The organism is Flavobacterium fluvii (genome assembly GCF_900129545.1).
In the GTDB taxonomy this organism is placed as follows: domain Bacteria; phylum Bacteroidota; class Bacteroidia; order Flavobacteriales; family Flavobacteriaceae; genus Flavobacterium; species Flavobacterium fluvii.
Genome location: NZ_FQWB01000003.1, coordinates 230,687 through 288,357 on the forward strand (window position 1 = coordinate 230,687; position 57,671 = coordinate 288,357).

Here is a 57,671-nt window from a genome sequence, read left to right on the forward strand (position 1 = left end):
AGGGGACAATGATGAACCATCTAATTATCTTGTTAATAATATGAAGAAAAATGGGTGATTCTAATATTGCAATGTTAACTACGGTCATCAATAAAGAACTGTATCAAAAAAGTTCCCAATTATTTCCGAAAAACATTCAAAAATATGTTATTGACGGAACTAATGGCATGCACGGTCTTGACAGTATTTTTTACATGATGCAAAAACTGAAAGGCAAAAGCATAGAATGGTTAATAATGGCAGATGAAGACGTTTTGTTTGAGGATCCCAACATGGTTTTTGATATAATACAAAAAATGAAATCTGAAAATTTTACTGCTTGTGGTATTCGTGATGGAGGGCTTATTTCGCATCGCGTGTATAATCCTTATTTAATGAACACTTTTTTTTCAATAATTAATTTTAAGGAGATCGAAGCTATTTGGAATACAATTGAAGTCACAAAGAATCAATTTATCGCAAAGAACGAGTTTGACGATGATTTGTCACATTTAAAGGGTAATTATGATGTGTCAAGTATCTATGAACCCTATTATTGTTTCTACCTTTGGTTAAGAAGAAATAAAAAACAATTTCTTTTTTTGGATTCTAACCAACCTTTTCAAGAAGACCCAATAACAAATGTGGTTTATTTTGAAGAGAAAGTACTGTTGTATCACACTTGGTATGCCCGCTCTTATGGTGTCAATAAAAAGCATACTAACAGAATCAACAAAATATTAAAAATATTAAAATTTGAAAACAAAATTGTTCCAACCCCCATAGTTTTTAAACATAAAACTTTTTTCATAATCCAAAAGGTTAGAAAGATAAATAAAAGGATAATGATGAGAATTCAGATTGTAAAAAAAATGATTGTAAAAGAATGATTGTAAAAGAATGATTGTAAAAAAAATGAAAAAACTGGGAATAGTTATAACAGATGGAGTGGGTTTTCGCAATTTTATCATGAGTGATTTCATTGCCGAAGCTATACAACAGTTTGATTCAATAACCCTATATTCGGGTTTGCCGATATATGCTTATAATACTATTTCGCAACCCAACATAACTATCAAGGAATTGGACGTTTATGTAGAATCCAAACCGGTTTGGTTTTTCAGGAAATGGAAAGAAGTGGCCCATTTGCAAAAGCACCAGTCTTTTTATGGGATGAAAGATAATTTGGAAACAGGCTATCCCAAAAACAATTCAGCTCGGGCATTATTGGTCAAGTTGATTTATTGTTGCACTCGTTTTATCCATTCGGATGCCAGTATTTTATTAGCCGAAAAGTGGCAGTTTTTGTTCTTTTCCAAAAATAAAATTACTCAATCGTATTTGCAACTTCTCAAGGAAGACAAACCTTCACATTTGTTTTTTACCCATCAAAGACCGCCGTTTTTGGCTCCGTTTTTATATGCGGCCCAGCAATTGAAAATACCGACCAGTACTTTTATTTTTAGTTGGGACAATCTAGCCTCAAAAGGAAGAATGTTAGGAACTTTTGATTATTTCCTGGTTTGGAGTCATTTGATGCAATCGGAATTATTGTATTTTTATCCAACGGTTTCAACCGAAAAGGTAAAAGTGGTGGGGACTCCTCAATTTGAGCCTTATGTGATGGCAAAATACAAAACTACCGCCGATGAATTTTATGCCAAATTCAGTTTGGATGCTAATTTGAAAACCATTTGCTACAGCTGTGCCGATGTTTCCATTGGATCCAACGACCCAATAGTAATTCGAGCTATTGCCAATGCCATTAGAAACAATAGTATTCAAGCCAAGGTGCAATTGGTAGTCAGGACTTCTCCTGCCGAAGACCATTCCAGATTCAAGACCATTCGAGAGGAATTTACAGAAATAAAATGGAATGTTCCCAAATGGGTTTTGACCAGAGAAAATCACGCAGAAACTTGGTCGCAACGCGTGCCGTCCGAAGAGGACATAAAAGACTTGCGTTCCTTGTTGGAATACGTAGATTTGAACATTAATATGTGCTCGACGATGAGTTTGGATTTTATGTTGTTTGACAAGCCCGTTATCAATACCGTTTTTGGCAATCCCGAAAATGGAATGTACAACGACCAACGTTTTCTGAATTTCGATCATTTCAAAAAAGTGGTCGATAGTAAATCGGTGACTATTGCCAAAAATGAAACCGAATTGATCAACCAAATCAATGACGCTTTGAATAACCCAAAGGAAAGAACTGCAGAAAGAAAAGCGATGATTGATTTGCAAGTAAGTGAATCACTGGAGGGAACCAGCAAACGAATTGCCACCACTTTATCCCATTGGAATGACTAAAAATAAAAAAATAGCCGTTGTTTGCAATTATGCACTGAATCCCAATCGCATTGGCGGAATGGATCGGTTTTATGTGGGGTATGATAAAAAAGCAAAAGAATTGGGTTATGAGGTTGAATGGTATTTTTTGGATTATGAACCCTTTTATTTCTATTCGAGATTGACCATTTTTAGTGCCAATAACCAAAATGTGGAATCTTTTTTCTTGAAAAAAGTAAATCAAGAAAACCTACGATACGATATTTTGGTTACTCATTTTTTGGCTTTGTGTACCTCTTTTTTCAAAAAAGCAAAAGGGGAGGGCATTCAACAAACGATAGTGGTGGATCACAATCCAAGACCTCTGGAAGGTTTTCCACTTTCCAAGATTTTAAAAAATAAAGCAAAAGGAATTTTGTATTCCCGCTATATAGACCAGTTCATCGGAGTTTCCGAATATACTCGAAAGCACATTCTCAAAGATTATGGTTTCTTTCTAGACAAGAAAACAACTGTTGTTTATAATGGAATCGATACTTCGGTCTTTGTGAAACGAATCCGAGAAAACAAGAATAAATTTATACTCACCTCCCATTTGCGAGAATCTAAAGGAATTCAAGATTTATTGAAGGCCTTGTCTCTTTTGGAGAGCAATATTACAAATCAAATGCAGATTGATGTTTTTGGGGAAGGACCTTATGAAGGGGAATTGAGAAGATTGACCAATAAGTTTAATCTCGCTGGCATTGTTAATTATGAAGGAAGTTCTTCAAACTTAAATAAACTTTATTCGGAATATGCATTTTTAATTCAGCCTTCACATGGTGAAACATTTTGCTATTCTATTATTGAAAGTTTAGTATGCAAGGTTCCAGTTGTTACCACATTGGAGGCTGGAAATGTGCTTTCCGTGATTGAGGAAAATACAAATGGGTTTCTTTTTAATGCCGGTAATTATCAACAGTTGGCAACAATTCTAAAGAATATTGTTTTAGGGGATTTGAAAATAGACAAAGACTTTAGTTTACAAATAGAAAAGGATTTCAATTTGGAAAAAATGGTCAACGAACACATACAGTTATTATGCAAATAGCTTTCCTGACTCCCGAATACCCACATCACAAAACAGGAAATTCCGGTGGGATTGGAACGAGCATAAAGAACTTGGCTAGAGGGCTCTTGGCAGAAGGCTGTTCGGTTCGGGTGTTGGTCTATGGTCAAAAAGAAGAGGATGTTTTTAATGATTATGGGATTATTGTTCAACAAATTCAAAACGTAAAATTCAAAGGGTTGTCCTGGTGGCTGACCCGAAAAAAGCTGGAGCGCATCATCAATCAATTGTACGCCAATACAGCAATCGACTTGCTGGAAGCACCGGATTGGACGGGTATCACTTCCTTTATCCAACCCGAAAAGTGCCCAATTGTCATAAGACTTAACGGATGCGACACTTATTTCTGTCATTTGGACAACCGTCCCGTGAAATGGATGAATAAATTTCACGAAAAAAGAGCACTTCAAAAGGCAGATGGTTTATTGTCCGTTAGTCAATTCACTGCTGATTTGACGAATGAAGTTTTTGGATTGAAAAGAAAATTTACCATAATACCCAATTCTATTGATGTTGATTTGTTCAATAGTAATGACAACAGCAATGACAATAATACTATATTGTATTTCGGTAGTTTGATTCGGAAAAAAGGTTTGCTGGAATTGCCTTTTATTTTCAATGAAGTGATTCGAAATAATCCCGAGGTTCAACTCGTTTTGGTGGGTAAAGATGTGCCTGATATTGTTTCGGGAAATTCATCGACTTGGGCAATGATGCAAGAACTATTTATGGACGGAGCTTTGCAAAAGGTCAGTTATTTGGGAAGTGTTCCTTATCAGGAAATAAAAAAGCAAATAGAGTTGGCGACGGTTTGTGTTTTTCCTTCTTTCGCCGAGGCTTTACCCGTTTCTTGGATTGAAGCTATGGCGATGCAAAAAGCGGTTGTAGCTTCCAATATTGGTTGGGCAAAGGAGATTATTGAGGATGGAAAAGAAGGTTATTTGGTTAACCCAAAAGAACACAAGGAATATGCCATGCAAATCAATACTCTTTTAAATAATCCTGATTTAATGTTTGCATTTGGAAAAGCCGCACGAGAAAAAGTAGTTGATAAGTTTGACATAAGAGTGGTTAGCCGGGAGAGTATGGCTTTTTACGATTCAATTATAAAAGAATAAGATGATTTTGGAATTAAAAGAATATACCACAACATCAGGAGAAATTATTGTCTATAATGGCACTCCTGATTTTGATAAATTAGATGAATTGTCAAAAGGCCCAGGGGATATTTGGCACAGTTCTTTTGATCAAGGATATAAAAATGCTTTTCCGGAATTAGTGTATCAAACCGCAGTGTTTTTTTGGTATTTGAATGATTTTGACAATTTGAATGAATGCGTAAGTTGGAGAATTAATCCCAATGCCTTTGCCGTTCGAAAATCACTATGGGAAATGACCAATGGTTTTGATACAGATTTTGAAAACCCCCAAATGCAAGCTTTGGATTTTGGATTTCGATTGAATCGTTTTATAGGAGGAGTCACTTTATATGTAAAAGGGTTGTTTCCTGCAGCTGCTGTCGAAAAAGTAATTATTTCCAAAAGAGACCGCCATCTTTTTTTTAGAAAAAATTACAAACCCAGCCATGCCGTTTTTATGATTTATCGAATGGGGTTTTGGAAAATTTCAGAATGGAAAGCGTTTTATTGTGCCTTGAACAAATATAAAAAACGAACGGATAACTATAGAATTCCTCCCCGTAAACTAAACCAAATAGAAGGTAATCCCTCTGTAAGTTATATTATTCCCACTATGTTTCGCCAAGACTATGCGCTGCAGTTATTAGAAGATTTGGCCGTCCAAAATTATAAGCCTAGTCAAGTAGTAGTGGTCGATGCCACGCCCAAAGACGAAAGAAATGAATCTTTGTATAAAGTCAAAGAATATCCATTCGAATTGATTATTAAATGGCAAGAAACCAAAGGAAGTTGCAGGGCGAGAAATGAAGCAATTGCATTTTGTGATGGTGATTACATAGTTTTTGGAGATGATGATATTAGAATTACTCCTGATTTTATAGAAAACCACGTCCGGTTCTTGCAAACCTATAAGACTGGTGCGTGTAACGGATTGGATATTAGAGCGAGTCATCCTGCTCAAGACTTAAATGATTTGAATGATAAATTGGCAAGATTGGGTGATAAAAGATTTCTTGTGGGAAATGCGCAAATGTTTAGCAATGCTAATTCTTGTGTAAAAAAAATACATGTAGAGGAGTTGGTTGGGAATGATGTCAATTTTGATGGAGGCTATGGAGAAGATGCTGATTTTGGGATGTCTTTGACGAAAATCGGCGTTGCCGTTTTGAGTAACCCTTTTTCAACAAATTTGCACTTAAAACCACCAAGCGGAGGCTATCGTTTTTGGGGAAACCAGGCCAAAATTATGGGCAAGAAAAGAAAAATACAGCCTTGGGAGCTTGATACTCCTGTAAAATGGGTTAAACCCGTTCCAAGCCCAACCATTGTGTATGGTATTATGAAACAATTCACGCCTCAGCAACTAGTGGAATATAAATACAAGTATTTTAGTTTATATCTGTTTGAAGGTGCAAAACTTTCTTTTTTATATCGGCTATTGAGACTTCCATACAAGAATCTTCAATTTAAAAAATCGATTTTTTATGCTCGAAAACTAATGAATTTAGGAACAAGACACCAATAATAGATGAAATTTTCCCTCATTATCTGTACGTATATGCGTCCCAAGCCCTTGCTCCAATTGTTGCAATCAGTTCAGGAGCAAACCCTGTATCCCGATGAAATCCTGATTGTTGACGGCTCAATGAATCAAGAAACGGAAATTGCCCTAAAGGATAATCCATTCCCCAACCTGCATTATTTTGCTGTTCCACCAGAACATCGAGGTTTGACCAAACAGAGGAATTATGGTGTTGAAAGAATCGATAATATGGTAAATGTGGTTTGTTTTTTGGATGACGACACCATTTTGGAAAAGGATTATTTCGAGCAATTACTGAAAACCTATGAAATTTATCCAGAAGCTTTAGGAGTAGGGGGATATATCGGGAATGAATCCCAATGTGAATTTGTTGGAGAGGATTACCAACCCAGTATAGACGAATTTTTCTTTGATGGATGGAAGCGTAAAGATGGCAGCCGATTCGTTCTTAGAAAGAAATTGGGCTTGGACAGCGATTGTCCACCTGGGTTTTCTCCTAAATTTTCACACGGGAGAAGCGTTGGTTTTTTGCCTCCATCGGGAAAAATTTATGAAGTGGAGCAATTGATGGGAGGGGTTTCCTCTTTTAGAAAAGAAGTTTTTGATATCTTGAAATTTTCTACTTATTTTGAGGGTTATGGCTTGTATGAAGATGCTGATTTCACGCTGAGGGTGGCGAAAACAGGTAAGTTATACGTAAACACTGGGGCAAAACTATACCACTATCATGCTGTCATGGGACGCCCCAACCAATACCAATACGGTAAAATGGTGGTGCGAAACGGCTGGTATGTTTGGAGAGTCAAGAATCCAACGCCGTCGATAAACGCCAAAATAAAATGGCATTCCATCACTATATTATTGGCTTTGATCCGTTTTTCGAATACATTTACCACTACCAAAAGAAAACAAGCTTTTACCGAAGCCTTGGGGAGAACCGTGGGTTGGTGGAGTTTGTGGGTGAATAAACCCAAGATAAAGAATTGAATACCCTATGAAGAGAATAATTGATTTTGTCACCAAAAACCCTGTTTTAATAACCGCTTTAGTGTGCGTGGTATTTTATTTTTTGCCCTTCAAACCCAAGCCTTTTGGGGATGGAGAATACCACGAAGGCACTCTTCAGTTAATTCAATATATTGCTGACGGCTTTCGGGGAACTGTTCGTATTGACAAAGGACTGTTTACTTTGTTTTATTATTTGATTCCCTATTCTTTGGCCTATGTTTTTCATGATGACGGCCTATTTTATCTTTTTGGAATTGTTTTTAATTGCATGGCCACTTGTTGGGCAGTCTATTATTTGTTCGCTTCTTTTGATTTAATGAACTTCTCCGATACATCCAAATTTTGGTCTATCGTTGTTTTGATCCTGTTTCCCATTCATGTTTACTACGCTATGGGAATTTTGGCCGAAAGTGCCGCTTTTTTTGGGGTTTCTCTCTTTGTTTATGTCTGGTTAAAAATTACTGCAAATACCAATTCGGTAAAATATTATTTGTTGCTGTCCTTTTCTTTGGTAATCGTGTCGGGAACCAGACCCAATTTATTGCCTTTTCTGGTGTTGTTTTCCTTGTATTTTTTAACGATACAATCGGAATGGAAAAATAAAATTATTTTTATTTCGTCTCTTGCTTTTATGATGGTAACATTGGCTTTGGTCGAAAAAAAAATCAACAACACGGATGGAGCTTTCAAAAAAGACATTTTTAGAAAACATTTACTTTGGTCACGATACGAATTGCGGGATGACCCATTTAATTGGTTGCCACAACATGGTCAAGATGGATTTGAGTCTTCCGATTATCTCAATAATTTAAAAAAAAGGAATGAACTGGACTCCATTTGCGAGGAAAAACATTTGGACAAAACGAGCTATTACATTCATTGGGTAATGAATGATATTGTTCATCATCCAGTACTTACATTAAGACAATACAGTTTGAAATTTTTTCAATCCCAGACTTTTGTCATTTCACCGTTGATGAAATCCAACAAGAGCAATTTAGTGAAATGGGGTATCCACATCTACATCAATAGTATTAATTATATCCTGGTTTTCTTTTCGATGGCCACGATAGTGATTTTGTGGAGACAAAAGAAATACCAAATAGTAATCCCTCTTCTTTTGCTCTGGTCTTGGTCTTTGTTGTATGTCTTTGTCTTTCATTCCGAGCAGCGGTATATGTTTCCTATGCGTCCCGTTATGTTGTTTTTATTCGCCTATTTCGTGAATTATTATTTTAATGGGAATTCAACCAATAAAGAAGTTGTGAATTAAGGTTTTTGTAATTTCCAAAATAACAAACCATTTAGATTTGCTTTGACAGTAAACTTAAATGACCTTATATGGTTTAAAAGATATTAGATATTGTTTGAAAAAACAAAACCCCGCCAATCCAGCGAGGTTTCTCAGTCATTTTAAGACATTCAATCTGTTACCTTTCTAAATCTAAAATCTTTACTCTATATTCTTAAATCTACAATCTGCAATCTAAACCACCTCCACCACGTTCAAGACATTAAACATCCCGTTGCGCAAAGAATACTGCACCCCATTGACGTCTTGGAAAAACTCGATTAACAGCAAATGAAATCGTGTCCCTGTCCCCGTGGGAATTGCTTCTGGAGTCAATACTAGGGTCGAAATGCTGTTGTCCAACAACAAAATACTGGGAGGACTATAGCGACTGTCATAATCACCCGTTTCAAAATCCAGATCCACGTAGGCCGAACAGAAACTGACGTGGGTGGCACCTGCTGGAACACTCAAATGCTCTTGTGGGTTAAAATCGGGAATGCTGAGGATTCCAGTGCTCAAATCCACCGAATAGAATGCATGCAATACAGAGGACAAGGGGGCGTGTAAATTAAAATCAAACCCTTTCAACAGCAGCTTGCCTTCTGGATTGTCCATTCCCAAACGAACCAGTCGCTCGCCACGGGCAGAACTGCCATCATGGTTTTTGATGCTGTTCATCAACTGCAACATCCGGCTCGAGAGTTTGGAGTCTTTTGCCCGATGCAACAGAGGACCAATCGATTGCCGAAGTGCCTTGCCCGATTTTGCGTTCAAGGAAAACTCGCTGAGGTTTTCCCGGGTGCGTACAAAGGCCGGGTCGTTCATGATCCTGCTTTTGCTGACGCCACTTTTGGTTTTGACCAAATAACCGTCTGGACTCTTGTAAAAGGTTAATCCGTCAAACGTTCCTTTAAACTTGATAATGCCTGTTAACTTTCCCATAATTTAGGTTTTTAAATGAATAATACATCAAAGCTAAGCCGTTGGATTCCTTGTTGCAAGAACTGGGTACTGGATCAACGGTTATGGGAGCATTTGGCGTTTCAGTCCATATAATAGGGAATGTCACGCAATTTGTCGATTAAAAGGGGTGAATAAATATAAAGCTAAAAACAAAAATAAATACTGTTTTGATCGTTTTCCTCACTTCCTGCCAAAACCTTGAACAGGAAACCAATTAATGGATGACTTACAGTCTCTCATATACCTTCCCGCAATCTTCCTGCAACCTTTCCGCAACCTTCCCAATAAAAATTCGCCACTTGTATCCAAAGCAACTCATAACTTATTAACAATTAGATCACTTTGTATTACCTTATTTTGTGCTTTTTTGATAGGTGTGTTTTTTTATTTTTATCAAAAAGGATGCTTTTTGATTTTTTTTGATGCTGGGGTTTGAATCCTTCTTTTTTAGGCTGTTAAAAACTTTTCAACGATGCTGTGGTTTAGATAACTAATTTTATAATTCATTCAAAAAATGAGGTTATAAATGAAAAATATGGACAGGATCGTAATATATACCAGTGACATTATGCTGCTTACCGACAAAAGTGAGAGTTATGCCCGTAAAGAAATACAAATCCTCAAGAAAGCCTTGAACAAGGAAAAACATCAAAAAGTTACCATAAAGGAATATTGCCGGTATTATGACTTTTGTATTGAAGATGTTTTGGATGTTTTGTCTAAAAGAAACTTGTAAAAGAAATGGGAAGAATGCTATATTCAATGAAGGAAATTATACCGTTTTACTTTTGAATTTACTGAAATAAAAAAGTACCGTCTCTTCGAGTGATTTTGAATAGTTATGCGACAAGCTTTACTATTCAAAATTGTATCGAGAAGCCTACAATATAAGAGTTCTCGATACATTTCATTAAAAAAGTTATCGTTTAATGAAAGAATGGATTATACCTTTGTTTTTTGCTGTTTTAAGTGTAAAACAAAATCCCGCCAATTAGCTAGGCACTTTTAATTTTATTATTACAACCTGCCCACTGCAATCTGAAAACTGTCAACTATTCTTCTTCGCCTTGATCATCATTTCCAATTGATCCCAAAGTTCCTCTGGAATGGCTTCCAGGATATTGAATTCTCCGGCACCTTTGAGCCATTCGCCACCGTCAATGACAATGACCTCCCCATTGATGTAGGCTGAAAAATCGGAGACCAGATAGGCAGCCAGATTGGCCAATTCCTGATGGTTTCCCACACGTTTCAATGGTACTTTTTTGGACATGTCAAACTTCTCGGCCAAGTCGCCGGGCAACAATCTGTCCCAAGCTCCTTTGGTAGGAAATGGTCCTGGAGCTATTGCATTGGTGCGAATTCCATATTTTGCCCATTCAACGGCTAAACTTCTTGTCATTGCCAAGACACCCGCTTTGGCAGCTGCACTCGGTACTACATAAGCTGAACCAGTGAAAGCATAAGTGGTCACGATATTCAATATCGTTGATGCCGTTTGTTTGGTGTCTATCCAATGTTTTCCGAAAGCGAGCGTGCAGTTTTTGGAGCCTTTTAGCACGATGTCAATCACGGTGTCAAAAGCGTTGGCCGACAATCTTTCGGTGGGGGAGATGAAATTTCCCGCGGCATTGTTGAGCAAGACGTCCACTTTTCCGAAGGCTTTTAAAACCTCCTGTAACATTGCTTCGACTTGGTCGTAATGGCGCACATCACATTGCACTGCCAAACAGATTCCTCCCGTTTCGGTTTCCAGTTCCTTGGCCGTGTTTTGCAATTTATCCAAATCACGGGAGCTGATGGCTACATTGGCACCGAGTTCCATGAAATAGCGGGTCATGGCTTTGCCCAATCCGCTTCCGCCGCCGGTTACCACAATTACTTTGCCTTTTAAGGCATCATCACGAAGCATTTTTGCCGAGAAATCCATAGTCTTAATTTTATCTAGGTAAATATAAGGAAAAATAGTTGGTAGGCGTGCATAGTAAAGAGGAGGTATGGCTGAATTTTTTGTGATTTCGACCAAAGGGAGACCCGGGCGACAGCGAACAGGCGAAGCAAATAACATAAGTTGCTAACTTCAATTGCTCAAATAAGTTGCTCATTGTAATTGCTCTCGTTATGTGATTTCTCCTTCGTAGAAATGACAAAGTGGATATGAATTGATAAAGCTTACTCAAAATGATGATCAAGGAATTCTAATTTTGGATTAAAATCACGAATTAATGCCAGTTTTTTATCTCTTCTCCATTTTTTCAACTCTTTTTCTCTTGCAATGGCTTCTTGAACCCAAGTGAACTTTTCGTAAAAGACTAAGAATTCTATATTGTATTTAGAAGCAAATGTTTTGGTATTTGTTTCGATATTATTTTTATGTTGCTGTAATCGTATTTTTAAATTATTGGTTATGCCAATATAAAACGTAGAACGATATTTATTCGTGATAATATAAACGTAATAGGAATGAAAACCTAATTGTGGATTTAGCATAATTTACTATTTTTTTGTCATTTCGACCAGAGGGAGAAATCACATAAGTTGCTCACAATTGTTACTCTCGTTATGTGATTTGCTTCGCCTGTTCGCTGTCGCTCGGGTCTCCTTCGTCGAAATGACATAATTGCCCAAAATGACAAAGTGAAAACGAAATGACAATTTTTAAATAGCGCATAATCTTTTTGCCGCTTCTTCCAATGTAGTATTGTCTTTTGCAAAACAAAATCGAACGAGTTTCAGATCCTTTGCATCGGCATAAAAAATAGAGATGGGGATAGCTGCCACTCCATGTTCGGTGATCAATCGCTTGCAAAAATCGACATCATTTTCACTGGAAATGGCAGCATAGGAAGCCACCTGAAAATAGGTTCCTTCACAGGGCATCAATTCAAAGCGGCTGTTTTGGAGCAATTTCCTGAAATAATCCCTTTTTTCTTGATAGAAAGTTCCCAGTTCCTCCACCGAAACCAAGTCCAAATATTCGCTAATGGCAACTTGGGAAATGCTGTTGACGCTGAAAACCAAGAACTGGTGCACTTTTTTGATTTCCACCATTAAATGTTCTGGAGCAACGAGATAGCCCACTTTCCAACCCGTGATGTGGAATGATTTTCCAAAAGAGGAAACTACCATACTGCGATTGAAGAGTTTTGGACGGGAATGAACCGATATATGTTTCGGCCCAAAAGTGATATATTCATAGACTTCATCCGACAACAGAACTACTTCGGGATATTTTTCCAATAGATTTTCTAAAGCCAAAAAATCTGATTCAGTCCAAGTTTTTCCTGTTGGATTGTGTGGATTATTGATGATCATCATTTTTGTTTTGGAAGAAAAGGCTTTTTCTATGCGCTCCCAATTGGGCGTATAGTCGTCATTCAAATCGACTCGAACGGTTTTTGCATTGCACAACAAAACGGGTGCTTCATAACAGTCGTAGCTTGGATCGAGCATAACTACTTCGTTATTTGAGTTTACCAAAGCCTGGATGGCTGTAAAAATGGCTTGTGTGGCGCCGGCAGTTACCAACAGTTCCGTTTCGGGCTGAATGTTTCTTTGGTATCCTTTTTCTACAAGCTTTTTGATTTTCAACAATAAAGGAGGATAGCCCGACATCGGGAGGTATTGATGTATGTCTTCTTTTGAAATTCTGGACAAAATGTCGGTTAGTCTTTCGTCAACAGGAAAATTGGGAAAACCCTGTGACAGGTTGATGGCATTGTGTTCGACTGCCATTTTGGACATCAGAGTAAAAATACTGGTGCCAATATTGGGAAGTTTGGACATATTTAGGATCTTAAAGGTACGTTTCTGGTTTTGGCATACAAAATAAAAGCACCTCGATTGAAGTGCTTTTATTTTGTATGTGTCTTTTTTTATTTTACTGTTGGATCAGCTGGTTCAGAGTTGCCCATATCCCTAATGCATTTGTATTTACCGTCTATTTTTTTAAATAAACTAAAGTAGTTTCCGCTTCGTAATTTTGCGCCTGTGGAATCTACAAATTTGTAAGCTCCAATTTCCACTACATGATTCCCGTTTTCAGAAACATAAACTTCTTTGGTTTCAAAGGAAATTTTGTCTCCTTTTGTAAAATTGGCCAGTTCTTCTTTTATGGATTGATGAATGGCGTCTTTACCAACCAAAGGTAATTTTCCGTTGAAAAAACTCGTGGCATCATCTGCATAATAGGTCAAGGCGTCAATGTTTCCTGAATTGTAAACTGCCGCAAAGGCATCTTCCACGGCTTGAATTTCAGTCTTGATTTGTTCGTTGTCAATGGCTGGAGTGGCTGCGGTTGGTTCTTCTTTCTTTTGATTGCAGGCTATGGATAGGGTCAAGATAAACAACAGCAATCCTCCTATTAAAAACTTGTTTTTCATAATTATGTTTAGTTTAAGTTTATGATGGTTTATACATTAAAGGTTTATAAGGAATAAATTTAATAAAAAATATTGAATATTGGGTGTTTAATGCTGTTTTTTGAATTTTTAAACTGTCAAGCTTGCTATTATCCTTCCATCAATACTTCCAAGATACTTATCGCCGCTTCACTGATTTTCGTTCCAGGTCCAAAAATGGCCACTGCTCCTGCATCAAACAAAAACTGGTAATCTTGGGCAGGAATCACGCCACCCACAATAACCATGATGTCTTCGCGTCCGTATTTCTTGAGTTCTTCAATGACTTGCGGAACAAGGGTTTTGTGGCCCGCCGCAAGCGAGGAAATGCCAAGAATATGCACGTCATTTTCCACGGCTTGTTTGGCAGCTTCGGCAGGTGTTTGAAAAAGAGGTCCTATATCCACGTCAAAACCCAAATCGGCATAAGCGGTGGCTACCACTTTGGAACCGCGATCGTGTCCGTCTTGTCCCATTTTGGCAATCATTATTCTAGGACGACGCCCTTCTTTTTTGGCGAATTCGTCGGCTAGTTGTTTGGCTTTCTCGAAGCTTTCGTCGTCTTTAATTTCTTTGCTATACACGCCACTAAAGGATTTAATTTGTGCTTTATATCTTCCGAATACGGTTTCCAGCGCAGTGCTGATTTCGCCTAGAGTCGCTCTATATCGTGCGGCTTCAATGGCTAATTCCAGTAGATTGCCTTCTCCGGTTTGGGCACAAAGGGTTAGTTTTTCGAGTGAGAGTTGTACTTTTTTGGTATTTCTATTAGACTTGATTAGTTCTAATTTTTTGATCTGTTCTTGGCGTACCATTTGATTGTCGACATCGAGTATTTGCAAGGGGTCTTCTTTTTCCAATCGGTATTTGTTGACGCCGACGATAATGTCTTGGCTGCTGTCAATTCGGGCTTGTTTTCTGGCCGCAGCTTCTTCTATGCGCAGTTTCGGGATTCCGGATTCGATGGCTTTGGTCATTCCGCCCAGTTCTTCCACTTCTTCGATAAGTTTCCAAGCGTTTTGGGCAATTTCATTGGTCAAACTTTCCACGTAAAAACTGCCTGCCCAGGGATCGACCGTTTTGGTGATTTTGGTTTCTTCCTGCAAATAGATTTGGGTGTTTCTGGCAATCCTGGCCGAAAAATCGGTGGGCAAAGCAATGGCTTCATCGAGGGCGTTGGTGTGTAAGGATTGGGTACCCCCAAAAGCCGCTGCCGCCGCTTCAATACAAGTTCGCGTCACGTTGTTGAAAGGATCTTGCAAGGTCAAACTCCAACCCGAAGTTTGGCAATGAGTTCGCAATGCCAAGGATTTATCGTCTTTCGGATGGAATTGTTTCATCAGTTTTGCCCAAATAAGTCGCCCAGCCCTCATTTTGGCAATTTCCATGAAATGGTTCATTCCGATGGCCCAGAAAAAAGAGAGACGAGGGGCAAAGTCGTCGATTTTCATTCCTGTTGCCAATCCAGTTCGGATGTATTCCAAACCATCGGCCAAGGTGTAGGCCAATTCGATATCGGCGGTGGCTCCAGCTTCCTGCATATGATATCCCGAAATGGAAATGGAGTTGAATTTCGGCATTTTCTTGCTGGCAAATTCAAAAATATCGGCAATGATTTTCATCGATTGTGCGGGTGGATAGATGTAGGTGTTTCGCACCATGAACTCTTTCAGGATGTCGTTTTGGATGGTACCAGAAAGTTGTTCGGGTTTCACGTCCTGTTCTTCGGCGGCTACAATATAGAACGCCATAATGGGTAAAACGGCACCGTTCATCGTCATCGAAACCGACATTTCTCCTAGCGGAATCTGGTCAAACAGCATTTTCATATCTTCGACAGAATCGATGGCAACCCCCGCTTTACCTACATCGCCCGCTACACGTTCGTGGTCTGAATCGTAACCGCGATGTGTGGGTAGGTCGAAGGCTATCGAAAGTCCTTTTTGTCCTGCCTCAAGATTTCTTCTGTAAAAAGCATTGCTTTCTTCGGCAGTGGAAAATCCTGCATATTGCCGAATCGTCCAGGGATGTCGAACGTACATGGTGGTATGTGGTCCTCGCAAATTGGGTGCAAATCCAGCACCAAAATCAAGATGCTCGAGATTTTCAATGTCTTGTTCGGAGTAGTTTTTTTTTAATGAAATTCCCTCGGCGGTGAGGAAGTGTTTTTCTTCCAGCTCCACGCTTCCGGCTTCCGACTTTTCTAATTTTATATGTTGGAGGTTTTTACGCATTATTTTTCAATAATTTTAAATTTCCAATTTCGGTTTGAATTGTTGGCATTGAGCCCTTCAAGGAGTCCAGCACTGATGGTCACGCCCGAGCCAATGGTGAATATCAAAAAAGCAGAGTCGCTCCCTCCGGAAGCTGCAATTAAGGATGCTCCAACAATTGCAAGCCCGGTAATCAAGACCACGGTTTTGACTGTGGCCAGCGTTCTGGGTTGCTTTTTTATGCTTTGTAAACTATCTATTTTCACGGATTGATTGTTGACGGTAAAGCTTAGGCTATCTGAAAATTTTAGGTTTCCAATCAACTTTTTCCCATCCAATGTTCTGATTTTGACACGTTGGTTTTCTGCAAAATATTTTACTTTTCCAGTTTTGACGTTGGTAATTTCAATTGCTTTTTGTTGTGAAAATGAAGTGAATGAAGCCAAAAACACCAATAAATAGATTATATTTTTCATTATGTAAGCGTTTGATTAATTTTCTTCCTTGAGTCTTTCCTGTTCCAGTTTTTCGGATAATCGTTTTTCGATTATGGGGGTGATCAAGGTTTTTCTCGGTTTTATTTTTACGAATGGAAATAGTTCCAACTCCTCCTTCATTCGGTCTTTTTTGTTGGGATATTTATTGGTTCCAAGCAATATTTCTTTTCCGGAATCGAATAATTCTTGTTCTTTGTCGGCACTTTCCTGGATTTTTCTTTTGATGATGCCGTCGTTGAGTTGTTTGAGGAAACCGCCATTGGCTTCAATATCTTTAAATAAAGTCAATGCTTTTTCGGACAATTGGTTGGTTATGGTTTCGATGTAATAACTTCCGTCGGCGGGATTGTTGACTTTGTCAAAATTGCTTTCGTGTTTGAGGATGAGTAGTTGGTTTCGAGCCATTCGGTCGCCAAATTCATTGTCTTTGTGATACAAAGCATCGTAAGGAAGATTGGCAATGGCATCTGCTCCACCCAAAATGGCACTCATGCATTCGGTAGTGGTGCGCAACATGTTGACATTGTAATCGTAAATCGTTTTGTTGCGTTTTGAGGGCGAAACCAGCAAATGACAATCGAGATTGTGGTTGTATTCTTTGGCAATTAAATTAAAAAGCAATCGCAGGGCACGCAGTTTGGCAATTTCGAAAAAATAATTAGTGCCCACCGAAATTTCGAAAACGATGGTTTGGTTTATGGTAGTGATTCGGTTGAAATATTCGTTGGCGTGAGCCAAACTATAAGCGATTTGCTGTACCATGTTGGCACCGGAATTTTGGTATAAACCGCCATTAATGCTGATCAGGGAAACGTTTGTCGTGGCTGTCGAAAATAAATTTAGCGTCTCGAAATTGTTTTTTTCCTTGGTTGTAAACCAGTTTCCGTCTTTGGCCAATTGACCAATTGGATCGAGGTTGCAAAAGATTTTTGCGTTGGTTTTTTTTGCAAATGTGTCTATTTTTTTTACGAAATCAATGGACAAAAAAGTCAAGTTGAAGTATATTGTCACTTTCTTCAACGGAAGGTTTTCGAGTAGTTTTGCGACATCGGCAGTTTCGTCCTTGATGGTAAAACGAATGCTTTCGGCACCACGATTGATCGTGTCCTGAGCTCGAAGATTTGACTTTTTCAGGTCGTGGACAAAGATGTTTTGACAAATACGGAATTCGCTTGCCTTGGTTTGCACTGCTGCAACTCCCTTGAATTCGTCCCCGTGATAAAAGGGTTTTACCTGGATGTCTTCGGGAGAATTCCAGATTAATGTTTGGTTATAATCGGCACCATCAAGTTCGAACTGGATTTTTTGTTTCCATTGTTTGGAAGAAACGGAATCGAAATCGTCGAATAGATTTTTCATTTGCTGGGTTCAGTTTTAATTTTTGCCACAAAGGCGCAAAGGCGCGAATTTTAAATAAAAGCAACTTTTTGAATTAATTTAACCAAATTTGAATAACTTTTTCCTTCGTGACTTCGTGGCATCGAAGTCTATTTTTTGACGTCTTTTTCGATGGTGTCTCCTTCAAATTCTATGATGTAGATGTCTTCGCTGTCTTTTTTCATATAGTATTTTTCTCGGGCGTATTTTTCTATTTGTTGGGGATTCTTGAGTTTTTTGATGTTCTCCTGGTCTTTCCTGATTTCTTCTTGATAGTATTTTTTGTTGTCTTCGAGTTCATCGATTTGGTTGTCCAGCATGCGATGGTCGAAATAGGAGTAGTTGTCCAGAAATACCATCCAGGTGGTGAAAAATAACAAAACCCAAACGTATTTGTTGCTTAAAAATTTGAACCAAGGTTTGTCTTTGTGCGAGTTAGTCATTTGTAATACTTTGTTTTTAGCCCCGATTACTTCACTTTGCATCTACTTTCATCGGAGTTCAGTGAACTTCGTTTGCAGTGAAAATCCTTTTCTTTTTTTTCTTTAAAAAAAGAAAAGATTACTTCACAATGTTTTCATTTTAAACGGAGTTCAGTGAACTTTGTTTGCAACGGATAGCGGGAAATAGCTCCTGATTGCCACGTTCCTCGCAATGACAGAGCTGAAATTATTTTAATGTGCAATAAAATTACAAAAAAATTATAGAATTCGTTGGTTTATTACGGCGCGAACTACGTCGATGGCCACGGTGTTGTATTTGTCGTTGGGAATGATGATGTCGGCAAAGGCTTTCGTGGATTCGATAAATTGCTGGTGCATGGGTTTCAGTGTGGTTTGGTAGCGGTTCAAGACTTCTTCCATGTCACGGCCTCGTTCGGCAATATCGCGTTTTAATCGTCTGATTAATCGTTCGTCCGAATCGGCGTGAACGAATATCTTGATGTCGAACAAGTCGCGAAGTTCGGGATTTGAAAGAATCAAAATTCCTTCTACAATCATCACTTTTCGTGGATGTGTCACGATGGTGTCGTCGGTCCTGTTGTGTGTGGCAAAGGAATATACGGGTTGGTGAATGGTGTTTCCGGCTTTGAGTTCCTTGAGGTGTGCGACCAATAAATCGAAATCAATGGCTCGGGGATGGTCAAAGTTGGTTTTTGCCCGTTCCTCATAACTTTCGTTCGTGGATTCTTTGTAATAGGAATCCTGCGCAATAATTCCCACTTCGGTATGGGGCAATTCATTCATTATCTGATGGACCACGGTTGTTTTTCCCGATCCTGTTCCGCCTGCAATCCCAATAATCAGCATAAAATAGTCGTGTTACGTTTTTATCGGAACAAAAATAGGGATTTATTGATTGGGATGGATGTATTATTCCATAATCTGAAGTAAGTTTTGATTTGGACAACGGTTAATGAGAGTTCATTTATTTTTACTATTTTAGCTAAAAATTATCAAAAAATGCTATCACAAAAAACGAAATATGCTCTTAAAGCACTGCTCTATTTGGCAGAACAAGAGGAAGGACATATCGCAAAAACCATCGATATTTCTGCAGGAGCCAATATTCCCAAAAAATTTTTGGAACAAATCTTGTTGGATTTGAAAAGAGCTCATTTTGTGGGTAGCAAACTAGGTAAATTTGGAGGTTATTACCTTTTGAAATCCAAATATGTCATCACTTTGGCCGATATTCATCGATTGTTTGATGGGGCCATTGCTTTATTGCCTTGTGCTTCCCTACATTTTTATGAACCTTGTTCGGATTGTAAAACGGAATCGGAATGCCTATTAAGACACGGATTATTGGCAGTAAGAGACGAAACTTTGAAATCGATGCAAGAAATCACCATTGCCTCATTGATTGAAAAAAAAGAAAAGTAACTTATATCAATAACAGCTTCTGTTTTGTTTGATTAAAGCACTGTCTGTATTTACTATGCAAAAAAACTATGTTGATTCTATGCACTGACATTATTATGCAATTTATAATTGTTTAAAATGGGGTTCAATATATTGGATAATTGATTGAATTCTATCAAAAAAGCATCGTGTCCGTGAATGGATTGTATTTGATTATAAAATACATTTTCTTTTACATTTATGAGTTCACGATAGGTTTTGCGGGTTTCGTCAGCAATAAACAAACAATCTCTATCGATGGTTACCAAATGGATATTCGATTGAATTTCGCTGACAATAGACAAGAAATCTTTTCTGTTGCGGGTAATGTCATTGGTTTTGAGCAAATGATTCATCAGTTTGTAGGCGGCCAGGCGATAGCGGCTTTTCAATTTATAACCATGGTCAAACAGCCAATATTCGATTTGTAAAGCCGACAAAGCATCCAATTTATCCCTTTGAAATCTTTGATTGAAATATTCCGGTGTACGGTATAGCAAGGTGGCGTGCAATCTGGCATCGACAATGGGGTCGTCAGAATTTTTCAGGATTTGGTCTTGAATCAAAACATTTCCAATAACCCAATCCGTGGCTTTCCAATCTGAGGCAATGGGAATGAGATTGTCGATTTTGTCGGGTTGCAAAACGGCCATTTCCCAAGCGATGGCACCGCCTAAACTGACACCAATAACGGCGTGGATATTTTCGACTTTCAAGAAAAACAAACCTTCCCAAAAAATCCTCGCAATATCTCGAACGGTGTAATCACGGTAACTGTCTATGAGATTTGATTCGTCATTGTCATACCCGTTTCCAGGAATGTTAAATGCAATTATCGTAAAATAATTGGTGTCTATGGATTTGTCTTCTCCAGTTATGGCATCCCACCAGCCATCTTTACCTGCAATATTGGAATTCCCGGTCAAAGCGTGATTGACCACAATTACAGGAGAACTACCCAGAGGTTGACCAAAAATTTGATAGGACAATCCAATATAGGGTTTGTGTTTTCCCAGTTCCAAGTCAAAATTAAAAATGTCTATTTTTTCTATATTTTTCATGATGTTACTCTTTAATGGTTAAAACAGTTTTTTGAAAAAGCAGTCTTTGGAAATACCAAAAACCAAAGACCCGCTTTTCAAAAAAAACTAACTAACAAACTAAATTTTTATATTTTTTGCAGCTCCTTGATGGTTTTGAAAGCTTCCTTCAAATCCGCTTTCAGGTCATCGATGTCCTCCAAGCCAACTGAAATTCGGATCAAGTCTTTGAAAACGCCGGTTTCAATTTGCTCCTCATCGGTCAGTTGCTGATGGGTAGTGCTCGCTGGATGGATAATAAGTGATTTGGTATCGCCGATATTGGCCAAAAGAGAAAATAATTTCGTTTCATCGGCCACTTTTTTGGCTGCTTCAAATCCGCCTTTTAATCCAAAGGTGATTAAGCCGCTTTGGCCTTTCGGCAAATATTTTTGAACCAGAACATAATATTTGCTGGTTTTCAGACCGGGATAATGAACCCAAGCCACTTCCTCCTGGAATTCCAGCCATTTTGCCAATTCCAATGCATTTTGGCTATGTCTGGTAATTCGAAGGGGCAAAGTCTCCAATCCTTGAATGATTTGAAAGGCGTTGAAAGGACTCAAAGCCGCTCCATAATCACGCAACCCTTCGATTCTCACTTTGGCAATAAAAGCCGCATTTCCTAATGCTTCGTGATAAACCAATCCGTGATAACCTGCTGAGGGTTCCGTAAATTCAGGGAATTTTCCATTGGCCCAATCAAATTTTCCGGCATCAATGATAGCGCCTCCAAGCGAAGTTCCATTTCCAGCAATGTATTTGGTCAGGGAGTGAATCACGATGTCGGCTCCATGTTCAATTGGATTCAACAAATAAGGAGAAGCTACCGTATTGTCAACTATAAAAGGCACTTTGTAGGCTTTGGCTTCCGCTGAAATGGCTTTTAAATCCAAAACGTCCAATTTGGGATTTCCCAAGGATTCCACAAAAAAGATTCGGGTGTTTTCTTGTGCAGCTTTTGTAAAGTTGGCCGGATCCGATGGATCTACAAACGTGGTGGTGATGCCCAATCGTGGCAAGGTTACTTTCAATAAATTGTAGGTACCACCATAAAGGCTGTTTGAAGCGACAATATGGTCGCCGGATTTTAGCAAAACCAACAATGTTGTGGAGATGGCGGCAGTTCCCGAAGCGGTTACCACGGCGCCAATTCCACCTTCCAAAGCGGCCAATCGCTGCTCCAAAATGTCGTTGGTAGGATTGTTTAATCGCGTGTATATGAATCCGGCTTCGGCCAATCCAAATAAATTGGCTGCATGTTCGGAATTGTTGAATACATAAGAACTGGTTTGATAAATAGGCACAGCTCTAGTTCCTGCGTTTTTGGTTACATCGTGGCCTGCGTGCAAGGCGTTGGTTTCAAATTTTGGAGTACTCATAATCGTAATTTTTTAAGTTATTTTTTTAAATAATAAAGTGCTTAACTAATTTTTTTGAAATATTTTACAGATACAAAAAAAGCCTCTGCGTTTTGCGGAGGCTTTTTTTGTTCTTACAAAATAAGAATTATATAAATACCTCTGCGGATTATTCCGGCATCATTTTACAACATCTTTTCGCAATCATTTTCATTTGTTTCATTCTTTTGTTGTGGCAAATTTGCAAACTATTTTTTAATTGACAAAGAAAAAGTCTATTTATTTTATAAATTCTATGGATTTAGTAGATATTTTAATTTTTTTCTTGAGGAATAAAAAGATTTTATTAGGATTTTAATTATGGTTTTGAGATATGTTTATATTTTAAATACTTGTATATCAATTATTTGTAAATTAAATTAACATTTTTTTTCAAAAAAATTAATTTAAAATTTGGTGATTAGTATTTTTAATTTACCTTTGTTCTATCAAATTAGTAGAATTAAAAAACGTCAAATACTGAAAAATTGAAGACTATCAAATACACCTCATTTTTGAAAATGCAAGAATCATTTATATTAGACAATCCTTGTCTGATGTGTTGTTGCAGTTAAAAAAGACTTCAATTCACATTCTTACAAATAGTAATAAGACGCATCCTGAATTTTCGGGATTGAAATCTTGTACAGGCCAATTCAAATAATACTTATCCAAAAACAAATAATACTAATCCAAAATAAATAAAAAATGAAAAATCAAATGTGTTGTAAATAAAAAAAGCCATTTCTGCGGCAACAGAAATGGCAGGCTTAAAAAAATGTATCGTTGAACGGAAAATGAAAATTGATTTGCATCAGTTTTCAAGCTCCTTATTTATTAAACCAAAACAAAGTAATGAAAAAAATATTAAATAATCTTTTATGGCTTGGCATTTTTCTGGTTTCAGTCGGGATAAATGCACAGAAAACGCAGCCTCTTATTCAGTCTAAACTAGATGGAACAGTAATAGACCAAATTACAAATGAACCGATAATAGGGGCTTCCATAAATATTAAAGGAACAACACATAGCGTGACATCAGATTTAGACGGGAAATTTTATTTTCAAACTGGACAAAAATTCCCATATACGTTGATTATAAGTTATATTGGGTACAAAAAGAAAGAAATAATAGTTGATGGAAGTCCTGTTCTTGTTAAATTATCAGCAGATGTACAAGAGTTGACTGACGTTCTTATTGTGGGTTATGGTACTCAAAGTCGTAAATCTGTAGTTGGTTCTATATCTAAAATAAAAGCTGAAGATGTAAAGCAGATTCCTGTAGCGAGTTTTGATGCACAATTGCAAGGTAGAGCTCCAGGATTGCAAGTAAATACTTTTTCAGGAACACCAGGCGAGTCAGTAAAAGTGCAAGTGCGAGGTACGGCTTCTATTAATGCCAGTAATGATCCATTGTATGTTATAGATGGAATGATGGTAAATAATAATTCCTTGGCAACAATTGATTTAGGAAGTAAAAAAACATCTCCTTTGGCAGATATTAATCCTGCCGATATTGAAAGTATTGAGGTGTTGAAGGATGCAAGTGCAATAGCCATTTATGGTTCCAGGGGTGCAAACGGGATTATTTTAGTTACCACTAAAAGAGGTTCTTATAAAGCGGAAAAACCTAAATATAGTTTTCAAATTGCCGGAGGACTTCAGTATGCAGATACCAAAAAATTATGGGATTTAACAACAGGTCCGGAGCATGCAACATTAGTTAATGAACAATGGATTAATTCGGGTATTGATAGACCCAGTTTAAATCAGACTTATGCCAATAGACCTTTTCGACCAGTAAATGAGGTTGTAAATGGTGTTGCGGGAAGAGGAAATCCTGAAGATCAGCAGACTTATGATCGTATGGAAAGGGTCTTTAGAACTGCCGAACTTAAAAATTATAATTTTGATGTTCAGGGTGGAAGTGATAAGATACGCTATAATATTGGTGTAGGATATACCGATCAGGAAGGTATTTTGAAGCCATCAAGTTTTGAGCGTGCCAGCGGAAAATTGAACTTGGACATAAAATTAAGTGATTATGTGACATTTAGTTCAAGCAATGGAGTTTATCGTTCTTTCAGGCAACAAGTTAGAGGAGGCGCTGGTCAGCAAGCGGGGCATTTATTGGCAGCCTTGCATCATCCAACTTATTTGCCTTTGACAAATGCAGATGGAACTCCCGCAAGAGGTTCAATTTATGAAAACATTGATAATTTGATTAATACGAATATCACGAATATATCTACAAAAAGTATTAGATACATTGGAAATCATTTTCTTGAGTTTGCCATATTGCCAAATTTGAAGTTTAAGACGTCGCTAGGGGTAGATTATAATATTTACGATGAGAGTGAATTTTTTAATGATCAAACCATAATTGGAGGGTCTCCAAATCCTCCAGGATATAAAAAAGAAGTGAATACCGATTATTCTGTATTTCAAAATGAGAATATTTTATCCTATACACAAGTAATAAATCCTAAAAATACTATTACAGCACTTTTAGGGGGTAGTTTTCAAGGAACCAACGTAGATGTACTTTCTGCAACTGGTCAAGGTTTTCCCAATAATTCATTTCAACAAATATCAGCAGCCTCTGTTCGAACTTCAGAACAGTTAAAATCAAAATCAACTATCGCTTCTTTCTTTGCCAGAGTAAATTATAGTTATGATGACAAGTATTTTTTGGAGGGAGTTATAAGAGCTGACGGGTCATCAAAATTTGGAACCAATAATCGTTGGGGATATTTTCCGGCAATTGGTGCTTCATGGAGAATCAAACAAGAATCATTTTTGCAAAACGTAAAGTCAATAACAGAATTGAAATTGAGATTGAGTGCTGGTTCAGCTGGGAATCAAAATGGAGTTAATGATTATGCTTCTCAAGGATTATGGTTAGGAACGGCTTCATATCCGGATAATCTCACTAGTGGGCCAAAACCTGGAACAGCTCCTTTTCAGTTGGAAAATCCAGATTTAAGATGGGAAAAAACAACTACTTATAATGCAGGAATTGATCTAGGTTTATTTGATAATCGAGTATTTATAAATTTAGATGCTTATTATAAATATACTACTGATGCCTTGCTTTATGTTCCTATACCATCTTCTACGGGTTATGGCAGCTCCTTGGCAAATGCAGGAGAAGTAAGTAATAAAGGAATTGAATTCAATCTTACTACAACAAATATTAAAAATAAAGACTTTGAGTGGACAACTAATTTTAATATTTCTAGCAATATCAATCGTGCAGAAAAATTAATCAGCCCTATCACATTTGAAGCCAGAGAATATAGAAGAACCGAGGTGGGTGAACCTTTGGGTAGTTTTTGGTTATACAAACAGTTGTATGTAGACCCACAAACTGGTGATGCTGTTTTTGACGATGTTGATAAAGACGGTAAACTAACTCAAGCAGATCGTCAATTGTTAGGGAACACGGCTCCAGACTATTTTGGAGGTTTTAGCAATAATTTTACCTATAAAGGTTTTGATTTGAACTTTCTTTTCACTTATCAATATGGTAATGATTTGTTTAATTTCAATAAATACATATTAGAAGGAGGAGGAACAAGAGATGCTTCTAGATCCATTCTTGCAAGTCAGTTGGACAGATGGCAAAAGCCTGGAGATATAACCAATACTCCACGAGTAACTAGTGTTGGAAACAACTATAACATTGAGCAAAATAGCCGATACCTGGAGGATGCTTCTTTTGTAAGATTAAAATCGTTTGTATTAGGCTATACATTGCCATCCGATGTTACTCGTAAAATAAATTTAAGCAAAGTAAGGGTGTTTGCTTTAGGAACAAACCTATTGCTTCTAACAAAATATTCTGGTGCTGATCCTGAATCTTCAGGTAGCGCTAGCCAGAATTTGGATGGTTTAGATACAGCCACTCCTCCTCAGCCTATAACCATTCAATTAGGTGTTAATGTTTCATTCTAAAACAAGAATAATTATGAAAAAAATATTCAAATATTCAATACTTATATTAAGTATTTCAATACTGTCTTGCGAAAGCTATCTAGATGTAGAGTCGTTTGACAAAGTTTCTGACGATAATGTGATATTCGATAAAGCTTCATCAGAAACAGCCGTACGAGGTGCCTATCGATCATTGGCAAGTCTTAACTACAGCAGTGGATTTCAAAACACCATTTTGCAATCAGGTGGGGATGTGAGATCGCTAAACAATGCACAAACTGATTTAAATATCATCAATTATGATTTGAGATCAGATATTGGATTTTTGTCAACCTATTGGGCGAATTTTTATAATACGATCAATCGTGCCAATCATGTTATACAAAAGGTTCCTTCAGTAAACGATTTAAAATTGACAACAGAACTTCGCAATCAGCTTTTGGGAGAAGCTTATTTTATAAGAGCTTTTTCTTATTTTGATTTGGCAAGGGTATATGGAGGTGTGCAACTTTTTTTAACGCCTACTACTATAGCTGCGGATAAATTAGGAGTACCGAGAAGTTCACAAGCTGAAGTTTATGCGCAGGTTATAGCCGATTTAAACTTGGCAGAAAGCCTGTTGCCTTCAACAGTAGTAAGAAATAGAGCTACAAAATTCACGGCTTATGCTCTAAAAGCCAGGGTTCATTTATATCAAAATAAATTTGCAGAAGCAGAGATTGATGTAAACAATGTATTGGCCAATTCGGGTTACAAATTAATTAAACCATTCAATCTTGCAGCAGGAACTACAGAATCTGTTTTGGAGTTTTCCTATAGTGTAAATGATATTAATTCGGGTTACTCACTGTGGAATACCAGTAATAGGTCTCTGGAGCCAAAAGCAGTTTTACATAATTTGTTAAACGATCCTACCGTAGGAGGAGGGAGAAAAATTCTTTCAGTTAAAAATGCTGCAGGACAGTTTATAGGAGGAATTTATCCAACCAATATCTCAACTGCTTATGCAATCAGAACGGCGGAACTTTATCTAATTAGAGCCGAAGCAAGGGCAAGAAAGACAAGTCCAGATTTAACTGGCGCATTAAGTGATTTGAATATAGTAAGAGAACGTTCAGGATTAGTTAACAGCACGGCAGTGACTAAAGAAGAAATTCTTCTTGCTATTGAAAATGAACGTCGAGTTGAATTTGCTTTAGAACCTGATAGATGGTTTGATTTGGTTAGAACAGGAAGGGCTAAAACAGTATTAAATATTACTAATCCAGACAAATATATCTTTCCTATTCCTGCAGGTGAAAGATTGGCAGATCCATCTTTATCACAAAATCCAAGTTATTAATAATCCCAAAGTCTTTTTAAGTTTTCTATTTTGACTTAAAAAGACTTTGTTAATTCTATTAAAACCTATTATCATGAGTAAAATAATAACTAATCCGGAAACCAATTCATTTAAGAAGATCCGGTATTTTATAAGCAAACGTTTGAATAGCATTGCTAGTCCTGGGCAGATTCATCAGGAATGGAAAGAATGGGAGAAAAATCTTTTTCGTTTCTTTTTTATATTCTTGATTCTACTTAGTGTACCATTGGACTGGAATTTTTTTGGAGATCTATTTTCAATAAATTGGATTGATTTTCATTTTCATGATTTATTTAGATTAACCAAATACCAGATTCAGTTTATTCCACAAGACAAATTACCACTTTATGGTATTGGGAGTTTTGCCAATTGGGGAATAGCTATTCTTATCTCGGCAATTGGAGCAGTGATTTGGGCAAAACTGGACACTACCCGAAAACAATACGTTGTTTTGTATTATTGGCTTCGCGTTGTTGTTCGTTATAGACTAGCCGTAATTCTTGTTACTTATGGTTTTATAAAGGTTTTTCCTTTGCAAATGCCATATCCATCTTTAAGTAATCTGCTCACCAATTATGGCGATTTTTTTTCTTGGAAAATTTATTTCCAAACGGTAGGTATTGCACCTAAATACGAAACGTTTTTAGGTTTCGTAGAAATCTTGGCAGCTTTTCTTCTTTTTAATAGAAAAACGGCAACCATTGGTGTAGGATTGATTTTTGGATTTATTGGTAATGTGGCAGTTGTTAACGGATTGTATGATGTTGGCGAATTGGTAAACAGCAGCTTCATAGTATTGTTGGCAACCTTTTTATTTGCATATGACATACCAAGATTATATAATTTGTTAATTCAAGAAGTGCCAACATATGCCAATAAACTGGTGCCAAATTTTTCAGATGATTTTCTAAGGAAAACGCGATTAGTATTGAAATCTGCTTTTCTGGTTTTTGTATTGCTTTTTGGTTTCAAATCCTATCAAAATTATGCAAATGACCCTTATAAAGTTCCTCAAACACCAGGTTTGGAAAAGGCGTATGGCTATTATAACGTGAAAGATTTTATCCTGGATAATGATACAATACCCTATTCTAAAACCGATGCTAACAGATGGCAAGACGTGGTATTTGAAAAATGGTCCACGATATCAATTAAAATAAACCGACCTGTCAAAGTAGATTTCTCTAGCGGAGAATCGGCATCAGGAAAAGACATCGACAGGAATTATGAATTAGTTGGACTCTCTGGGCGCCATTATTTTTATTATGAAATAGACACAGTCAAACATACTTTAGCTCTACAAAATAAAAATAAAAACCACCGTTCAGAAAAGTTGTTGCTTACCTATGCAAGACCCAGCGATTCTACCATAGTTCTTTCGGGCACAAATGAAAATAAGCAATCAATACGCGTTGTTTTGAATAAAATCAATAAAAAATACATGATGTTCGAAGGGCGTCGAAAAGAGGTGAAGTTATAATAACAGATCATTTTAATAATATAAATTTTAATAGTATGTCAACAGATATAAATTCGGAAGTCTTAGATGTTCCACAGGATATAAGGCCAATAGATGTCGATAAAGTAGAAACATCAAAAAAATCGCGGAAGTGGAAACCTTATGAAAAAGTAGCGTTTAGAATAGGTTTTATATATATGCTTATTTTGTGTATACCAACATATCCAAAGTTTTATACGCATTTATTCAAATTAGAGTTTTTTAAAATAACCTATCATGATTTTCAGTCAATTGTAGCTTTTTGGCCTCCGCAATTTGTTTTGATAGAATCGGAGGAAGGTGTTTTTGGACTTCTCAATTACATCAATTTGATATTGGCATTATTGGTTGCAATTGTTGGAGCATCAATATGGACTTTACTGGACAAGAAAAGGATAGAGTACAACAAACTTTATTATTATATTCTGGTATTGGCTCGTTATCGTTTGGCTTATGGCATGATTGGCTGGGGTTTAAAAAAATTATTTCCAATGCAAATGGTATTTCCAACAGTAGGAATGTTGAATACTCCATTTATTGATATGGCAGAGAAAAAACTGTATTGGTCGCATGTGGGAATTTCTTTTGAATATACCGTGTTTTTAGGCTTTGCCGAGATTTTTCCAGGATTATTGCTTTTAAATAGAAAAACGGCTGGATTAGGAGCTGCTTTGGCGGCAGTGGTTACATTTAATATATGTATTGCCAATCATGCATATGATGCAGGAGTAGGTGTGCCGGCAGCTTATTTTTCGATTATTGGAGTTTTTATTGCTTGGTATGATTGGCGTAATATATGGAAATTGCTTGTGGGAGAAAAAGATGTATTACAACCTTTTAGATACCATCCAGTACTTACGGAGAGATGGCAAAAAAACCTGACTACAGGTTTAAAATGGACATTTAATTTTCTATTTGTACCTGTAGCAGCTGGATTATGGGCTTATGGATTTTTTTATGGCAATAATTACAATATACCAAGCACACCTGGGTTGGCTGGAACTAAGGGTTATTATAACGTCACCGAATATCGATTGAATAACAAAATCATTCCATATACACCTCAAGATTCTTTGAGATGGCAAGATGCCACATTCGAAAGCTGGTCATCACTTAGTTATAAAACAAATAGAGGAGCCATTGCTGATAGAATGATTGGGTATTCTCCGCTTCGTGTGAAGAATGATAAAAAGAATTCTAAACTCAATCAGGTAAATACACAAAATTCGGATGAACTAAGCAAAGAAAAAAAGGATAGGGATTTGGGTGTCACTCGCTGGGAAGTGGGAGGTATGGCTGGAGAAAGAAGATATTTTTATTATAAAGCAGATACGATAAAACACGTTCTTTATTTGCAGAATAAAAATAAATACCACGAGGATGAAACCCAGGTACTGCATTACAGCAGACCAACAGCAGACCGAATCATTCTTAAGGGAATTAATGAGTTCAAGGATTCCATTTATGTAGTATTGGACAGGTCAAACAAAAAATATCCTTTAGTAGAAGGAAGACAAAGCAATATAAAAGCATTTTAGCAACACAAAGAAATGAGCAAAAAAGATTTTGATGCCATAGTGGTGGGATCTGGTCCCAATGGGTTGTCGGCAGCCATAACTATGCAGAAAGCAGGTCTTTCGGTATTGATTGTGGAAGCCAAACCAACTATTGGCGGTGGTATGCGCACAGCCGAATTGACCTTGCCTGGTTTTAAGCATGACATCTGTTCGGCGATTCATCCCATGGCAATGGGTTCGCCTTTTTTTGCAAATTTGCCATTGCACGAACACGGATTGGAATTTGTTCATGCGCCATTGCCCGCAGCTCATCCTTTTGATAATGGGAAAGCCGCTATTTTATCCCGGTCGATTGAGGAAACTGCTTTGTCTTTAGGGAAAGATGGAAAAGCCTATTTGGATCTTGTCCAGCCTTTGGTGGAATCCTGGCCCAAGATTGTAGATGATACTTTGGGACCTTTGGGTATTCCGAAGCATCCTTTGCTACTGGCCCAGTTTGGTTTAAAAGCGATGCAGCCAGCGAGTTGGATTGCAAAAAGTTTTGAAACAGAAAAAGCAAAAGGATTGTGGGCAGGAATGACGGCTCATTCGATACAGCCTTTGACGAATTATTCTTCGGCGGCAATCGGGATGGTGTTGTCGGCAGTTGGGCATTTGCATGGTTGGCCAATTCCAAAAGGAGGTTCGCAATCTATTGCCGATGCGTTGGCTTCTTATTTTATTTCCCTTGGCGGAAAAATCGAAACTAATTTTTTGGTAAAATCATTGGATCAGTTACCTTCTTCGGATGCCGTTTTGTTTGATGTCACGCCAAAACAATTGTTGCAAATAGCCGGGGAGAAATTTTCTCCATTGTACAAATGGCAATTGGGACGGTATCGTTATGGAATGGGGGTTTTTAAAATTGATTGGGCGTTGGATGGTGCAATACCTTTTACAGCTTCGGAATGCAATAAAGCGGCAACGGTTCATTTGGGAAACACCTTCAATGAGATAGCCGCTGGAGAACAATTGGCATCATCAGGCGGACATCCCGAAAAACCTTTTGTGTTGCTGGCCCAGCAAAGTCTATTTGATTCGACAAGAGCACCAAAAGGCAAACACACCGCTTGGGCTTATTGTCACGTGCCAAACGGTTCCACAGTCGATATGACTGCTGCCATTGAAAATCAGGTGGAACGTTTTGCACCCGGATTCAAAGACCAGATTTTGGCAAAAAATGTCATGAATTCATCTCAAATAGAAGCCTATAATCCGAATTATATTGGAGGTGATATCAACGGCGGCATCATTGATATCGGACAGTTGTTTACTCGTCCGGCCTTGCGTCTTTCTCCTTATCGCACTTCTGCAAAAGGAATTTACATCTGTTCCTCTTCTACACCTCCAGGAGGCGGAGTTCATGGAATGTGTGGCTATCACGCGGCCAAAACAGCTTTGGAAGATGTTTTTAACATTGAAATATAAGATAATATGAAATCGCCATTAAAAAGAAGTTTGCGTAAGCAAACACCAATGAGAAAAAGGCGATACCATATGTGACCGCTGAAAAATAAAATTTACACATATGAAACAGAAAATAATCATAGCTGGTGGAACTGGTTTTTTAGGAAGTTCACTTCGTAATAAATATAGTAACGAAGATACTGAAATAGTAATTTTAAGCAGGAAACCATATTCTCATAAGGAGGGAAATATTTCTTATGTTCATTGGGATGCAAAAACATTGGGCAATTGGACATCTTGTTTGGAAGGAAGTACCGTCATTATCAACCTGGTTGGAAAATCGGTTAATTGCAGGTATACAGAAGAAAACAAAAAGGAACTTATTGCTTCAAGAGTCGATGCCACGGCTATCATTGGTAAAGCAATAAGTATAAGTGAAAACCCTCCCAAAGTATGGATTAACGCAGGTTCTGCTGCTATTTTTGGAGATGCTGGTTTAGTGGTTAAAAATGAAAATTCGACACCGGGAATTGGTTTCTCTCCCCAGATTTGCAAGGAATGGGAAAAGGCATTTTATAAAACAGAAACGCCAAAAACCAGAAAAGTTTTTTTGAGAATAGGATTGGTTTTGCAAAGAGGCGGAGGTATTTTGAAACCTTTTCTGAATTTAGCTCGATTTGGTTTAGGTGGAAAAATAGGATCAGGCAAGCAATACATGTCATGGATACACGAAGAGGATTTTGCGAATATTATAGATTGGGTTATCCAAGAGAAAAGTATTGAGGGGATTCTACATTGCGCCAGTCCTTATCCAGTTACCAATAAAGAATTTATGAAATCCATGCGTTCAGCAGTTTCAATACCATTTGGCTTGCCTAATCCAGAATTTTTAATCAGGTTAGGAGCTGTTTTTATTGGAACTGAACCCGAATTGGTTTTATCGGGCAGGAGGGTTGTATCCAGAATATTGGAAGAAAATAATTTTAAATTTAAGTATCCTCATTTAGCTGATGCCGTTCGACAATTGGCTAAAAATAAAGAATAAATACTCGGTCAAAAATTAGCATCTAATTTAATACTAAAAAAAAATGGATCAAATAAACATCAATTCAGTACCCACCATACCAATGGGAATTCCAAAAAAGCTTGCTGAAATTTCTTGGTTTAGTGATGTTGTTGCCAGCGATAAAAAATCTTTTGATAACAAGAATATTGGATATGATAAAGATTTGAAAAACAGTTAAAGAATTTCCAACCTTGATTTCATGTCAGAAAGGAAAAATAGCTTTCAAAAATAGGGTTCGGAGAATTTCAAAAAAGAGGTGGATTTAGCTTTAGTTCAAAAACAAGACTAAAGTTTCCAGAGATATAAATTTTTTTGCCTGAAGGGGATTTCATATTGTGGTGATATGGAGTCCCTTTTTTAGTTTATTTTTGTTTTCAAACGGCAAAGTTTGCATAATTTCGAAAAAAATGATGCTATTTAAATTGTTGTTTTTTAGTTTTTTAGGGGTTGTCAATGGTTTGAATACTATTTTGAAATTAAAAAAATAGAACCCAAAATTGGGTAGTTCGTATTTTTAACATACATTTGTTCTACTAATTCGATAGAGTTAATTAATTTAAAAAATAGATAACATAAAAAAAGTAGATTAATAAAATGTCACAAAAAACAAAACAATTTAGCATACACGAAGACTGGACGGTAGTAGTCTTAGGATTTTTAATCATTGGGATTTCCCTTTTTCTGTATCTTCCTTCGGTACCGGTATTCAAATGGTCCAATGGGACAGATTTATTAGGCGATGTGTTCGCTTATGAAAACTTGCAAATCCTGCTAATTCAATTTATATATTTTATTTCCATAGGGACTATTGGTGTTTTTCTGGTGGGGAAATCGGTCAAAAACTTTTTGTTGGGATTTCCCGTAGTTTATTTATTAACTGTTGTTGCCCTGATTCTTGCAGGAAACACGTTTGTAAAAGGACTTAACCTGGAGGCCGTAATTTTCAGTTTGGCCATAGGGTTGTCCATTGGTAATTTTTTCAAGCTTCCAGAATGGTTTCGCACCGCACTTTCCACCGAGATTTTTGTAAAAATCGGATTGGTGTTGTTGGGAACCAGCGTCATCTTTTCAGACATATTGAAAGCGGGTTCTTTGGGACTGATTCAGGCTTTGGTGGTGGTTTTGTCGGTTTGGTATTTTGCTTTTTGGTTGTGTGGTAAATTAAAAGTCGATGACGAACTGAAGATGATGATTTCCAGCGCGGTTTCCATATGCGGAGTTTCGGCTGCGATTGCCACCTCGGGCGCCATCAAGGGAGATTCCAAAAAACTGTCGTATGTCATTTCGATGGTATTGGTAACTGCCATTCCAATGATGATTTTTATGCCGATAATTGCCAAGTATTTCAACTTTCCGGAAGAAGTTACCGGAGCCTGGCTGGGCGGAAGTATCGATACTTCGGGAGCTGTGGTCGCTTCGGGTTCATTGGTGGGAGAAACTGCCTTGAAGATTAGCACGATCGTGAAATTCTCACAAAACGTGTTGTTGGGAATAGCCGCTTTTGCCATATCTGTTTATTGGACATACACCCATAATAAATCTTCGGAAGTTGTCGCATCCAAACCAACTTTGGGAGTGATTTGGGAGCGTTTTCCCAAGTTTGTCATTGGTTTTATTGTGGCTTCATTGGTTTTTTCTTTCCTGATTGCTCCCGAAGTCAGGGATGGCGTGAAAGACAGTTTGAAGAATCTGCAAGGACTTTGGTTTGCCTTGGCTTTTACCAGTATCGGCTTGGAAACCAACTTTAAGGATTTGTTCTCGAACAACAGCAAAAAACCCTTGTATGCCTTCTTGATAGCACAGACGTTCAATGTTGTAATTACCCTAATCATCGCCTTTTTACTGTTTGGAAAATGATGAAATAATTTAAAAACATGCAGTTATGAATCCATTTTATAAAGAAATAGCGAGACAGCATCAAAATTTTTTGGTGCTTCCAAAGAAAAAAACAATCCATCAATTTATAGACGAATTGTTCTCCGTTTTGTTTTCCAACACATCCAAATCATTGGCTGATTTGAATATCATCGAAAATAAATTCGTTGAATTGGAAATACAGTTCAATGAACTGGTATTGGATTTTGAACCTCAAAACGACAAGAGTTTGGAACAAACCAAAACGTTTTTTTCGGCCTTGCCCAATTTGCACAGAAAAGCATTGAACGATGCCAAGACAATTTTTGCGAAAGACCCGGCCGCAAAATCGCTGGAAGAGGTTTTGTATTCCTATCCCGGATTTTTTGCCATAGCGATTTATCGGTTTTCAAATCAAATTTGGAGACAGGATTTGAAATTGCTGGCACGAACCATTTCGGAATATGCGCACAGTAAAACCAGTATCGAAATTCATCCCGGCGCACAAATTGGGGACGATTTTGCCATTGACCACGGAACAGGAATCGTGATTGGCGAAACCGCCATTATTGGAGACAATGTCCAAATCTATCAAGGAGTCACCCTCGGTGCCTTGAGCGTGAAAAAAGAAGAAGCTTTCATAAAAAGGCATCCAACGATTGAAAACAACGTCATCATTTATGCCAATAGTACCATTCTAGGCGGACAAACAACGGTGGGAAGGGATTCCATCATTGGAGGAAACGTTTGGTTGACTTATACCATTCCATCGAATTCGGTGGTGTATCATAAAAACGAAATCAAGATAAAGGACAACAATCCTTTTCCGGAACCCATTTTTTATTCCATTTAATTTTACTGCCAAGAAATCAGACAATAGTGCCACGAAGTCACAAAGGCGCAAAGGTTTTAGAGCAACACCAAACAATAACAATTATGCTTCGTGACTTAGCGCCTTCGTGGCAAAACAACTAAATAAATATCACAATGAAATTCGAAAACATTTTAGAGACAATAGGGAACACCCCGCACGTAAAGCTTAACAAACTTTTTCCAAACCATAAAGTTTGGATTAAACTGGAAAAAACAAATCCAGGAGCCAGCATCAAAGACCGAATTGCTTTGGCAATGATTGAAGCCGCCGAGAAAAAAGGACTTTTGAACCCCGATTCGGTTATCATAGAACCTACTTCCGGGAACACGGGAATTGGACTATCATTGGTTGCGGCGGTAAAAGGATACAAGGTTATTTTGGTAATGCCGGAATCAATGAGTATCGAAAGAAGGAAAATAATGAATGCCTACGGCGCCGAATTTGTCTTGACACCAAGAGAAAAAGGAACGGCCGGTGCGGTGGAAAAAGCAAAAGAATTGGCCGAGTCCATTCCCAATTCTTTTTTGCCCTTGCAATTTGAGAATCCCGCCAATGTGGATGTTCACGAAAGAACGACTGCTCTGGAAATTTTAAAAGATTTTCCTGAAGGGATAGATTACCTCATTACGGGAGTGGGAACCGGAGGACACATCACGGGTGTTTCCAAAATTTTGAAACAACACTTTCCTAATCTTAAAACCTATGCCGTAGAACCTGCATTGTCCCCAGTTTTAAGCGGTGGTTTGCCTTCGCCTCATCCTATCCAGGGCATTGGAGCCGGATTTGTGCCGGGTGTTTTTAACAGAGAATTTATTGACGAAATCATTACTGTCGAAAAAGACGATGCTTTTACTTTTTCCAAAAGATTGACCCGAGAAGAGGGAATTTTTTCGGGGATTTCAACTGGAGCGGCTTTGTCGGCGGTTTCCAAAAAAATAGACGGAATACCCAAAGACGCAGTAATACTGACTTTTAACTACGATACGGGAGAAAGATACCTTTCTGTAGAAGAGTTGTTTGATCCAATTTCCTAGTGTTTTTCGCAAAGCAGTTTCTTTTTTCGTTAAATCTATGTTCTAATTAAATTTTTCTTTATATTTATCGTGTTTCGTTGAATTTAAACTGCTTAACACTATGGATTTTGTAGAATTAATGTAAAAAAGATAATAAAAACAAAATTTAATTACCAATCATATATTAATAATAAAAACTAAAAAAATGGCAGAAGTAAAAAAACAGCAGACTGCGTTAGGAGACGTAGCAGCAAGACAATTAGCAATCGCAACGCGTTCGGTGCCGACAATGGCAACTACTCCAAGATGGCTTACCCACCTTTTGCATTGGGTTCCGGTAGAATCGGGAGTGTATCGTTTGAATAAAGTAAAAGATGCCAATCATATCGAAGTAGATTGTTCGGCCAGAGATGAGAGAATTTTGCCTAATACATTCGTGGACTATATCGAGAATCCAAGAGAATACAATTTGGCAGCAGTTCAGACTATTGTTGATGTACACACCCGTGTTTCGGATTTGTACAGCAAACCATACAACCAAATTTCGGAACAATTGCGTTTGGCTATCGAAACAATCAAAGAGCGTCAGGAAAGCGAATTAATCAACAACAAAGAATACGGTTTGTTGAATAGTGTGGCACCTTCCCAAATCATAAAAACAAGAACAGGAGCTCCAACTCCGGATGATTTAGACGAATTGTTGACAAAAGTTTGGAAAGAACCGGGATTTTTCTTGTTGCATCCATTGGCAATCGCCGCCTTTGGTCGTGAGTGTACGCGTCGTGGCGTGCCACCTCCAACCACTTCTTTGTTTGGTTCACAATTCCTGACTTGGAGAGGAATTCCACTTATCCCTTCTGATAAATTGCCTATCAAAAACGGAAAATCTAAAATCATTTTATTGCGTACTGGAGAAAGCCGTCAAGGTGTAATTGGTCTTATCCAACCGGGCTTGCAAGGAGAACAATCTCCTGGATTATCTGTACGTTTTATGGGAATAAACGAAAAAGCAATTGCTTCCTATTTGGTATCTTTATATTGCTCATTGGCAGTTACCGTTGATGATGCCATTGCGGTATTGGAAGATGTAGAAATAGGTAAGTATCATGAGTACAAATATTAATCCAACAGGTACAGGATTACCTGATATCAATGACTTGGAAAAGTTAGCCAATGAGCTGTTCAGTGCTTTGCCCAATGAGTTTCCAAAGGAAATTTCGTTGAGTCCAAATGCCAGTGAACATCCCCGCGCTACCAAAATTGCCGAAACGCTGCTGGCTGCCGGTAATTTGGGTGGAGTAGAAGCTGCGTTTCCAGTTAGCCATCACGATACTTTGGTGGGACAATCCGGTTTTGCACCATTGGCAACTCCGGCAGTTTCAGCGAGTCCGATAGGTTCTGTACAAACACCGCCTTCGTTTGGTGGTTTTGGCGGATCGCCTTCGGTAGCGCAGTATGGAAAGTCACCTGCTTTTGGAGGATATACCAATGCTTTCTCCGATCCCACTATCGAAAACATTTCGCAATTAGGTGATTTGAATGTGGATGTCAATCAAGGATTTGCGTCTGCTCCTGTTTCGGGAAGTGGAGCTGATCCCTACGCTGTGAATAACGGGAATAATATCAATGCCGAGAATCCTCAAACGGGTTTCAGTGATCCCAATCTGAAAAATAGTGGCGGTAATTCGTCTTCATCGTCGAATTTGAATCAAAATTATTTGCCATTCGAATTGGAACATTCTTCTTTTGAAGCGGAATTGAAAACGGCTTTGGAGGCACTAAATTCCAGTTTTGGAATTCCTTCTTTGGCTACTACTCCGGGAATTATAGATACACCGGGTTCTTATTATTTTTTGAATGAAAATCCTTTTGGTTTTGATTCCAAAAAAGCGGATGTTTCTCCTGTAAGCCATCACGAATTGGAAGGATTTGGCGGAACGAATTTCAATCCTCATATCATCAAGAAAGATTTTCCAATTTTGAAAGAAACGGTAAATGGCAAACCTTTAATCTGGTTTGACAATGCTGCGACAACCCAAAAACCGCAATCAGTAATTGATCGGGTGAGTTATTTCTACACGCACGAAAATTCCAACATTCACCGTGCCGCACACGAACTGGCAGCGAGAGCTTCCGATGCGTATGAATCCGCCCGTGAAAAAGTGAAAGTATTCCTGAATGCCAAATCCGTAAACGAAATTGTTTTTGTTCGTGGCGCAACCGAAGGAATCAATTTGGTGGCTCAAAGTTGGGGTGACCAAAACTTGGTTGCCGGCGACGAAATTGTGGTGAGTAACTTGGAACATCACGCCAATATTGTGCCTTGGAAACGTCTGGCTGACAAGAAAGGCTTGAAACTGAGAGTAATTCCTGTTGATGACGACGGACAAATTCTGTTGGACGAATATGCCAAGTTGCTGAATTCAAAAACAAAATTAGTGGCGTTCACGCAAGTTTCGAATGCATTGGGAACGGTAACTCCGGCCAAGCAAATGGTAGAAATGGCGCATGCTGTTGGTGCCAAAGTGCTTTTGGATGGTGCGCAATCTGTTTCGCACATGAAAGTGGATGTTCAGTATCTGAATGCGGACTGGCTGGTTTTCTCTGGTCATAAATTATTTGGACCAACGGGAATCGGGGCTGTATACGGCAAGGAAGATTTGCTGAACGAAACCCAGCCGTATCAATCCGGTGGAAACATGATTCAGGACGTGACTTTTGAGGAGATTAAATACCACAAAGCACCGAATCGTTTTGAAGCGGGAACTGGAAACATTGCCGATGCCATTGGTTTGGGTGCAGCGATTGATTATGTTTCGAAAATAGGAATAGAAGTGATCGGGCAATACGAGCATTATTTATTGGAATATGCGACCAATTTGCTGAAACAAATTCCGGGTGTTCGATTGATAGGAACTGCTGCCCATAAAGCGAGCGTGCTTTCTTTTAACCTGCAGGGTTTTACCAATGATGAGGTAGGACAAGCATTGAATAAAGAAGGGGTTGCCGTGAGAACCGGACATCATTGTGCACAGCCTATTTTGAGAAGAATGGGTGTGGAAACCTGTGTGAGGCCATCTTTGGCCTTTTACAACACCACCCAAGACGTGGATATTTTTATAGAAACCCTCTGGAAGTTGAAATCCGGAAAAAAATAAATTGCAGAAGCCCAAGGAAATAGACTGAACCCAAAAGTTTAGACAAATTTATAATTAATTTTGATAATGATGAGCTCGATATTGTATCGGGCTCATTTTGTTAAATGATGTGTTTTTGAAAAAAATATTGATAATTAATTCAATTTATACTCCTTTATGGGTATTGTATTGGGGATTATTGTTAATTTGCGGTAATGCTAAAAGTAATGATGAAGCTGAAAAAATGATAAAAAACTATAACTAAACAAAAGATTAATACCATGAAAAAAATACTGACTATTTGCTTTTTAATGGCAACACTATTTACAATAAATGCACAAAATGTGGAGCCATTTTGGGACAATAAAAAATTGGGCTTCAAGGAAAAGGACGGAAAAGTAATCATCAAACCCAAATTTGATGATGTAAAAAACTTTTCTAAAAATCATTACAGTGTAAAACTAAATGATAAATGGGGTTTTGTGAACAAGGCTGGAAAAGAAATCACCCCACTGAAATATGATGACGTATATATTTTTACTGATGGATTTGCAAGTGTTATGTTGAATGACAAATACGGCTTTATCGATCAAGACGGGAAAGAAATCACCCCAATAAAATATGATGACGAAGGCAACTTTTCGGGAGGGTTTGCTTTTGTCAAGCTGAACGGAAAATATGGTTTTATTGATACGGTCGGGAAAGAAATCACCGCGCTAAAATATGATGACGTAGGCAAATTTATTGATGGGTTTGCGTTTGTCAAGCAGAACGGTAAATATGGTTTTATTAATACGGTCGGTAAAGAAATTACACCACTAAAATATGATGGCATAGGCAACTTTAAAAACGGGCTTGCATATGTCGCGCAGAACGACAAACATGGTTATGTAGACACGTCGGGAAAGGAAATTATTGCATTGAAATATGATAAAATAGGTGTAATTTCCAATGGGTATGCTTTCGTGAAGCTGAATAACAAGTTTGGCTTTGTCAATACTTCCGGTAAAGAAATCACCCCACAAAAATACGATGCAGTAGAAGGTTTTTCGGAAGGGTTTGCATCTGTCAAGCTGAACGACAAATATAGTTTTGTAGACCGGTTCGGGAAAGAAATTACTCCTTTAAAATATGATGGCGTAACCTACTTTTTAGGAGGACACGCAGGTGTCAAGCTGAATGGTAAATGGGGGTTTATAGACCAGTCTGGAGAAGAGGTCATTCCATTTAAATATGGTGCAGTAGGCTTGTTTGACCAAGGACTTGTGGTAGTTGAGATGAATGGCAAAAGTGGGTGTATTGACAAGACCGGCAAGGAAATTATCCCATTGAAATATGATTCATTGGGTAAATTTGTGGAAGGGCTTTCAGGAGCTTCACTGGATGGTAAATATGGTTTTATTGACAGGACCGGAAAAGAAATCATTCCATTGAAATATGACAGCGTCAACAGCTTTTCAGATGGGCTTGCTTATGTAAAAAAAGATGGTAAATGGGGTTTTGTGAACCTGTCCGGAAAACTGGTCATCCCATTGAAATATGATGACGCTGATTTCTTTAAGGATGGAACTGCAAAAGTTAGGCTCGACGGCAGATTTTTTTACATAGATAAAAATGGTAAAGAGGTGAAATAACACTCCAACCCCGACCGCTCGGATATACAGTAAATGTCTCGTAGACAGATAGCGCAGTTTTGCACACGAGCGATAGCGAACTGACGAAGTAAACCGTGCCCACTAACGAAATCAAGCAATAAAATTTCAAGAGGCTACAGCAATAAAAAGTTGTAGCTTTTTTGTGTTTATCAAACCCTAGTCTCCGCATTATGCTTCACCGGAAAGTTCACGGAATTGGCAATAAAACACAATTTATTGGCTTCTGCATGCAATTCATTGGCTTTGGTTAAAAGCGATTCGTCAGTGATGGTTACGATTGGGTTTAATGTTGCTTCAATAAACTGTCCGGAGCCATCCTTGTTTACCGTCATAATTCCGGTGGCATTGTCAATATAATCGGTAACAATAATCCCGGCTTTGACACAAACGTGCAAATAAGACATCATGTGACAGGCAGAAAGCGAAGCCAGCAATAAATCTTCGGGATTGTGAACGGTCTTGTCTCCGTGGAAACTGGGATCGGCAGAACCCAATAAAGTAGTTTTGCCTTCAATCAATATTTCGTGGTTTCGGTCATAAGCGCGGTAACCTGAAGTTCCGGTTCCTTTATTTCCTGTCCACTTCAGCGTCAGTTTGTAGTTGTGATTGGGATGCATGGGGTTTTGAATTTAATCATTGGGAAGCGAATCATTTTTAGCAGATTTGTCCTCAATGTATATTTCTTGAAAATGAAAATTTTTGATTTAGTTTGATGGATTGTTCTTTATGTCCTTGACCAAACTACTGGTAAAATAAGCAACGACCATTCCGCCCAAACCGATGCAAAGCCACATGAACCAAGATTGTTGCCAGAAGGATTTGTTTTTGGTATTTGTTGTTTGGGAAACAACCTGTTTTATGTCATGAATTTTGGCTTCCGGCAAGTTGTCGTCCATTTTATTTTTGAAATTTTCCAAATCATATTCTGGAGCCGACAGGTTTGGATTTCCGGTTTGGATGGTGTATTTTTCATTGGCTTTCAAATCGGCGATTACGGCAACTTGATTTTGGAAAAATTGGATTTTGCCCAAAGTCAAAGGAGGATTGTTCCGGTTTTCTATTTCGATGAAGAATTCTTTTTCGAAAAGTTGCGGAATGGCAAAAGTATTTTTCGAATCGGAATTTAATTCAAAACTTGAAATGGTTTCCTGATACGTTTTGACTTTATGTTTTTTTCGAGCTGCTTTGTTGATGTAAATCCGGGCGTTGCGTTGGAACAAATTGGGATTTGGGATATGGAAACTGATTTGGTTCACAATTTGCGGATTGTGGAAAGCAACGTGGATTCGGGTCGTTTTTGGAGACGAAAATTGCGCAATTTGAATGTTCTTTGGCAAGATTTCTTCAACATTGGGATTGCTGGTTTTGTTGGTAAAAAAACCAATTTTCAAGACATTTATGGGTAATGTTTTCTGGTCTTTAAAATCTATTTTTAGATAACGATAGGAAGTAAGCGGCAAGGCTATTATTTTGAAAACATGGGTGTTTTCACTGCTTTTCAATTCATTCAACCGAGAATCGTTGACCAGTCCAAACCATTCTTTTTGGTCGTCGCTGCCGCTGATGCTGTAGGATTTCGTCACGTCGGAATTGGTTATGGACAGCACGATTTCGTCAAGGGAAGCTTTTGGATTTTCAAAAATGAGGGTTGTTTTATTCTTTGGAATCCGGATTTTCGAAAGTATTTTGCATTCCGAAAAACTGCTGGAAGTTACTTTGTTATTTCCCTGAAAGATATAATAAGGCACTTCAATTCCTCTGGAATCCAATATCCTGAAATCGCCCAATTCTTCTTTGGAGAAGGAACGAATTTCGGCTGGCAAGGTGATTTTATGCAAGCCGCTTTCGGTTACGGTTTCGATTTTCGCCGTCGTTCTGTGTTGTGCCAATAGGCTGTTTGCAGCCAATAGCACGAATAGGAATTTATTCAGTTTCATTGGTTTCCATGGTTTTGTTGTCGTCTTGAACCAAGATTTTTATTTTTTGATACACAAATGAAATAATCAGGATTAGAACTCCCAACAAGATAAAAGCTATGATTTTTCCGGTTTCGGAAGCATTGCTGATGTCGAACAAAAATAATTTCAGGATGGTAATTCCCAATAATGACAAGGCTATTATTCGCAGGGATTTGATGCGTTTTCGGATTCCGATAATCAGGAAAACAAAAGCGAGGATTCCCCAGAGAATTGGAAAGCCCGTTTTTATGATTTGGGTTCTGGTGTTTTTAATTAAATCATAAGCAATTGCTTTTTTGAAATTCGGCAATTCGTTCGGTGCTTTGTATAAATCACTAACATGAATATCAGGTGTCGTAATTGGCGCATTAGACAAGATCAATCCATGCAGCATCAATTCGGTGCTGGCCAAATAAATGATAAAAAAGGCCGCTATCCAAATTACTATTTTCTTCTGGAATAGTTCAAAAACCGGATTTTCTTTGTTGATTTGGTATAATCGATAGCCAAAGAACAGGGTTATGAAAAGCGAAATGTAATGCAAATAGAAAGCGATTCTTTGATGGAATCCTGTAGCGATATATTGCTCGTGCTCGTAAAAAGCATAATTCGAGAAACAAAACGCAAAGAGAACTATATTGACAACGGCTATTATGGAAGCCAGTTGGCAACGTATCTTGTTTTTGTTTTTACACAATCCGTAAAAGAGCAAAGCACTGAATAGCAAATGATATAAAGCAGGGAATGCAGTGGCAGAATTGATTTCGTCCACATGCGTATTGGCCTGGAAACCCACTTCGAACAAGCCGACAAAATAACCGATGATTATTCCAATAACGCCCAGCGAATTCCTGTACCCTTTTGGATTAAAAATGAATCCGAATTGCTGCTGTTCTTCCGCTTCGTCTTTCAATAAATAGTAAACGGCAAATAAAGACATCACGGCAAAAATACCCGTCAGACATATTTTGTTGAACACAATGGATAAAGTAGCCGCGGAGAGGTAAATTTGGCTCCAATCCATCAGTAAACTTCCAATCATCAATAGATGGACGATAATCGAGGCAAATCGATAATAAGCCAGTTTTGATTTTTGGCCCAGCCACATCAGCATCACTGCTTCAGCCGCCCAAAATAAAGTAATGAAATTCCCTTCGAATTGTATAGGAATGGCGAGCGTGATGAAGGTTAGCGTCAAACCGATCAATAGGTAAACGGCAGTTTTGTCCAGACCAAATTTTTTGTACAAGAACCAGGCGTAACCAAAATTTAAAAGTCCCAAAGCAGCCGTGAACAGTCCTTTGAATTCTGGATGCCACGATTCTAAAACCAGCATTCCGGCACCATAAAAAAGGAAGGTGTTGCTGGCTAATATGCCTAATTCTATTGGAGAGAAAATCCCTTTGGTTCTTATATTATTGATGATGTTGATGAGAATGAAAACAAAGTAAAAAGCAAATCCAAAGAGCAATGCACCAAGATGATGCGGCCTTGTTTCATTATGGTCTTTAAACAGCCAAGCTCCATACAAAACCACGGTAAAAAGATAGGACAATATATTGATGATACCCCATTTTTTATGATAGGCCAATGCCAGAATCCCGATGTTCAAAATGAGGATGTAGGTAAACAATACCACATAATTTCCTTGTCCCGTGCTGAGCATGAACGGAACGGCAAATCCGCCAATCAAGGACAATACCGCCAATTCTTTTCGGTTGTAGGAAAGTGAAATCAGGCTGCTAAATACGGTAATGAGCACCATAATGATAAAGGCGGTCGTTTGTCCGAACAAATGATAACTATGGAAAGCAATGCCGATCGTGAAGTAGAAAACGGCAATGGCTCCGGCCACAAAAACGGAGCTGAATGCAGCATATTTTTGGCGTAATTTATGTGCAATTCCCATAATCAATGCACCGGAGAGCATACCGATTCCAACGCGTGCCGGTTCGTTGATCCAATCTTTGTCTATGGCAAATTTCACGAAATAACTAATGCCCAAAACCAGGATTAAAATTCCAATTTTGTTGATGAGGTTTTCACCAATAAATTTTTCCAAATCGGGATTGTTTTCCCTGAAATTTTCCCAAAAAGTCTTGCTTGGCTCTTCACGGACGTAAACTTTTGGTTCAGGTTTCGGGGCTGAAACATTGTCCATTGAAAAGACAATTTTTTCTTCCGTCTTTTCTTTTTCGGCTGGAACAAAAACCAATGGTTTTGCTTTTTCAATGATTACCGGTGGCGCCAATTCTTCAGGAACAATTTTTGGTTTTACCGCTTCTGGAACGACTATTGGTTTTTCAGGAAGTTTTTCGGTTCCTTTTAACAATTCTATTTTTTTATTCAGTTCTCCGAATTTCTCGTCGATTATATCTTCAATTCGGTCAAATTTTGAGTCAATATTGTTTTTGATGTAGATTAAAAAAACAAAAAGTAATACCAACAAGAAAACTTCCATAGCTAAGGTTTTTTGAAAATTAGGTTTTGTAAATGTAATAATAATTAGAAATAAATGGTACTATTTTTCTGATTGCAAATTGAATCTTTGCTGAAGTGTAAACATCCCGGGAATATCCTGTTTATTGGTAATTTTCAACGGCAGTTACTCTTTATATTTCTTTGGTGTTTGCGGCTGTAGTTTTAATATTCAGTGATTTTATCCATCACAAAAACTCTCGAATTTTCACCATCTTTGAGTTTGTATTGAATTTGGCGCGTTTTGCCTGTTGGATTACTATTGGTGTCTTGAGGATTGTAAGTCGGAAAACGTTGGCGCAAATAACCTTCCACGATGGCAAATTCGTCGTGTCCCATATAGCCTTTGTTGGCTTTCGGATTGTCCCACACATTTGGCATATTGATTTCGCTCATAGATTTGCCGTTGTTCACGGAATAGCCAATGACTGTTCCATAACTGCCGCTGCCGTCCGATCTGACATAAACCAGGACTTCTGGAAAGCCATCCTTGTTGAGATCTCCAATTTCGGCATTGGCAATGGTTCCCTCGATTTGTTTGACGATTTTAGAATTGTCAATGGAAAGCCCCGAAGGTTGGATGGTTAATTGTTTGTCTGTGTGATTGATTTCGAAAGAAATAGTGTTCAGGGAAAGTTTTCTGTAAAACTTTGGTTTCACCAATTTGTTTTCGGATGGAATGGCTACAGAATCTTTTGCTTTTTCGACATTGTTGGTGTGGGTTTTACTAGAGCTATTTTTACAAGCTGCCATTGTAAAAATAAGTGCAATTGCAAGGACACATATTTTAGGATGAGCCATAATAAAGTTGGTTTTGAGTTATAAAAATAGAAAAACTAAATTTAATACTAATTGACGACTTTATTTTTTTGAGGAAAGTATTAAAAACAAAAAAAGCCGAACATTTCTGTTCGACTTTTTGTCGGGGTGGCAGGATTCGAACCTGCGGCCTCCTGCTCCCAAAGCAGGCGCGATAACCGAGCTACGCTACACCCCGTAAGCGGATGCAAATATAAAACTAATTTTGAGTATTACAAGCAATAAGAGTCAAATTGAATACTATTATTTTTAAATAGTTAAAAGTGATAGTTTTTTGAATTAAAATTTTTAATAAAAACCATACATTTGTGCTGTTTAAAAAATAATACAAATACACTATGTCAACTACAATTGAAAAAATAAAATGTCTTATTATAGGTTCTGGGCCTGCAGGTTATACTGCCGCCATTTATGCAGCCAGAGCCAGCATGAATCCAGTTTTGTACCAAGGAATGCAGCCCGGAGGCCAACTGACAACAACCAATGAAGTGGAAAATTTCCCGGGTTATGTCGATGGAGTTACCGGTCCGGAAATGATGGTGCAACTGCAAGCGCAAGCCGAACGTTTTGGTGCGGATATTCGCGACGGTTGGGCAACCAAAGTTGATTTTAGTGGAGGAGTTCATAAAGTTTGGATCAACGATACCATCGAATTGCATTGTGAAACGGTAATCATTTCGACAGGTGCTTCGGCCAAATATTTAGGATTGGATTCTGAACAACATTATCTGAAAATGGGTGGTGGCGTTTCGGCATGTGCCGTTTGTGACGGGTTTTTCTATAGAAACCAAGATGTGGTCATTGTTGGAGCAGGAGATTCTGCTTGCGAGGAAGCCCACTATTTGTCTAAAATGTGTTCGAAAGTTACCATGTTGGTGCGTAGCGATAAATTCAGGGCGTCAAAAATCATGGAAGCCCGTGTTCGCAAAACCGAAAACATTTCCATTTTGATGAACCACGATACCGTGGAGATTTTGGGAGACGGTCAAGTGGTTACCGGGGTGAAAGCTAAAAACAAAACGACAGGCGATATTTTTGATATTCCTGCCACAGGTTTCTTTTCTGCCATTGGACACAAACCGAATACCGATATTTTCAAGGATTATTTGACACTTGACGAAACGGGTTACATTGTCAATGTTCCCGGGACTTCAAAAACGAATGTCAATGGGGTTTTTGTTGCTGGAGATGCTGCAGACCACGTATATCGTCAGGCTATTACGGCCGCTGGAACAGGTTGTATGGCTGCCTTGGATGCCGAAAGATATTTGGCCACTTTGGAATAAATAAAATTTGATTTTTGGTTAAAACCAAGCATAAAAAAAGTCTCAATTGTAATGATTGAGACTTTTTTGTTTGTGTTATTTTGTTGGTTTCTTGCTTAAAGAGGCATTGTCCATAAATCTTTTCAGTTCAATTTTTTGTTCGCCATACAGCTGTATTTGCGAATTCCCCGAAGCATCGATACTGAGGAGGGTATTGACGTTGAAGATGCAATGGGAATAACTTTCAGCCAACAAATCGGCATTTTTTATGACAAGATTGTTTGCCGTAAATTGGGCATTGTTGTCCAATCGAATATTGGCATTGGTGACATCTCCTTCAAGAGTTGCTTTTGCTTTTTGATACAGGTCGCATTTTAAATTAAGGGAGGAAACCAAGGCTTTCAAGTTCGTGTTTTTACTCAATGCGATTGTGGCGTTTTCAGATTTCAAGTTGAGTTCCGTTTTTGAATTGTCGTCAGCCTGCAAACTGAAATTCTGGGAGTTGACATTCAAAAAAAGAGCGGTATCATCGTGGGTTTTGAACGCAATGTCTTCCAGTTGAATTTCTTGTATGGCATTGATGACGGCTTCATTATGGGCAGTGATCATTTTTAAATCTTTGGTGTACGTCACCCTCACGATAAGCTTTTTGTAATTCGTGGCTTCTTTTGTGGTGTTTATTCGAAGTGTTTTGTCGGTTAAATCTACCTTGACAATATCGTGGAGATTATCGTCGGCTTCAATTTTCAATTCGCTTTTTTCGCCTCTGTCCAAATACACCACTATATTGTCGCTTACTTCCAGTGAATTAAAACTGCCAATTTCTTTTGGCTCAATGGTGACTGTTTTGGAACCTTTAATTTTTTCGCTTTTTTGTGCCAATGCAAAAGTTGAAACCAAAAGAAACAGGAAAAACGCAGTAAAATTTTTCATTTAAATTACAATTAAGTGTTTTACAAATATAAAAAAATCATCCACTTTTGATGGATGATTTGTCTAATTTTTGGTCAAAAAAGCATTCTTATTTTTCGTTTACGCTTCCTCCGGAATTCTCTTCTTTAGAAAGTGTTTTTGGGGTCTTGTGATAACTGATGGAACTTCCGCTTGAAGCTTTTGCCTCTAGTTTTACAATTGGGTAAATCGAGGTACTGCTTCCACTTTCGGATCTCGAAAAGATTTCGTTTGTCATTAAGTTTTTGGCGTCAATTCTACTTCCGCTTGAGGATGAAGTTTCTAATTTTAACGCTTTTCCGCTCGCTTCGACATTGCTTCCGCTTTCACTTTCTATTTTGATGGCATCGGCTTCCACTTCAATATTGATTTCACTGCCACTAGTGGATTTCACATTAATGTTTTCGGTTATCAGTGCTCCAGAAGTTGTGATTTCTGAACCGCTGCTTGCCTCCAAGCCATTGGTTACGGGCATTTGCACATTGACAACAGGCGTTTCGGTCGAGTTGTAGCTATGGTCGGCCTCAATTTTCAAAACACCATTTTCTATTTTGGTAATGATGTGTTGTTGCAAATTGTCGTCGGCTTCCACCGTTATGGATTTGTTGTCTGCTTGTGTCACAATTACCTTGATTCCGTGGCTTACCTCAATTCTTTTGAAATCTTGATTTGCATCCCTGGTTTTAGTAGTGATGTTGCCGCTTCCTTTTATGCCGCTTCCCAAATTGATGGAACCGTGCATGCAGGAAGAAAATAACAATGCCATCAGGGCGGCGATAATAAATTTGGTTATTAATGTGATCAGCTTTATCATGGCTAATTGGTTTTGATTATGACTCCGTCTTTGCTTATTGATAATCCTTTTTTGCCAGTTGTTTTATTCGTTGTTGTTTTAATCACTTCGCCATTTACTGTTACGGTTGTAGTGACAATGCTGTCTTTGATTTCCGAATTCTCTTCTTCATTGTCGCTGTTTTCGTCTTCTGGACAATTTTGGCATTTTATTTTATCGCTATCCACTTTGTAAACTGCATCAGTGTTTTCAGGATTCCAAATAAAATATTCTCCATCTGTACGATCATAATTTCTCAAGGATTCATCCATTTTGAATAAAGTTTCTTTTGGTAAAAACAGGGTGATTTCTATTTCTTGGTCACGGAATTTTTCTTTTAATTCCGTTAACAAGTAATTGTCCAAAATTAATTGATTTCCAGCAATTTTGTAACCATATTTTATTTTTTCTGCTCTTTTTTTCGCTTCGAACAATGTGGTTCCTTTAGCTTCTTTTTCAATTTGGATGTAAGCCGATTTTTCGTCTGTTTGGGCTATCCTAAAACTGACATTGTTGGAATAAATCACGTTGTTGCCGGTAGAGTCCAAGGTGATTTTAAAATGATCATGGTTATGAATATTTTTGGCAAAATTTTCATTGTACTTGATTTTGATCAAAATAGTGTCAGTAGGTTTCCAGTTGATGTTTTCTTTTTGAACCACTCTTCCGTCCACCGAAAAGGCTGTTGCTTGTTTTATGCCTATGGCAATGGCAAATGCAACCGAAATTAACCAAATGGCAAGCAAAGTATATTTGGCGATATTTCCAATTGATTTCAGGTTAGGCGACAACAATTTGAATCCCAGCAAGGACAAGAAAAAGAATGGAATCCCAACGGCAAAAAACATGATTAATCCAAAAGTCCAAGTAGGATAATCAGTCAAGTTTCCAGTTTCTACAAATGTGGTCCATGGAAAATCAATAAATACATTGCTTCCCAAAGTGAAAATCCCTACCAACAATAAAAAAAGTACAGTTAATCCCGATATGATCAAAATCACGCCGAGAATTTTTGAAAAAACCCTCAAAACGGCTATGATAAAGTCACCAAATGAACTGCCTACTTTTTCGGCACCCGTTTTAATACGGTTTCCCATTTCGTCATAATTGGTATTTTTAATTTTTTCGGAAACACTTTCAAACTCTTCCCTAACCTTTTTTTCAATATTCGAAATGGTTACCGGTTCTCCCGTCATTTCCAGTTTTTCTGCTGTTGTGGTAGCTGCCGGCATTACAATCCAAAGGATGATATAGGCCAAGAAACCTGTTCCCCAAGCTAAAACCAATATTAAAAGAAATACTCGCAACCAAACTTTGTCTATTCCAAAATAGTGGCCCAATCCAGCAAGTACGCCGCCTATCATTCCGTTTTCAGTGTCTCGATATAATTTTTTTGTTCTTATGGAGGAGGAATTTGAGAAATTTGGAGTTGGATTTCCAGCTTCTTCATCGTCAATCCTGTAATCTTCCGGTTGACCCATAACGGCAATCACTTCGTCCACGTCTTTAAGGCCTACAACATGTTTGTCGGTTTTTTGCTTTTCGGTCAACAATTCCGAAACGCGCATTTCAATGTCTTTAATGATTTCGTCTTGTCCCGATGAATTGGATAAAGAGCGTTTTATGGCTTCGAAATAGCGCGTTAGTTTTTGGTATGCATCTTCGTCAATGTGAAAGAACATTCCGCCTAAGTTTATATTTACAGTTTTGTTCATGACTATTAGTTTTGTTTGGTGATTAGGTTTACTGCATCAGACAATTCCGTCCAGGTGCCATTTAATTCGTTTAAAAAGGTTTGTCCAATTTCGGTAAGACCGTAATATTTTCTTGGCGGTCCCGATAATGATTCTTCCCAACGATAGTTGAGCAATCCGTCGTTTTTCAATCGGGTGAGGAGTGGGTAAACCGTTCCCTCCACAACCAGTAATTTGGCGTTTTTCAAGGTGTCCAATATTTCTGAAGTGTATGCTTCTTTGTCTTTTAATACAGACAGGATGCAGAACTCAAGAACACCTTTTCGCATTTGGGCTTTCGTGTTTTCAATGTTCATGATTCTCTTTTTTTGTTTTTGAATTAATAAAACTGTTCATTTTTTGATTGATGATGATGATTATTTAATAAAAGGTATGGTCAGCGGGTACTTGTATCTTTCCCCGTTTGATGCTTTTAGGGAGGCGTATATGATCAAGAAGAATTCCGCAATTTTCAAACCAATGACTGCAAAAATGGCAATTATGGCCACAATTATGATTCCGCTGATATTTTCTATACTTAAATGATTAAATGCGGCGTCAACGTCATTGATCATGGTGTCTATTGGAATGGTGTTGAAAATAGTGACTATTAAAATAGGAACGGCAATCAAAAGCAATAGCAACGTGTACAAAAACATGCTCAATTGAAAATTAAGTATTTGTTTTCCGTTAAAATCGATATACTCGGATTTGTCTTTTTTTGTACTCCAAATCAATATGGGGAAAATATAATTCCCAAAAGGGATGCAATATTGACTCAAAGCACTCAAATGAGTAATGGCGGCCAAGTTTTTTTCGTTCGTTGTTTCCATGATGATAAAGTATATAGTAATTTCTTATGCAAATATATGGCTAAAAGATGGTATCTTGTATCGCATAGTACTTAATATTAACAAAATATTAACATTTGTAAATTTTGTAAATAACTATTTTTCAGTGAAAATGTCCTGAAATTGGGTGGTTTTGCGTGTTTTGACAAAAAGACTTTCTTCTTTAATTTTGAAATTATTTTTAGGTATTTTTACACAAGTAAATTCACTATACATGAAAATTTCGGTATCGAATCTCAATAAATTCCTGTTTTTTAAATTACCTTCTGCTTTCATTTGTGGAGTCAGGGTAAAAGAAATTGACGAAAACAGATGTGTGTCAACAGTCAAACACCGCTGGATCAACCAAAACCCGTTCAATTCCATGTATTTTGCCGTTCAAGCCATGGCGGCAGAATTGACAACAGGTTCTTTGGTAATGCTCGAAATTCAAAAAAGTGGCAAAAACATATCGATGTTGGTTGCCAACAATAAAGGCAATTATTCCAAAAAAGCCACGGGAAGAATTAATTTCACATGCAGTGATGGTTTTTTGGTAAGCCAAGCTGTTCAAAAAGCCATTGCCACGGGCGAAGGGCAAACTTTCTGGATGAAATCCATTGGAACCAACGAAAAAGGGGAACAAGTTTCCGAAATGGATTTTGAGTGGAGCGTCAGGCTGAAATTGTCTTGATTTAAAATGGGTTTAAACAAAAAAAGCTTCGTTTACTAAACGAAGCTTTTTTTAATATAAGGTCGGTGAATTAATAATTATTTAGAAGCCTAGAAGCTAACCTTAAATTTGTTTTTAAAATCTAATCTAGAACATAACATCCACAAATTTATGCAAACTAAATCGTGTTAGTCTTAAAATTATATTAAATTTTTTCCGAGTTCGGGAAAATTTTATTTCTTTTTAAATCAATAAGACATAAAGTTTTATTTTAAGAGGTGACAATTTGACAATTTACAAGTTTTGGCAGTACTTTTGCAATCAACAGAAAAGAATAAAAATGATGTTTAAGAATTTTTTTAAAAATAATACAAAGATGACGACCGAAAATACGACAAACGACGAAATTGTTGATCAAACTCCAATTGAAAACAATGAAATAGATTCAGATGCTTTAGATGCTGGAATTGAAGAAAGAGTAGAAGAAATATCAAGAGAAGAGCAATTATCTCAAGATTTAGCTTCCGAGAAAGACAAGTTTTTAAGGTTGTTTGCCGAGTTTGAAAATTTCAAAAGAAGAACAGCAAAAGAGCGTATCGAATTATTTAAAACTGCAAACCAAGATGTATTGCAGTCGATGCTTCCAGTTTTGGATGATTTTGACAGAGCGTTGACAGAAATCAAAAAAACCGATGACAACGTTTTGATTCAAGGAGTGGAGTTGATTCAAGAAAAATTAAAAAACACTCTTTTTTCAAAAGGATTGGCAGAAGTTGAATTGAAAGCTGGAGATGCTTTTGATGCTGACTTTGCCGAAGCAATCACCCAAATTCCTGCACCATCAGACAAGTTGAAAGGAAAAATCGTTGATGTTATAGAAAAAGGATACAAATTAGGAGACAAAATTATTCGTTTTCCTAAAGTTGTAATTGGTCAGTAGAGAAGCAATTAATTGCGTCTGTATCATACAAAAAAATAAAGATGAAAAAAGATTTTTACGAAATACTGGGCATTACTAAAAGTGCTGATGCGGCAGCAATAAAGAAAGCTTACAGAAAAAAAGCAATCGAGTTTCACCCTGATAAAAACCCGGGAGATGCAGCAGCAGAAGAGAATTTTAAATTAGCTGCCGAAGCTTACGAAGTTTTGAGCGATCCTCAGAAAAAAGCCAAATACGATCAATACGGTCATCAAGCTTTTGATGGTTCAGGTGGTTTTGGAGGTGGTGGCCATCACGGCATGAACATGGACGACATATTCAGCCAATTTGGTGACATCTTCGGAAGCGCTTTCGGTGGAGGTGGTGGTTTTGGCGGAGGCGGAGGCGGTTCCCGTCGCGTGAAAGGAAGCAACCTTCGCATCAAGGTAAAACTGACATTGGAAGAAATTGCCAATGGGGTGGAGAAAAAAGTAAAAGTAAAACGAAAAGTTCAAGCGCCGGGTGTTTCTTACAGAACCTGTTCTACTTGTAATGGGCAAGGGCAAGTAATGAGGGTGACCAATACCATTTTGGGTCGTATGCAGTCGGCATCCACTTGTCCAACTTGTGGAGGTTCAGGTCAGATTTTGGACAAAAAACCATCCGAAGCCGATTCTCAAGGAATGATTCTGGAAGATGAAACGGTAACCATAAAAATACCTGCAGGAGTGGTTGACGGAATGCAATTGAAAGTTTCCAACAAAGGAAATGATGCGCCGGGAAACAGCGTGCCGGGAGATTTAATCGTGGCTATCGAAGAAATCGAACACGAATTCCTGAAACGTGAAGGCGAAAATTTGCATTATGATTTGTATATCAGTTTTGCCGAAGCGGTTCTTGGAATTTCCAAAGACATTGAAGCCATCAACGGAAAAGTGAGAATCAAATTGGAAGAAGGAATCCAATCCGGTAAAATTCTTCGACTGAAAGGAAAAGGAATTCCAAGCATCAATGGTTACGGAACCGGAGATTTATTGGTTCACGTCAATGTTTGGACACCAAAAACGCTCAACAAAGAACAAAAGCAGTTTTTTGAAAAAAATATAACGGACGAGAATTTTATTCCAAATCCAGAAAAAAGCGACAAGTCCTTTTTCGAAAAAGTAAAAGACATGTTCTCTTAGCTTTTAACTATAAAAAGTTTTCCCATCCCTGTAATTCAGGGGTGGGATTTTTTATTTTATTTAACTTATTATTATCACGATTTAACTATTTTTACCAACCCTAGGTTCATATAGGCCTGACAGTTGAAATAAACCAAAAATTAGTATGAGCAACTTACTTGAAGTAAAAAACGTAGTCAAGAAATACGGTGAATATGTTGCGCTTAATGAAGTTTCACTAACGATTCCCAAAGGAAGTATATATGGACTTCTTGGTCCCAATGGAGCAGGAAAAACATCCCTTATACGAATCATCAACCAAATCACGATGCCCGACAGTGGCGACATTATTTTTGAAGGTGAAAAACTAAAACCGGAACACGTTCAATATATTGGTTATTTGCCGGAAGAACGCGGTTTGTATAAAACGATGAAAGTGGGTGAACAATGCTTGTATTTGGCCCAAATGAAAGGACTTTCTAAAGCCGAAGCCAAAGAACAACTGGAATATTGGTTCGAAAAGCTGGAGATTCAAGGATGGTGGAACAAGAAAATTCAGGAACTTTCCAAAGGGATGGCGCAGAAGGTACAGTTCGTGGTTTGCGTTTTGCACAAACCCAAATTGTTGATTTTTGACGAACCATTCTCCGGTTTTGATCCCGTGAATGCCAATATCATCAAAGACGAAATCCTGGAATTGCAGAAACAAGGTTCCACCATAATTTTTTCGACCCATCGAATGGAAAGCGTGGAAGAATTGTGTGACCATATTGCCTTGATCCACAAATCGAACAAATTGATCGAAGGAAAACTGGACGACGTGAAACGCCAATTCCGAACCAATAGTTTTGAAGTGGGAATTTTATCCGATAATGTTGAAGGGTTGATGTATGACATTACCCAAAAATTCAAGGTGGGGCAAACCAATTTCAAATCGCTAAACAACGAATTGAAACTCGAAATCCAACTCGGAAATGCAACGCCAAATGAATTGCTCAACATTCTGGTTCAAAGAGGACAAGTAACCCATTTTATGGAAAAGATCCCGAGTGTCACCGATATTTTTATACAAACAGTAAGTCAATAAATTTAGATTGAAAATCTAAAATCACAACTCTGATATCTAAAATTTTTAAATGAGCATCATATCACTAATAATAAAAAGAGAATTTGTCGCCAAAGTGCGCAATAAATCATTTATTGTAATGACTTTTTTGAGTCCATTGCTTTTTGTGGGAATTGCTGCTTTTGTCGGTTATCTGAGTACGATGAAAGCCGATACAAAACGAGTTGCCATTCACGATGAAACCGGTTTGTTTGTCAACGAATTCAATGCGTTGAACAGTGAAAATGGCGAATATGTTTATCATGATTTATCCATGATTGACGTGAAATTCTTGAAGGACAGCATCACAAACGAGAGTTACGAAGGACTGCTTTATATCCCGAAAGTGACGAATGCCAAAGACTTGGAAAACAAAATCCAGTTCATTTCCAACGAAAGTCCCAGCATTTCATTTGTAGAAAACCTTCAAGACATAGTTGCCAAAAAACTGACCAAAGACAATTTCGAAAAAGCCAAATTAGATACGTTGGCAATTCATGAAGCCCAGGCCCAAGTCAGTATAAGTCAGGTAAAAGCTTCGGGAGAGGAGAGCGTAAAAGGACTCAATGAAATAAAGATTGCCATTGGTGGCTCATTCGGTTATCTTATCATGATGTTTATTATTATTTATGGCAACATGGTCATGCGCAGCGTTATCGAAGAAAAAACCAATCGCATTGTCGAAATCATTATTTCCTCGGTAAAACCATTTCAATTGATGATGGGAAAAATCATAGGAACTTCCTTGGCAGGATTGCTCCAATTCAGTATTTGGGCAATTATTGGATTAACTTTAATGTTTGCCGCATCAGCATTTTTGGGAATTGACGCCACTCCAGTGACGAAAATACATCCTGAAATGATGAATTCGTCTCTTCAAGGATTTGCTTTAAACGCCAAAACCATTATCATTGGATTGCAAAGTTTGCCTATAGCAACTATCTTTTTTAGTTTCGTGGTTTATTTCATTGGAGGCTACTTTTTATACAGTTCATTTTATGCCGCCATTGGAGCTGCGGTGGACAGCGAAACCGATTCCCAACAATTTCTTTTGCCTATCATCATGCCGTTGGTACTTGCTGTTTACATCGGATTTTTTACCGTTATCAATGATCCGCACGGGACTATTGCCACGGTATTTTCGATGATTCCGCTGACGTCGCCCATCGTCATGCTGATGCGAATTCCGTTTGGCGTGCCTTGGTGGCAGATTGCCATTTCTATCACGATACTTTTTGCAACCTTCTTTTTCGTGGTTTGGTTTGCTTCAAAAATATATCGAGTGGGAATATTGATGTACGGCAAAAAACCAACCTGGAAAGAATTGTATAAATGGTTGAAATATTGATAGAGTTTAATGGTTTAACTGTTTAATCGGTTAAACGAA

The 57,671-nt window shown here is 37.9% G+C and carries 50 protein-coding genes and 1 tRNA gene (1 of these 51 cut by a window edge); 29 read left to right on the top strand and 22 right to left on the bottom strand.

The window, feature by feature from the left end; translation table 11 throughout:
• The 8 genes in view from BUC16_RS08795 to BUC16_RS08830 are tightly spaced (at most 25 nt apart) and all read left to right on the top strand, a layout consistent with a single transcriptional unit that may run on beyond the window.
• On the top strand, nt 1–58 hold the end of the coding sequence (locus BUC16_RS08795) for a class I SAM-dependent methyltransferase (RefSeq protein ID WP_073369882.1). The gene continues 722 nt to the left of window position 1, outside the view; the window shows 58 of its 780 coding nt (coding positions 723–780); its start codon lies beyond the left edge, outside the window; it ends in the stop codon at nt 56–58.
• A complete protein-coding gene (locus BUC16_RS08800) occupies nt 51–869 on the top strand; it encodes a hypothetical protein (protein WP_073369884.1) in 819 nt (272 codons plus the stop codon). The genes BUC16_RS08795 and BUC16_RS08800 overlap by 8 nt, the downstream gene beginning before the upstream one ends.
• Before the next feature lie 25 nt (nt 870–894).
• Nucleotides 895–2,292, top strand: a complete 1,398-nt coding sequence (locus BUC16_RS08805; RefSeq protein ID WP_073370232.1) for a CDP-glycerol glycerophosphotransferase family protein — start codon at nt 895–897, stop codon at nt 2,290–2,292.
• Nucleotides 2,285–3,364: a glycosyltransferase family 4 protein gene (locus BUC16_RS08810; protein WP_084546131.1), complete on the top strand. Its 1,080-nt coding sequence runs from the start codon at nt 2,285–2,287 to the stop codon at nt 3,362–3,364. The genes BUC16_RS08805 and BUC16_RS08810 overlap by 8 nt, the downstream gene beginning before the upstream one ends.
• A complete protein-coding gene (locus BUC16_RS08815) occupies nt 3,355–4,500 on the top strand; it encodes a glycosyltransferase family 4 protein (RefSeq protein ID WP_073369886.1) in 1,146 nt (381 codons plus the stop codon). The genes BUC16_RS08810 and BUC16_RS08815 overlap by 10 nt, the downstream gene beginning before the upstream one ends.
• Before the next feature lies 1 nt (nt 4,501).
• Nucleotides 4,502–6,046: a glycosyltransferase family 2 protein gene (locus tag BUC16_RS08820; protein ID WP_073369887.1), complete on the top strand. Its 1,545-nt coding sequence runs from the start codon at nt 4,502–4,504 to the stop codon at nt 6,044–6,046.
• Between the two features lie 3 nt (nt 6,047–6,049).
• Nucleotides 6,050–7,051 (top strand): glycosyltransferase family 2 protein, encoded by a 1,002-nt coding sequence (locus BUC16_RS08825; protein ID WP_073369889.1) that lies wholly within the window; start codon nt 6,050–6,052, stop codon nt 7,049–7,051.
• Nucleotides 7,052–7,058: 7 nt separating this feature from the next.
• Nucleotides 7,059–8,345, top strand: coding sequence for a hypothetical protein (locus tag BUC16_RS08830; RefSeq protein WP_073369891.1), 1,287 nt, complete (start codon nt 7,059–7,061; stop codon nt 8,343–8,345).
• A gap of 213 nt (nt 8,346–8,558) precedes the next feature.
• Here BUC16_RS08830 and BUC16_RS08835 read toward each other — a convergent pair whose 3' ends face one another.
• Nucleotides 8,559–9,308 carry a hypothetical protein gene (locus BUC16_RS08835; RefSeq protein WP_073369893.1) on the bottom strand — a complete coding sequence of 250 codons (750 nt, stop codon included), beginning with the start codon at nt 9,306–9,308 and terminating at the stop codon, nt 8,559–8,561.
• Nucleotides 9,309–9,855: 547 nt separating this feature from the next.
• On the opposite strand from BUC16_RS08835, the gene BUC16_RS08840 reads away from it, so the two are divergent.
• A complete protein-coding gene (locus BUC16_RS08840; RefSeq protein WP_073369895.1) occupies nt 9,856–10,065 on the top strand; it encodes a hypothetical protein in 210 nt (69 codons plus the stop codon).
• A 312-nt stretch (nt 10,066–10,377) separates the two neighbouring features.
• Here BUC16_RS08840 and BUC16_RS08845 read toward each other — a convergent pair whose 3' ends face one another.
• The 9 genes from BUC16_RS08845 to udk all read right to left on the bottom strand — a co-directional run bounded on the left by BUC16_RS08845 (nt 10,378) and on the right by udk (nt 19,126).
• On the bottom strand, nt 10,378–11,259 hold the full coding sequence (locus BUC16_RS08845; RefSeq protein WP_073369897.1) for an SDR family oxidoreductase: 882 nt from the start codon (nt 11,257–11,259) through the stop codon (nt 10,378–10,380).
• A 242-nt stretch (nt 11,260–11,501) separates the two neighbouring features.
• Nucleotides 11,502–11,819: a GIY-YIG nuclease family protein gene (locus BUC16_RS08850; protein WP_073369899.1), complete on the bottom strand. Its 318-nt coding sequence runs from the start codon at nt 11,817–11,819 to the stop codon at nt 11,502–11,504.
• Between the two features lie 168 nt (nt 11,820–11,987).
• Complete coding sequence (locus BUC16_RS08855; protein WP_073369902.1) at nt 11,988–13,115, bottom strand: methionine aminotransferase; 1,128 nt, start codon at nt 13,113–13,115, stop codon at nt 11,988–11,990.
• Nucleotides 13,116–13,204: 89 nt separating this feature from the next.
• Nucleotides 13,205–13,711, bottom strand: a complete 507-nt coding sequence (locus tag BUC16_RS08860; RefSeq protein ID WP_073369904.1) for a YybH family protein — start codon at nt 13,709–13,711, stop codon at nt 13,205–13,207.
• A 128-nt stretch (nt 13,712–13,839) separates the two neighbouring features.
• Nucleotides 13,840–15,963 (bottom strand): methylmalonyl-CoA mutase, encoded by a 2,124-nt coding sequence (gene scpA, locus BUC16_RS08865; RefSeq protein WP_141226112.1) that lies wholly within the window; start codon nt 15,961–15,963, stop codon nt 13,840–13,842.
• Nucleotides 15,963–16,418: a hypothetical protein gene (locus BUC16_RS08870; RefSeq protein ID WP_073369907.1), complete on the bottom strand. Its 456-nt coding sequence runs from the start codon at nt 16,416–16,418 to the stop codon at nt 15,963–15,965. Before BUC16_RS08870 ends, scpA begins: the two co-directional genes overlap by 1 nt.
• 15 nt (nt 16,419–16,433) lie before the next feature.
• Nucleotides 16,434–17,798, bottom strand: a complete 1,365-nt coding sequence (locus tag BUC16_RS08875; RefSeq protein ID WP_073369909.1) for a methylmalonyl-CoA mutase subunit beta — start codon at nt 17,796–17,798, stop codon at nt 16,434–16,436.
• Between the two features lie 128 nt (nt 17,799–17,926).
• On the bottom strand, nt 17,927–18,259 hold the full coding sequence (locus BUC16_RS08880) for an FtsB family cell division protein (protein ID WP_073370235.1): 333 nt from the start codon (nt 18,257–18,259) through the stop codon (nt 17,927–17,929).
• Nucleotides 18,260–18,517: 258 nt separating this feature from the next.
• Complete coding sequence (gene udk / locus BUC16_RS08885) at nt 18,518–19,126, bottom strand: uridine kinase (RefSeq protein ID WP_073369910.1); 609 nt, start codon at nt 19,124–19,126, stop codon at nt 18,518–18,520.
• Between the two features lie 153 nt (nt 19,127–19,279).
• Between udk and BUC16_RS08890 the strand changes: the two genes are divergently transcribed.
• Nucleotides 19,280–19,702, top strand: coding sequence for an RrF2 family transcriptional regulator (locus BUC16_RS08890; RefSeq protein ID WP_073369912.1), 423 nt, complete (start codon nt 19,280–19,282; stop codon nt 19,700–19,702).
• Nucleotides 19,703–19,779: 77 nt separating this feature from the next.
• On the opposite strand, the gene BUC16_RS08895 is transcribed toward BUC16_RS08890, so the two are convergent.
• Nucleotides 19,780–20,781 carry an alpha/beta fold hydrolase gene (locus BUC16_RS08895; protein ID WP_073369914.1) on the bottom strand — a complete coding sequence of 334 codons (1,002 nt, stop codon included), beginning with the start codon at nt 20,779–20,781 and terminating at the stop codon, nt 19,780–19,782.
• Nucleotides 20,782–20,888: 107 nt separating this feature from the next.
• Nucleotides 20,889–22,181 carry an O-acetylhomoserine aminocarboxypropyltransferase/cysteine synthase family protein gene (locus tag BUC16_RS08900; RefSeq protein WP_073369916.1) on the bottom strand — a complete coding sequence of 431 codons (1,293 nt, stop codon included), beginning with the start codon at nt 22,179–22,181 and terminating at the stop codon, nt 20,889–20,891.
• Nucleotides 22,182–23,054: 873 nt separating this feature from the next.
• Between BUC16_RS08900 and BUC16_RS08905 the strand changes: the two genes are divergently transcribed.
• The 13 genes from BUC16_RS08905 (at nt 23,055) to BUC16_RS08960 (ending at nt 41,537) form a co-directional block, all read left to right on the top strand.
• Entirely contained in the window at nt 23,055–26,156 is a 3,102-nt protein-coding gene (locus tag BUC16_RS08905; protein WP_073369918.1) for a SusC/RagA family TonB-linked outer membrane protein, read from the top strand.
• 13 nt (nt 26,157–26,169) lie between these two features.
• Complete coding sequence (locus BUC16_RS08910) at nt 26,170–27,477, top strand: RagB/SusD family nutrient uptake outer membrane protein (RefSeq protein ID WP_073369920.1); 1,308 nt, start codon at nt 26,170–26,172, stop codon at nt 27,475–27,477.
• A 73-nt stretch (nt 27,478–27,550) separates the two neighbouring features.
• Nucleotides 27,551–28,978, top strand: a complete 1,428-nt coding sequence (locus BUC16_RS08915; RefSeq protein WP_211517985.1) for a hypothetical protein — start codon at nt 27,551–27,553, stop codon at nt 28,976–28,978.
• Nucleotides 28,979–29,013: 35 nt separating this feature from the next.
• The gene (locus BUC16_RS08920) at nt 29,014–30,534 is read left to right on the top strand and encodes a hypothetical protein (RefSeq protein ID WP_073369922.1); all 1,521 of its coding nucleotides are present in this window, start codon (nt 29,014–29,016) and stop codon (nt 30,532–30,534) included.
• A gap of 12 nt (nt 30,535–30,546) precedes the next feature.
• Nucleotides 30,547–31,980 carry a phytoene desaturase family protein gene (locus BUC16_RS08925; protein WP_073369924.1) on the top strand — a complete coding sequence of 478 codons (1,434 nt, stop codon included), beginning with the start codon at nt 30,547–30,549 and terminating at the stop codon, nt 31,978–31,980.
• 100 nt (nt 31,981–32,080) lie between these two features.
• Complete coding sequence (locus BUC16_RS08930) at nt 32,081–33,004, top strand: TIGR01777 family oxidoreductase (protein ID WP_073369926.1); 924 nt, start codon at nt 32,081–32,083, stop codon at nt 33,002–33,004.
• Between the two features lie 43 nt (nt 33,005–33,047).
• Entirely contained in the window at nt 33,048–33,203 is a 156-nt protein-coding gene (locus BUC16_RS17740; protein WP_170860864.1) for a hypothetical protein, read from the top strand.
• A gap of 416 nt (nt 33,204–33,619) precedes the next feature.
• Nucleotides 33,620–34,882: a YeiH family protein gene (locus tag BUC16_RS08935; protein ID WP_073369928.1), complete on the top strand. Its 1,263-nt coding sequence runs from the start codon at nt 33,620–33,622 to the stop codon at nt 34,880–34,882.
• Between the two features lie 25 nt (nt 34,883–34,907).
• Nucleotides 34,908–35,732, top strand: coding sequence for a serine O-acetyltransferase (locus BUC16_RS08940; RefSeq protein WP_073369930.1), 825 nt, complete (start codon nt 34,908–34,910; stop codon nt 35,730–35,732).
• Between the two features lie 134 nt (nt 35,733–35,866).
• Complete coding sequence (cysK, locus tag BUC16_RS08945) at nt 35,867–36,787, top strand: cysteine synthase A (protein WP_073369932.1); 921 nt, start codon at nt 35,867–35,869, stop codon at nt 36,785–36,787.
• Nucleotides 36,788–36,971: 184 nt separating this feature from the next.
• Complete coding sequence (locus tag BUC16_RS08950) at nt 36,972–37,889, top strand: family 2A encapsulin nanocompartment shell protein (protein ID WP_073369934.1); 918 nt, start codon at nt 36,972–36,974, stop codon at nt 37,887–37,889.
• On the top strand, nt 37,873–39,924 hold the full coding sequence (locus BUC16_RS08955) for a family 2A encapsulin nanocompartment cargo protein cysteine desulfurase (RefSeq protein ID WP_073369936.1): 2,052 nt from the start codon (nt 37,873–37,875) through the stop codon (nt 39,922–39,924). Before BUC16_RS08950 ends, BUC16_RS08955 begins: the two co-directional genes overlap by 17 nt.
• A gap of 260 nt (nt 39,925–40,184) precedes the next feature.
• Nucleotides 40,185–41,537 carry a WG repeat-containing protein gene (locus BUC16_RS08960; protein ID WP_084546132.1) on the top strand — a complete coding sequence of 451 codons (1,353 nt, stop codon included), beginning with the start codon at nt 40,185–40,187 and terminating at the stop codon, nt 41,535–41,537.
• Between the two features lie 170 nt (nt 41,538–41,707).
• On the opposite strand, the gene BUC16_RS08965 is transcribed toward BUC16_RS08960, so the two are convergent.
• The 5 genes from BUC16_RS08965 to BUC16_RS08985 form a co-directional block, all read right to left on the bottom strand.
• The gene (locus tag BUC16_RS08965) at nt 41,708–42,175 is read right to left on the bottom strand and encodes an OsmC family protein (protein WP_073369940.1); all 468 of its coding nucleotides are present in this window, start codon (nt 42,173–42,175) and stop codon (nt 41,708–41,710) included.
• Between the two features lie 87 nt (nt 42,176–42,262).
• Complete coding sequence (locus BUC16_RS08970; protein WP_073369942.1) at nt 42,263–43,495, bottom strand: DUF3999 family protein; 1,233 nt, start codon at nt 43,493–43,495, stop codon at nt 42,263–42,265.
• Entirely contained in the window at nt 43,482–45,977 is a 2,496-nt protein-coding gene (locus BUC16_RS08975; protein WP_073369944.1) for a DUF2339 domain-containing protein, read from the bottom strand. The genes BUC16_RS08970 and BUC16_RS08975 overlap by 14 nt, the downstream gene beginning before the upstream one ends.
• A 182-nt stretch (nt 45,978–46,159) precedes the next feature.
• Nucleotides 46,160–46,795: a PliI family lysozyme inhibitor of I-type lysozyme gene (locus BUC16_RS08980; protein ID WP_141226113.1), complete on the bottom strand. Its 636-nt coding sequence runs from the start codon at nt 46,793–46,795 to the stop codon at nt 46,160–46,162.
• Between the two features lie 121 nt (nt 46,796–46,916).
• Nucleotides 46,917–46,991: transfer RNA gene (locus BUC16_RS08985), tRNA-Pro, on the bottom strand.
• Nucleotides 46,992–47,151: 160 nt separating this feature from the next.
• Here BUC16_RS08985 and trxB point away from each other — a divergent pair.
• Nucleotides 47,152–48,099 carry a thioredoxin-disulfide reductase gene (gene trxB / locus BUC16_RS08990; RefSeq protein WP_073369948.1) on the top strand — a complete coding sequence of 316 codons (948 nt, stop codon included), beginning with the start codon at nt 47,152–47,154 and terminating at the stop codon, nt 48,097–48,099.
• 75 nt (nt 48,100–48,174) lie between these two features.
• Here the strand turns inward: trxB and BUC16_RS08995 are convergent, their stop codons facing one another.
• From BUC16_RS08995 to BUC16_RS09015, 5 genes are all read right to left on the bottom strand, one after another.
• Entirely contained in the window at nt 48,175–49,011 is an 837-nt protein-coding gene (locus tag BUC16_RS08995) for a GIN domain-containing protein (protein ID WP_073369949.1), read from the bottom strand.
• 88 nt (nt 49,012–49,099) lie between these two features.
• Nucleotides 49,100–49,843, bottom strand: a complete 744-nt coding sequence (locus tag BUC16_RS09000; protein ID WP_073369951.1) for a head GIN domain-containing protein — start codon at nt 49,841–49,843, stop codon at nt 49,100–49,102.
• Between the two features lie 2 nt (nt 49,844–49,845).
• Entirely contained in the window at nt 49,846–51,576 is a 1,731-nt protein-coding gene (locus BUC16_RS09005) for a PspC domain-containing protein (RefSeq protein WP_073369953.1), read from the bottom strand.
• Nucleotides 51,577–51,581: 5 nt separating this feature from the next.
• Nucleotides 51,582–51,911 carry a PadR family transcriptional regulator gene (locus BUC16_RS09010; protein ID WP_073369954.1) on the bottom strand — a complete coding sequence of 110 codons (330 nt, stop codon included), beginning with the start codon at nt 51,909–51,911 and terminating at the stop codon, nt 51,582–51,584.
• A 60-nt stretch (nt 51,912–51,971) separates the two neighbouring features.
• On the bottom strand, nt 51,972–52,427 hold the full coding sequence (locus BUC16_RS09015; protein WP_073369956.1) for a DUF4870 domain-containing protein: 456 nt from the start codon (nt 52,425–52,427) through the stop codon (nt 51,972–51,974).
• 232 nt (nt 52,428–52,659) lie between these two features.
• Between BUC16_RS09015 and BUC16_RS09020 the strand changes: the two genes are divergently transcribed.
• From BUC16_RS09020 to BUC16_RS09040, 5 genes are all read left to right on the top strand, one after another.
• The gene (locus tag BUC16_RS09020; RefSeq protein ID WP_073369957.1) at nt 52,660–53,118 is read left to right on the top strand and encodes a DUF4442 domain-containing protein; all 459 of its coding nucleotides are present in this window, start codon (nt 52,660–52,662) and stop codon (nt 53,116–53,118) included.
• A gap of 319 nt (nt 53,119–53,437) precedes the next feature.
• Nucleotides 53,438–54,037 (top strand): nucleotide exchange factor GrpE, encoded by a 600-nt coding sequence (locus BUC16_RS09025; protein ID WP_073369959.1) that lies wholly within the window; start codon nt 53,438–53,440, stop codon nt 54,035–54,037.
• A 41-nt stretch (nt 54,038–54,078) separates the two neighbouring features.
• Nucleotides 54,079–55,200, top strand: a complete 1,122-nt coding sequence (gene dnaJ, locus BUC16_RS09030; RefSeq protein WP_073369960.1) for a molecular chaperone DnaJ — start codon at nt 54,079–54,081, stop codon at nt 55,198–55,200.
• A gap of 145 nt (nt 55,201–55,345) precedes the next feature.
• A complete protein-coding gene (locus BUC16_RS09035) occupies nt 55,346–56,266 on the top strand; it encodes an ABC transporter ATP-binding protein (RefSeq protein ID WP_073369962.1) in 921 nt (306 codons plus the stop codon).
• 49 nt (nt 56,267–56,315) lie between these two features.
• On the top strand, nt 56,316–57,632 hold the full coding sequence (locus tag BUC16_RS09040) for an ABC transporter permease (protein ID WP_073369964.1): 1,317 nt from the start codon (nt 56,316–56,318) through the stop codon (nt 57,630–57,632).
• Nucleotides 57,633–57,671 lie beyond the last annotated feature (39 nt).

What these genes read in the sequence shown, in the direction of transcription:
- BUC16_RS08800 (WP_073369884.1), top strand. Translation starts at nt 51, where the DNA reads ATGGGTGATTCTAATATTGCAATGTTAACTACGGTCATCAATAAAGAA.
- BUC16_RS08805 (WP_073370232.1), top strand. Translation starts at nt 895, where the DNA reads ATGAAAAAACTGGGAATAGTTATAACAGATGGAGTGGGTTTTCGCAAT.
- BUC16_RS08810 (WP_084546131.1), top strand. Translation starts at nt 2,285, where the DNA reads ATGACTAAAAATAAAAAAATAGCCGTTGTTTGCAATTATGCACTGAAT.
- BUC16_RS08815 (WP_073369886.1), top strand. Translation starts at nt 3,355, where the DNA reads ATGCAAATAGCTTTCCTGACTCCCGAATACCCACATCACAAAACAGGA.
- BUC16_RS08820 (WP_073369887.1), top strand. Translation starts at nt 4,502, where the DNA reads ATGATTTTGGAATTAAAAGAATATACCACAACATCAGGAGAAATTATT.
- BUC16_RS08825 (WP_073369889.1), top strand. Translation starts at nt 6,050, where the DNA reads ATGAAATTTTCCCTCATTATCTGTACGTATATGCGTCCCAAGCCCTTG.
- BUC16_RS08830 (WP_073369891.1), top strand. Translation starts at nt 7,059, where the DNA reads ATGAAGAGAATAATTGATTTTGTCACCAAAAACCCTGTTTTAATAACC.
- BUC16_RS08835 (WP_073369893.1), bottom strand. Translation starts at nt 9,308, where the DNA reads ATGGGAAAGTTAACAGGCATTATCAAGTTTAAAGGAACGTTTGACGGA.
- BUC16_RS08840 (WP_073369895.1), top strand. Translation starts at nt 9,856, where the DNA reads ATGAAAAATATGGACAGGATCGTAATATATACCAGTGACATTATGCTG.
- BUC16_RS08845 (WP_073369897.1), bottom strand. Translation starts at nt 11,259, where the DNA reads ATGGATTTCTCGGCAAAAATGCTTCGTGATGATGCCTTAAAAGGCAAA.
- BUC16_RS08850 (WP_073369899.1), bottom strand. Translation starts at nt 11,819, where the DNA reads ATGCTAAATCCACAATTAGGTTTTCATTCCTATTACGTTTATATTATC.
- BUC16_RS08855 (WP_073369902.1), bottom strand. Translation starts at nt 13,115, where the DNA reads ATGTCCAAACTTCCCAATATTGGCACCAGTATTTTTACTCTGATGTCC.
- BUC16_RS08860 (WP_073369904.1), bottom strand. Translation starts at nt 13,711, where the DNA reads ATGAAAAACAAGTTTTTAATAGGAGGATTGCTGTTGTTTATCTTGACC.
- scpA (WP_141226112.1), bottom strand. Translation starts at nt 15,963, where the DNA reads ATGCGTAAAAACCTCCAACATATAAAATTAGAAAAGTCGGAAGCCGGA.
- BUC16_RS08870 (WP_073369907.1), bottom strand. Translation starts at nt 16,418, where the DNA reads ATGAAAAATATAATCTATTTATTGGTGTTTTTGGCTTCATTCACTTCA.
- BUC16_RS08875 (WP_073369909.1), bottom strand. Translation starts at nt 17,798, where the DNA reads ATGAAAAATCTATTCGACGATTTCGATTCCGTTTCTTCCAAACAATGG.
- BUC16_RS08880 (WP_073370235.1), bottom strand. Translation starts at nt 18,259, where the DNA reads ATGACTAACTCGCACAAAGACAAACCTTGGTTCAAATTTTTAAGCAAC.
- udk (WP_073369910.1), bottom strand. Translation starts at nt 19,126, where the DNA reads ATGCTGATTATTGGGATTGCAGGCGGAACAGGATCGGGAAAAACAACC.
- BUC16_RS08890 (WP_073369912.1), top strand. Translation starts at nt 19,280, where the DNA reads ATGCTATCACAAAAAACGAAATATGCTCTTAAAGCACTGCTCTATTTG.
- BUC16_RS08895 (WP_073369914.1), bottom strand. Translation starts at nt 20,781, where the DNA reads ATGAAAAATATAGAAAAAATAGACATTTTTAATTTTGACTTGGAACTG.
- BUC16_RS08900 (WP_073369916.1), bottom strand. Translation starts at nt 22,181, where the DNA reads ATGAGTACTCCAAAATTTGAAACCAACGCCTTGCACGCAGGCCACGAT.
- BUC16_RS08905 (WP_073369918.1), top strand. Translation starts at nt 23,055, where the DNA reads ATGAAAAAAATATTAAATAATCTTTTATGGCTTGGCATTTTTCTGGTT.
- BUC16_RS08910 (WP_073369920.1), top strand. Translation starts at nt 26,170, where the DNA reads ATGAAAAAAATATTCAAATATTCAATACTTATATTAAGTATTTCAATA.
- BUC16_RS08915 (WP_211517985.1), top strand. Translation starts at nt 27,551, where the DNA reads ATGAGTAAAATAATAACTAATCCGGAAACCAATTCATTTAAGAAGATC.
- BUC16_RS08920 (WP_073369922.1), top strand. Translation starts at nt 29,014, where the DNA reads ATGTCAACAGATATAAATTCGGAAGTCTTAGATGTTCCACAGGATATA.
- BUC16_RS08925 (WP_073369924.1), top strand. Translation starts at nt 30,547, where the DNA reads ATGAGCAAAAAAGATTTTGATGCCATAGTGGTGGGATCTGGTCCCAAT.
- BUC16_RS08930 (WP_073369926.1), top strand. Translation starts at nt 32,081, where the DNA reads ATGAAACAGAAAATAATCATAGCTGGTGGAACTGGTTTTTTAGGAAGT.
- BUC16_RS17740 (WP_170860864.1), top strand. Translation starts at nt 33,048, where the DNA reads ATGGATCAAATAAACATCAATTCAGTACCCACCATACCAATGGGAATT.
- BUC16_RS08935 (WP_073369928.1), top strand. Translation starts at nt 33,620, where the DNA reads ATGTCACAAAAAACAAAACAATTTAGCATACACGAAGACTGGACGGTA.
- BUC16_RS08940 (WP_073369930.1), top strand. Translation starts at nt 34,908, where the DNA reads ATGAATCCATTTTATAAAGAAATAGCGAGACAGCATCAAAATTTTTTG.
- cysK (WP_073369932.1), top strand. Translation starts at nt 35,867, where the DNA reads ATGAAATTCGAAAACATTTTAGAGACAATAGGGAACACCCCGCACGTA.
- BUC16_RS08950 (WP_073369934.1), top strand. Translation starts at nt 36,972, where the DNA reads ATGGCAGAAGTAAAAAAACAGCAGACTGCGTTAGGAGACGTAGCAGCA.
- BUC16_RS08955 (WP_073369936.1), top strand. Translation starts at nt 37,873, where the DNA reads ATGAGTACAAATATTAATCCAACAGGTACAGGATTACCTGATATCAAT.
- BUC16_RS08960 (WP_084546132.1), top strand. Translation starts at nt 40,185, where the DNA reads ATGAAAAAAATACTGACTATTTGCTTTTTAATGGCAACACTATTTACA.
- BUC16_RS08965 (WP_073369940.1), bottom strand. Translation starts at nt 42,175, where the DNA reads ATGCATCCCAATCACAACTACAAACTGACGCTGAAGTGGACAGGAAAT.
- BUC16_RS08970 (WP_073369942.1), bottom strand. Translation starts at nt 43,495, where the DNA reads ATGAAACTGAATAAATTCCTATTCGTGCTATTGGCTGCAAACAGCCTA.
- BUC16_RS08975 (WP_073369944.1), bottom strand. Translation starts at nt 45,977, where the DNA reads ATGGAAGTTTTCTTGTTGGTATTACTTTTTGTTTTTTTAATCTACATC.
- BUC16_RS08980 (WP_141226113.1), bottom strand. Translation starts at nt 46,795, where the DNA reads ATGGCTCATCCTAAAATATGTGTCCTTGCAATTGCACTTATTTTTACA.
- trxB (WP_073369948.1), top strand. Translation starts at nt 47,152, where the DNA reads ATGTCAACTACAATTGAAAAAATAAAATGTCTTATTATAGGTTCTGGG.
- BUC16_RS08995 (WP_073369949.1), bottom strand. Translation starts at nt 49,011, where the DNA reads ATGAAAAATTTTACTGCGTTTTTCCTGTTTCTTTTGGTTTCAACTTTT.
- BUC16_RS09000 (WP_073369951.1), bottom strand. Translation starts at nt 49,843, where the DNA reads ATGATAAAGCTGATCACATTAATAACCAAATTTATTATCGCCGCCCTG.
- BUC16_RS09005 (WP_073369953.1), bottom strand. Translation starts at nt 51,576, where the DNA reads ATGAACAAAACTGTAAATATAAACTTAGGCGGAATGTTCTTTCACATT.
- BUC16_RS09010 (WP_073369954.1), bottom strand. Translation starts at nt 51,911, where the DNA reads ATGAACATTGAAAACACGAAAGCCCAAATGCGAAAAGGTGTTCTTGAG.
- BUC16_RS09015 (WP_073369956.1), bottom strand. Translation starts at nt 52,427, where the DNA reads ATGGAAACAACGAACGAAAAAAACTTGGCCGCCATTACTCATTTGAGT.
- BUC16_RS09020 (WP_073369957.1), top strand. Translation starts at nt 52,660, where the DNA reads ATGAAAATTTCGGTATCGAATCTCAATAAATTCCTGTTTTTTAAATTA.
- BUC16_RS09025 (WP_073369959.1), top strand. Translation starts at nt 53,438, where the DNA reads ATGATGTTTAAGAATTTTTTTAAAAATAATACAAAGATGACGACCGAA.
- dnaJ (WP_073369960.1), top strand. Translation starts at nt 54,079, where the DNA reads ATGAAAAAAGATTTTTACGAAATACTGGGCATTACTAAAAGTGCTGAT.
- BUC16_RS09035 (WP_073369962.1), top strand. Translation starts at nt 55,346, where the DNA reads ATGAGCAACTTACTTGAAGTAAAAAACGTAGTCAAGAAATACGGTGAA.
- BUC16_RS09040 (WP_073369964.1), top strand. Translation starts at nt 56,316, where the DNA reads ATGAGCATCATATCACTAATAATAAAAAGAGAATTTGTCGCCAAAGTG.